Source organism: Wolbachia endosymbiont of Tribolium confusum (assembly GCF_020405475.1).
In the GTDB taxonomy this organism is placed as follows: domain Bacteria; phylum Pseudomonadota; class Alphaproteobacteria; order Rickettsiales; family Anaplasmataceae; genus Wolbachia.
In genome coordinates, this window is sequence record NZ_JAIZNT010000006.1 from 1 (window position 1) to 57,671 (window position 57,671).

50 protein-coding genes, 3 tRNA genes, 1 other RNA gene and 3 pseudogenes are annotated in these 57,671 nt (G+C 34.5%); 30 read left to right on the plus strand and 27 right to left on the minus strand.

The window, feature by feature from the left end:
• Nucleotides 1-34: 34 nt before the first annotated feature.
• Both LEM02_RS04395 and LEM02_RS04400 read left to right on the plus strand, forming a co-directional pair.
• Complete coding sequence (locus LEM02_RS04395; RefSeq protein ID WP_226080037.1) at nt 35-850, plus strand: hypothetical protein; 816 nt, start codon at nt 35-37, stop codon at nt 848-850.
• A gap of 120 nt (nt 851-970) precedes the next feature.
• On the plus strand, nt 971-1,798 hold the full coding sequence (locus LEM02_RS04400) for a hypothetical protein (protein WP_226080038.1): 828 nt from the start codon (nt 971-973) through the stop codon (nt 1,796-1,798).
• Between the two features lie 80 nt (nt 1,799-1,878).
• On the opposite strand, the gene dnaQ is transcribed toward LEM02_RS04400, so the two are convergent.
• From dnaQ to rpsD, 8 genes are all read right to left on the minus strand, one after another.
• Nucleotides 1,879-2,553 carry a DNA polymerase III subunit epsilon gene (gene dnaQ / locus LEM02_RS04405; RefSeq protein WP_226080183.1) on the minus strand — a complete coding sequence of 225 codons (675 nt, stop codon included), beginning with the start codon at nt 2,551-2,553 and terminating at the stop codon, nt 1,879-1,881.
• 791 nt (nt 2,554-3,344) lie between these two features.
• Nucleotides 3,345-3,779, minus strand: a complete 435-nt coding sequence (locus LEM02_RS04410) for a hypothetical protein (protein ID WP_226080039.1) — start codon at nt 3,777-3,779, stop codon at nt 3,345-3,347.
• A 95-nt stretch (nt 3,780-3,874) separates the two neighbouring features.
• Nucleotides 3,875-4,738: a lipoyl synthase gene (lipA, locus tag LEM02_RS04415; RefSeq protein ID WP_226080040.1), complete on the minus strand. Its 864-nt coding sequence runs from the start codon at nt 4,736-4,738 to the stop codon at nt 3,875-3,877.
• On the minus strand, nt 4,731-5,045 hold the full coding sequence (gene rpmB / locus LEM02_RS04420; protein WP_226080042.1) for a 50S ribosomal protein L28: 315 nt from the start codon (nt 5,043-5,045) through the stop codon (nt 4,731-4,733). The genes lipA and rpmB overlap by 8 nt, the downstream gene beginning before the upstream one ends.
• A 54-nt stretch (nt 5,046-5,099) precedes the next feature.
• The gene (locus LEM02_RS04425) at nt 5,100-5,423 is read right to left on the minus strand and encodes a DUF721 domain-containing protein (protein ID WP_226080044.1); all 324 of its coding nucleotides are present in this window, start codon (nt 5,421-5,423) and stop codon (nt 5,100-5,102) included.
• Nucleotides 5,424-5,689: 266 nt separating this feature from the next.
• Nucleotides 5,690-5,884 carry a Fe-S cluster assembly protein IscX gene (gene iscX, locus LEM02_RS04430; protein ID WP_226080047.1) on the minus strand — a complete coding sequence of 65 codons (195 nt, stop codon included), beginning with the start codon at nt 5,882-5,884 and terminating at the stop codon, nt 5,690-5,692.
• A gap of 24 nt (nt 5,885-5,908) precedes the next feature.
• A tRNA-Leu gene (locus tag LEM02_RS04435) sits at nt 5,909-5,995 on the minus strand.
• A gap of 5 nt (nt 5,996-6,000) precedes the next feature.
• On the minus strand, nt 6,001-6,615 hold the full coding sequence (gene rpsD, locus LEM02_RS04440; RefSeq protein WP_006012690.1) for a 30S ribosomal protein S4: 615 nt from the start codon (nt 6,613-6,615) through the stop codon (nt 6,001-6,003).
• A 113-nt stretch (nt 6,616-6,728) separates the two neighbouring features.
• On the opposite strand from rpsD, the gene tkt reads away from it, so the two are divergent.
• Nucleotides 6,729-8,693 (plus strand): transketolase, encoded by a 1,965-nt coding sequence (gene tkt, locus LEM02_RS04445; RefSeq protein ID WP_226080049.1) that lies wholly within the window; start codon nt 6,729-6,731, stop codon nt 8,691-8,693.
• Between the two features lie 335 nt (nt 8,694-9,028).
• Here tkt and LEM02_RS04450 read toward each other — a convergent pair whose 3' ends face one another.
• The 3 genes from LEM02_RS04450 to LEM02_RS04460 form a co-directional block, all read right to left on the minus strand.
• Nucleotides 9,029-10,792 carry an ATP-binding protein gene (locus LEM02_RS04450; RefSeq protein ID WP_226080051.1) on the minus strand — a complete coding sequence of 588 codons (1,764 nt, stop codon included), beginning with the start codon at nt 10,790-10,792 and terminating at the stop codon, nt 9,029-9,031.
• Nucleotides 10,789-11,802: an IS110 family RNA-guided transposase gene (locus tag LEM02_RS04455; RefSeq protein WP_226079700.1), complete on the minus strand. Its 1,014-nt coding sequence runs from the start codon at nt 11,800-11,802 to the stop codon at nt 10,789-10,791. The genes LEM02_RS04450 and LEM02_RS04455 overlap by 4 nt, the downstream gene beginning before the upstream one ends.
• 132 nt (nt 11,803-11,934) lie before the next feature.
• Nucleotides 11,935-12,435 (minus strand): leucine-rich repeat domain-containing protein, encoded by a 501-nt coding sequence (locus LEM02_RS04460; protein WP_226080053.1) that lies wholly within the window; start codon nt 12,433-12,435, stop codon nt 11,935-11,937.
• Nucleotides 12,436-12,720: 285 nt separating this feature from the next.
• Between LEM02_RS04460 and LEM02_RS04465 the strand changes: the two genes are divergently transcribed.
• Both LEM02_RS04465 and gatC read left to right on the plus strand, forming a co-directional pair.
• Nucleotides 12,721-13,641, plus strand: coding sequence for a ribose-phosphate diphosphokinase (locus LEM02_RS04465; protein WP_226080055.1), 921 nt, complete (start codon nt 12,721-12,723; stop codon nt 13,639-13,641).
• Nucleotides 13,631-13,984 carry an Asp-tRNA(Asn)/Glu-tRNA(Gln) amidotransferase subunit GatC gene (gatC, locus tag LEM02_RS04470; RefSeq protein WP_226080057.1) on the plus strand — a complete coding sequence of 118 codons (354 nt, stop codon included), beginning with the start codon at nt 13,631-13,633 and terminating at the stop codon, nt 13,982-13,984. Before LEM02_RS04465 ends, gatC begins: the two co-directional genes overlap by 11 nt.
• A 38-nt stretch (nt 13,985-14,022) precedes the next feature.
• Here gatC and LEM02_RS04475 read toward each other — a convergent pair whose 3' ends face one another.
• The 5 genes from LEM02_RS04475 to LEM02_RS04495 form a co-directional block, all read right to left on the minus strand.
• A complete protein-coding gene (locus LEM02_RS04475; protein ID WP_226080059.1) occupies nt 14,023-15,279 on the minus strand; it encodes a Tol-Pal system protein TolB in 1,257 nt (418 codons plus the stop codon).
• A 9-nt stretch (nt 15,280-15,288) separates the two neighbouring features.
• Nucleotides 15,289-16,923: a ribonuclease J gene (locus tag LEM02_RS04480; RefSeq protein WP_226080061.1), complete on the minus strand. Its 1,635-nt coding sequence runs from the start codon at nt 16,921-16,923 to the stop codon at nt 15,289-15,291.
• Nucleotides 16,924-17,091: 168 nt separating this feature from the next.
• Nucleotides 17,092-18,210 (minus strand): molecular chaperone DnaJ, encoded by a 1,119-nt coding sequence (gene dnaJ / locus LEM02_RS04485; protein WP_012481762.1) that lies wholly within the window; start codon nt 18,208-18,210, stop codon nt 17,092-17,094.
• A gap of 82 nt (nt 18,211-18,292) precedes the next feature.
• Nucleotides 18,293-18,370: transfer RNA gene (locus LEM02_RS04490), tRNA-Arg, on the minus strand.
• An 847-nt stretch (nt 18,371-19,217) separates the two neighbouring features.
• Entirely contained in the window at nt 19,218-22,304 is a 3,087-nt protein-coding gene (locus LEM02_RS04495; protein ID WP_226080063.1) for a phosphoribosylformylglycinamidine synthase subunit PurL, read from the minus strand.
• A 108-nt stretch (nt 22,305-22,412) separates the two neighbouring features.
• On the opposite strand from LEM02_RS04495, the gene LEM02_RS04500 reads away from it, so the two are divergent.
• The 4 genes from LEM02_RS04500 (at nt 22,413) to LEM02_RS04515 (ending at nt 29,746) form a co-directional block, all read left to right on the plus strand.
• A complete protein-coding gene (locus tag LEM02_RS04500; protein WP_226080064.1) occupies nt 22,413-25,190 on the plus strand; it encodes a PD-(D/E)XK nuclease family protein in 2,778 nt (925 codons plus the stop codon).
• A 305-nt stretch (nt 25,191-25,495) separates the two neighbouring features.
• On the plus strand, nt 25,496-26,809 hold the full coding sequence (locus LEM02_RS04505) for an ankyrin repeat domain-containing protein (protein ID WP_226080065.1): 1,314 nt from the start codon (nt 25,496-25,498) through the stop codon (nt 26,807-26,809).
• A gap of 188 nt (nt 26,810-26,997) precedes the next feature.
• On the plus strand, nt 26,998-28,386 hold the full coding sequence (fumC, locus tag LEM02_RS04510; protein ID WP_226080066.1) for a class II fumarate hydratase: 1,389 nt from the start codon (nt 26,998-27,000) through the stop codon (nt 28,384-28,386).
• A 127-nt stretch (nt 28,387-28,513) separates the two neighbouring features.
• The gene (locus LEM02_RS04515) at nt 28,514-29,746 is read left to right on the plus strand and encodes an IS256 family transposase (protein WP_226079221.1); all 1,233 of its coding nucleotides are present in this window, start codon (nt 28,514-28,516) and stop codon (nt 29,744-29,746) included.
• Between the two features lie 346 nt (nt 29,747-30,092).
• On the opposite strand, the gene LEM02_RS04520 is transcribed toward LEM02_RS04515, so the two are convergent.
• Both LEM02_RS04520 and LEM02_RS04525 read right to left on the minus strand, forming a co-directional pair.
• Nucleotides 30,093-30,266 carry a hypothetical protein gene (locus tag LEM02_RS04520; RefSeq protein ID WP_226080067.1) on the minus strand — a complete coding sequence of 58 codons (174 nt, stop codon included), beginning with the start codon at nt 30,264-30,266 and terminating at the stop codon, nt 30,093-30,095.
• A 357-nt stretch (nt 30,267-30,623) separates the two neighbouring features.
• The gene (locus LEM02_RS04525; RefSeq protein ID WP_226080068.1) at nt 30,624-31,706 is read right to left on the minus strand and encodes a hypothetical protein; all 1,083 of its coding nucleotides are present in this window, start codon (nt 31,704-31,706) and stop codon (nt 30,624-30,626) included.
• Nucleotides 31,707-31,838: 132 nt separating this feature from the next.
• Between LEM02_RS04525 and LEM02_RS04530 the strand changes: the two genes are divergently transcribed.
• The 19 genes and pseudogenes from LEM02_RS04530 (at nt 31,839) to LEM02_RS04620 (ending at nt 49,073) form a co-directional block, all read left to right on the plus strand.
• On the plus strand, nt 31,839-32,477 hold the full coding sequence (locus tag LEM02_RS04530) for an HAD family hydrolase (protein WP_226080069.1): 639 nt from the start codon (nt 31,839-31,841) through the stop codon (nt 32,475-32,477).
• Nucleotides 32,477-32,950: an RDD family protein gene (locus LEM02_RS04535; protein ID WP_369409598.1), complete on the plus strand. Its 474-nt coding sequence runs from the start codon at nt 32,477-32,479 to the stop codon at nt 32,948-32,950. The genes LEM02_RS04530 and LEM02_RS04535 overlap by 1 nt, the downstream gene beginning before the upstream one ends.
• Nucleotides 32,951-33,003: 53 nt before the next feature.
• Complete coding sequence (bfr, locus tag LEM02_RS04540; protein WP_226080071.1) at nt 33,004-33,480, plus strand: bacterioferritin; 477 nt, start codon at nt 33,004-33,006, stop codon at nt 33,478-33,480.
• Nucleotide 33,481: 1 nt separating this feature from the next.
• A complete protein-coding gene (locus tag LEM02_RS04545; protein ID WP_226080073.1) occupies nt 33,482-34,093 on the plus strand; it encodes an SURF1 family protein in 612 nt (203 codons plus the stop codon).
• Nucleotides 34,094-34,102: 9 nt separating this feature from the next.
• Nucleotides 34,103-35,101 (plus strand): glutamate ligase domain-containing protein, encoded by a 999-nt coding sequence (locus LEM02_RS04550; RefSeq protein ID WP_226080075.1) that lies wholly within the window; start codon nt 34,103-34,105, stop codon nt 35,099-35,101.
• 120 nt (nt 35,102-35,221) lie between these two features.
• A pseudogene (locus LEM02_RS06890) lies at nt 35,222-35,338 on the plus strand (WPE palindromic element domain-containing protein); the annotation flags it as partial.
• A gap of 95 nt (nt 35,339-35,433) precedes the next feature.
• Nucleotides 35,434-36,708: a phosphopyruvate hydratase gene (eno, locus tag LEM02_RS04560; RefSeq protein WP_226080079.1), complete on the plus strand. Its 1,275-nt coding sequence runs from the start codon at nt 35,434-35,436 to the stop codon at nt 36,706-36,708.
• The gene (cgtA, locus tag LEM02_RS04565; RefSeq protein ID WP_226080081.1) at nt 36,696-37,718 is read left to right on the plus strand and encodes an Obg family GTPase CgtA; all 1,023 of its coding nucleotides are present in this window, start codon (nt 36,696-36,698) and stop codon (nt 37,716-37,718) included. The genes eno and cgtA overlap by 13 nt, the downstream gene beginning before the upstream one ends.
• A gap of 158 nt (nt 37,719-37,876) precedes the next feature.
• On the plus strand, nt 37,877-38,773 hold the full coding sequence (locus LEM02_RS04570; protein ID WP_226080082.1) for an ankyrin repeat domain-containing protein: 897 nt from the start codon (nt 37,877-37,879) through the stop codon (nt 38,771-38,773).
• A gap of 489 nt (nt 38,774-39,262) precedes the next feature.
• Nucleotides 39,263-39,593, plus strand: a transfer-messenger RNA (tmRNA) gene (gene ssrA, locus LEM02_RS04575).
• Nucleotides 39,594-39,609: 16 nt separating this feature from the next.
• Nucleotides 39,610-40,038, plus strand: coding sequence for a ClpXP protease specificity-enhancing factor SspB (locus tag LEM02_RS04580; RefSeq protein ID WP_226080083.1), 429 nt, complete (start codon nt 39,610-39,612; stop codon nt 40,036-40,038).
• A gap of 580 nt (nt 40,039-40,618) precedes the next feature.
• The gene (locus LEM02_RS04585) at nt 40,619-40,897 is read left to right on the plus strand and encodes a YggT family protein (RefSeq protein WP_226080084.1); all 279 of its coding nucleotides are present in this window, start codon (nt 40,619-40,621) and stop codon (nt 40,895-40,897) included.
• Nucleotides 40,898-43,006 carry an FtsK/SpoIIIE family DNA translocase gene (locus tag LEM02_RS04590; protein ID WP_226080085.1) on the plus strand — a complete coding sequence of 703 codons (2,109 nt, stop codon included), beginning with the start codon at nt 40,898-40,900 and terminating at the stop codon, nt 43,004-43,006.
• Between the two features lie 120 nt (nt 43,007-43,126).
• Nucleotides 43,127-43,621, plus strand: coding sequence for a hypothetical protein (locus LEM02_RS04595; protein ID WP_226080086.1), 495 nt, complete (start codon nt 43,127-43,129; stop codon nt 43,619-43,621).
• A 176-nt stretch (nt 43,622-43,797) separates the two neighbouring features.
• Complete coding sequence (locus LEM02_RS04600) at nt 43,798-44,433, plus strand: TRP75-related protein (protein WP_226080089.1); 636 nt, start codon at nt 43,798-43,800, stop codon at nt 44,431-44,433.
• 16 nt (nt 44,434-44,449) lie between these two features.
• Nucleotides 44,450-45,730, plus strand: coding sequence for a flavodoxin-dependent (E)-4-hydroxy-3-methylbut-2-enyl-diphosphate synthase (gene ispG / locus LEM02_RS04605; RefSeq protein ID WP_226080090.1), 1,281 nt, complete (start codon nt 44,450-44,452; stop codon nt 45,728-45,730).
• 284 nt (nt 45,731-46,014) lie between these two features.
• Nucleotides 46,015-47,229, plus strand: a complete 1,215-nt coding sequence (locus LEM02_RS04610; RefSeq protein ID WP_255586165.1) for an ankyrin repeat domain-containing protein — start codon at nt 46,015-46,017, stop codon at nt 47,227-47,229.
• Nucleotides 47,230-47,364: 135 nt separating this feature from the next.
• A pseudogene (locus LEM02_RS04615) lies at nt 47,365-47,665 on the plus strand (IS5-like element ISWpi1 family transposase); the annotation flags it as partial.
• A 175-nt stretch (nt 47,666-47,840) separates the two neighbouring features.
• Nucleotides 47,841-49,073 (plus strand): IS256 family transposase, encoded by a 1,233-nt coding sequence (locus LEM02_RS04620; RefSeq protein WP_226079221.1) that lies wholly within the window; start codon nt 47,841-47,843, stop codon nt 49,071-49,073.
• A 117-nt stretch (nt 49,074-49,190) separates the two neighbouring features.
• Here LEM02_RS04620 and LEM02_RS04625 read toward each other — a convergent pair whose 3' ends face one another.
• The 4 genes from LEM02_RS04625 to secG are packed head-to-tail and all read right to left on the minus strand — an operon-like array spanning nt 49,191 to nt 51,876.
• Complete coding sequence (locus tag LEM02_RS04625; protein WP_010404879.1) at nt 49,191-49,598, minus strand: nucleoside deaminase; 408 nt, start codon at nt 49,596-49,598, stop codon at nt 49,191-49,193.
• Nucleotides 49,599-49,615: 17 nt separating this feature from the next.
• On the minus strand, nt 49,616-49,909 hold the full coding sequence (locus LEM02_RS04630) for a hypothetical protein (RefSeq protein ID WP_226080091.1): 294 nt from the start codon (nt 49,907-49,909) through the stop codon (nt 49,616-49,618).
• Nucleotides 49,910-49,948: 39 nt separating this feature from the next.
• Complete coding sequence (locus LEM02_RS04635; protein ID WP_226080092.1) at nt 49,949-51,556, minus strand: CTP synthase; 1,608 nt, start codon at nt 51,554-51,556, stop codon at nt 49,949-49,951.
• Nucleotides 51,556-51,876 carry a preprotein translocase subunit SecG gene (gene secG, locus LEM02_RS04640; protein ID WP_226080093.1) on the minus strand — a complete coding sequence of 107 codons (321 nt, stop codon included), beginning with the start codon at nt 51,874-51,876 and terminating at the stop codon, nt 51,556-51,558. Before secG ends, LEM02_RS04635 begins: the two co-directional genes overlap by 1 nt.
• 116 nt (nt 51,877-51,992) lie before the next feature.
• On the opposite strand from secG, the gene LEM02_RS04645 reads away from it, so the two are divergent.
• Nucleotides 51,993-52,517: a gamma carbonic anhydrase family protein gene (locus LEM02_RS04645; protein ID WP_226080096.1), complete on the plus strand. Its 525-nt coding sequence runs from the start codon at nt 51,993-51,995 to the stop codon at nt 52,515-52,517.
• On the opposite strand, the gene LEM02_RS04650 is transcribed toward LEM02_RS04645, so the two are convergent.
• The gene (locus LEM02_RS04650; protein WP_226080104.1) at nt 52,507-53,547 is read right to left on the minus strand and encodes a hypothetical protein; all 1,041 of its coding nucleotides are present in this window, start codon (nt 53,545-53,547) and stop codon (nt 52,507-52,509) included. The two genes, LEM02_RS04645 and LEM02_RS04650, sit on opposite strands and share 11 nt — an antisense overlap.
• A gap of 227 nt (nt 53,548-53,774) precedes the next feature.
• The gene (locus tag LEM02_RS04655) at nt 53,775-54,521 is read right to left on the minus strand and encodes a hypothetical protein (RefSeq protein WP_226080106.1); all 747 of its coding nucleotides are present in this window, start codon (nt 54,519-54,521) and stop codon (nt 53,775-53,777) included.
• Between the two features lie 213 nt (nt 54,522-54,734).
• Here LEM02_RS04655 and LEM02_RS04660 point away from each other — a divergent pair.
• Nucleotides 54,735-54,888 (plus strand): annotated as a pseudogene (locus LEM02_RS04660) (IS481 family transposase); the annotation flags it as partial.
• A 256-nt stretch (nt 54,889-55,144) separates the two neighbouring features.
• Here the strand turns inward: LEM02_RS04660 and glmS are convergent.
• The 3 genes from glmS to LEM02_RS04675 form a co-directional block, all read right to left on the minus strand.
• Entirely contained in the window at nt 55,145-56,956 is a 1,812-nt protein-coding gene (gene glmS / locus LEM02_RS04665; RefSeq protein ID WP_226080107.1) for a glutamine--fructose-6-phosphate transaminase (isomerizing), read from the minus strand.
• Between the two features lie 8 nt (nt 56,957-56,964).
• On the minus strand, nt 56,965-57,378 hold the full coding sequence (gene yajC, locus LEM02_RS04670; RefSeq protein ID WP_226080108.1) for a preprotein translocase subunit YajC: 414 nt from the start codon (nt 57,376-57,378) through the stop codon (nt 56,965-56,967).
• A gap of 130 nt (nt 57,379-57,508) precedes the next feature.
• Nucleotides 57,509-57,585: transfer RNA gene (locus LEM02_RS04675), tRNA-Asp, on the minus strand.
• Nucleotides 57,586-57,671: the final 86 nt, after the last annotated feature.

Sequence of the window (57,671 nt, forward strand, 5' to 3'; positions counted from 1 at the left end):
TAAAAATTAATGATTTATATCTATTATAGTATATATGTCAAAAAAAGTGATTAATGAGCTGAAAGATAAGGCGAGGGAGAGGAGATATGCTGATTTGAAGTCTACAGAAAGTTCTGATTATAGAACATATAAGGATTTGGATATGGACTTCAATAGTGAATATGAATTTGTTTGTGACCTTGTTATTAATGGGAAGGCAATAACTAATGATTTCATTAAGAATTTATATTTAAAACATGAAAATCTCATTACAGAAGATAAGGACAAAAAAGGGAGTTATCGTCTGTTTCTTAAGCAAATCTTCACGGAACACGCCGGTGCAGCAGTTCCAAATGACTCTATTATGGAAGAATTGATAACTTATTATAACAGGTCTGGGTACAAGCAATTCTTTTCTTCTCAAAGTCAAGCACTTAGTTCTTTTGGATTGTGCATGTATTCATTCCACTATTTAATTCCTTCTTACAGAGAAAGGACCTATATGAGTTGTGAAGATCCAAATTGTCTGAAGTTCAGTTTTAGCGTAAATGATGGTATATATAACGGTAATAAAATTTTAGTATGTGATTTACAAAACTCAGTGGAGTTTAAACTAAAATGTGAAGGTGAAAATGTGAAGTATGAAGAAGGCAAGGTGTCTCTTACTATTCCTAAGGAGCTGAAAAATTACAAAGCAAATGATAAGAATTTGTTTGACGTTATTATTGAATATTTTCAGAAATTTTGTGAAAAATTTAGATTTTACTTTTTTGAGGAAAAATTTGAGCATAATCTGGATAAGCCACTTGGAGTATTAAGTGATATAAATACAACCAAAAATAAGAATCTAAATTTGAAGAATTTAAAATAAGATATTGAAATCTCTGCTTTTTTTAATAAGGTGAGTATAATAAAAAGTAAATCAAGTTTTACAGAAAACCTTTACTTATGATGAAAAGTACGTAATACGTATATAATATAAAATTATGATATGTCAAAAAAAATAGTTAATGCATTAAAATCTGAAGTAGAAAAGCTCAAATATGATGATTTAAAGTCTATATCAATAAAATCAGATAGTTGGAACTTTGGTTACAAAACATATATTGACCTTAGTAGATCACACAACCTTACTATTAACGAGAAAGGAGTGCCTAATGAGCTTATTGAGAAGCTATATTCAAAACATAAAGATCTCATTTTAGAAGATGAGAATGGAAGAAAGAACTATCGTCCATTTCTTAAACAAATTTTCGAGAAAATATTTGAATATGTTGATGCAGCAGTTCCGAGTGACTCTATCATGGAAGAATTGATAACTAACTATCATCAAGAAGGGTATAATCATTTTCTGTTTCTTCATATATTAAAGGCTCTTTTTCCATTTGGCTTGCTTGTGTTAGATTCTAGCATAATAATAACTTATAGTATGGATTGCCGTGACTCCAATTGTCTAAAACTCAATTTTAGCATGGATTGTATAAAGGTGCGCAGCATTAATCCTGTTAATGATATTAAAACACCAAATTTTCACAGTTCAATAAAATTTAAGTTAAAATCTAAGGGTAGAAGTATAACATATGAAGATGGTAAAGTGCTTATTACTATTCCGAAAGAGCTGAAAAATTATAAAGCAAGTGGTAGAAATTTTTTTGACACTACTATTGAGTGTTTTCAAGAATTTTTTGGAAATTTGGGATTTAATTTTGAGACAAAAGTGGAACATAGCCTAGATAAACCACTTACAGTATTAAAAGATGCAAATACATCCCATGATAAGAATTTAAGCTTGAACCAACAGTTAAGTAATTCAAGATAAGATATTGAGATTCGCATTTTTAAAGCTAGAAAACACATTCATTGAGAGAATAATTTCGCTACTGAAAGCAAAAGGCGTTTTTACAATCTTCTATCTACTACTCCCTCATGAACAGATACGTTAATCTCATCTAACTGCTCACTAACTTCTTCATTACTTGGCAAGTATCCTCTAAGAGATAAGTTACGTACTGCATGCTGACATTGATTCAGAGAAGTTTGTGTAAGCTGAACATAAACTTTTGCAAGCAACTGAGCATCAATTAGCGCTCCGTGTGATGTTCTGTCATTCAGCGATATGTCAAAACGCTTGCATAATTCATCTAAAGATGCAGGTGACCCTGGAAACTCTTTTCTCGCAAGTGGTAATGTATCTAACACTCTGTCTGAAGAGATTAATTCGGCATTCAGTTTGCCAAGTTCCATATTAAGGAATTCTACATCGAACTTAGCATTGTGAATTACCAAAATATCATTAGATATAAAGTCAAGGAATTCAGATGCAATTTCTGAAAACAATGGTTTATCTTTTAAGAATTCTTCGCTGATGCCGTGAACTTTAAATGCCCCTTTGTCTATATGCCGTTCTGGATTGATGTACCGGTGGAATACTTTGCCTGTTGGAATACGGTTAATCAATTCCACACACCCTATTTCAATAATACGGTGACCAGACTTGACACTAAGACCAGTAGTTTCAGTATCAAGCACTATTTCACGCAGCCCATCTTGTTTGGAAAGTTCTACACTTAACATACTACTAGGATCTGACTGACTGTTGGTAGCTTGTATCGTTTTTTTTCTTTTGGCTACTAATTTTTGTGTAGCACTTTCACCGCCTTTTACTCTAGAATGTCCAGGCGCTTCGGTTATTGAGCTGTTTTTTATACTATCAAGGATAACTTCTTTATCATTCAAGAATTTTTTACCGTTACCTTCTACATAAAGTGAGGTGAGATTTTTGAGTGCTATATCTCCTCCATAGTGGTGGCGCCACACTCCAACAATGTTGTTGTTTTCTACATTTAATAAAGTAAGATTCGGGAGACATTTGCTGCCAATTAAAAATGCAAAACCTATATCGCCAATATGATTATTGCTTATTTCAAGTAAAGTAAGGTTTTTTAGATTGCCTTGACCTATATATCCTGCACCTTCAAAACCAAGTTTATTATTCCTTAGAGTAAGCGAAGTAAGATGTGTAAGTTTACCTAGTTCTTTTACATCTTTAGAATCAACCTCTACATTTATTAAATTAAGCTCTTTAATGTCTTTTTTACTCTGTAAAAAGTTTGCTAGCTTTCTTACATCAATTTTAGCACTTACATTTGATATTGTTAAAGCCTTATCATGTACATATCCACTAAAACCCACCTTACCCTCTGTTAATATACTATGTAAATATTTTAGCTGGCATCTCAGTAGCTGTCAATTGCTTATATAAGATCTTAAACAGCTGGTTTAGGTGCTGTAAAATTCATACTTTTGTGATCAGCTAAGTAAAAAGTCAAGCCTAGGGCAACTCACTAAGCTTTTCTGATTTATTGTTATACAGTTCTTGAGTTTTTTTCTTCCTTTACAAAAGAATCTGTTACTAAATCCTTTAAAGTTTCACCAGGCTTTTCTGGCAATTCAGGTTTAAGTAAATACTCAAGTTCATATATTGCTGCTGTAATTGCTATAGCAGCTAAAGCTGCAATTAAAAATGGTGAACTTATTTCTTCTGTTATGAGTGTTAAAGTTATTAAACCTCCTAGCAGCCCAATTACTGGTGGAACAATAATTGCTGCACCTCTTTCCCATAATTGTGTTTTCTGTTTCTTTTTTTTGCGTCGTTTACACTCTCCTTTTTTTCCTTCAAGTGGAATTTCTTTAACTTGGACTTGCTGACAAAATGTTACCTTTCTTTTTAGCTTTATTTTGTCAGAAAAAGAACATTTTGATAACTCAGTGTAGTCAACTTTTTCGTTAGAATCACCCATAACTTTTTCGCTTCATCAATACCTATATTAAATTATACTCTAAATAAAGTCGAAATATTAATTACTATATTAAACTATACTCTAAAAAAAAGATATTAACTACAAGCCTTGAGCCTGTTAAAGTCTTCTTCAGCGTGGTACGATGACCGCGTCAATGGGCTTGATGCAACTACCAAAAAGCCTTTGGAATAAGCAATATATTTATAATGCTCAAACTCTTCTGGGGTAACATATCTATCAACCTTTACATGCTTTGGAGTTGGTTGCAAATATTGACCAATTGTAATGAAGTCAACTTCGGCGCTACGTAAATCATCCATAACCTGAAAGATTTCTTCTTTTGTTTCTCCAAGACCAACCATAAGCCCTGACTTCGTGAAAAGTTTAGGATTAATCTGTTTCACCATCTTTAGCAAATATAGTGAATGAAAATAACGAGCTCTTGGTCTTATTTTTGCATACAGCCTTGGTACTGTTTCGATGTTGTGGTTATAAACATCAGGTGATGCAATAGCTATTGCTTCAAACGCTCCTTTCTTATTTAAAAAATCAGGAGTGAGGATCTCTATTGTTGTTTCCGAAGTTATCTTTCTAATTTCTTCTATACACCTTATAAACTGATTTGCACCACCATCTGGTAAATCGTCACGGTCAACAGAGGTAATGACAACGTGCTTTAAATTTAACTTTTTTATTGCTTTTGCTAAATTTTCTGGTTCATGAGGATCGAGCTTATCAGGAATGCCAGTTGCAACGTTGCAAAACGCACAAGCACGAGTACAAACAGAACCGAGAATCATCACAGTAGCATGACGTTTATTCCAACATTCACCGATATTTGGACACGCAGCTTCTTCGCATACTGTATGTAAGTTATGTAGCTTAACAGTGTTTAAGGTTTCATTGAATATTTTACCAGCTGGAGCTTTTGCTCTGAGCCATATAGGCTTACTATGCATCTGAAACAGCTAATTCTACCTCTTGTTTTGCTAAAGCTTTCTTTAATCTTCTTTTTATCTTTTGTGCTTCTTTACTTAGTTTAATTGTTTTTGTATTGAGCAAGAAAGCATCAAGATCACCTTTATAGTCTATAGTTCTTAAAGTTCTTGTTGCTATACGAAAGCTAAACTTTTTGTCTAATATATTACTCGTCAATGTAACTTTATGTAAATTTAAGAGAAAGGTACGCTTTGTTTTACGATTTGAGTGCGATACCTTATTACCAAAAGACTTTTTTCTATTTGTTAATTCACAAATTCTACTCACTTCAATATACCAATTTATCCTATTTAACCAGGTTAACCTGATATAGTTAAATAGTCAACTCCCTTGCTTGATTTTTATACCGTATACTGCTTTATAGCCAAAAAACACTGTAATTTTTTCTATTACAAGAGAAACCATATGCTGCATTTCTAATGCTTTACTGCCATTTGTTACTAACAGATACAGCACACCCGAATTTACATTTTGTGCGTATGAGATCTTTTGTGGTTTTGTACATTCTGCTAATTCCTCTCCAACTATACTTCTCCAGTTTAAAATAAGACGTATTTCATTTTTGCTGATCTTATTTTTCATGCATTTTAATGCATAGTTTTCTATTATAGATTTTAATTTCTTTGGCCCGCTATATTTAAACATCTTTCCAGTGCTTAAAATTAAATTATATTACAACTTTCTTATACAAAAACTAACTTATTGTTTTCATGACCCTCGGCCTCACACATAAAAAGCAGTATTTGTATATCTAGCATTTGCCAGAATTTTGTGTTTCCTACCTTGTAATCATTTTTAATTTTAATTTGTTAAATTATTATGAAGCTAAGTAAAATTCGGGTAAAGTATAGTATTCCCAAGAAGATTATCTTTTTACTGTATGCTGTAATTTTCTTATAGCTATCTGTTTTTTAAGATCTTTCTGCAATCCAAGCTGCTTGAATGGCCTCTAATATTTTTTCATTACAATACTTTTCATCATCATCAAACTCTTCTAAATCCAAGACTTTTCTTTTAAGTTCAGTGAATCTAATACTAATTATATCCTCACTGGGAAACTTCTCTTCTAGAGCTTCTGCAATATCTTCTATATCAAGCCATTTCATACTTTCTTTTTCGATAAATTAAACTGGTGCCCATGGGGAGACTTGAACTCCCAAGGTCGCAAAACCCACGGATTTTAAGTCCGCTGCGTCTACCGATTCCGCCACACGGGCCTTATTTATCTAGAGTAAAATTCTACTACTAAATTGACTTCCATGTCTGCTGAATATGGGACTTCGGAATATTGAGGCGCTCTCAAATACTTCACTGAAAGTGCTTTGCTATCTGCCTCTAAATAATCTGGAGCCTTACGTTCTTGTTTTTGTTCAGCCTCTATTAATATAGGAATTTTTGCTGCTCTTTCCCTTATTTTTACTATATCACCAGGCTTCACTCTATAACTTGATATGTTAACCACCTTATCATTAACTGTAACATGTTTATGAGATATAAGCTGTTTTGCCGAGTAAATTGTTGGCACAAAACCAGAGTGATATAAAACAGAACTTAACCTTGATTCTAAGGCACCAATAAAATTATCAGCCGTATAACCCTTTCTTTTGTAGGCATCTAAAAATGTACGTCTAAGCTGTTTGCTTGAAATTGCATAGTAGAACTTAAATTTTTTATGTGCAGCAAACTGCTTACCAAAGTCAGATAACTTCTTAAATCCAAGAATACCATGCTGACCTGGAGGGTATTTTCTTTTATTGACCGAATCTTTTGCTCTACCCCATAAGTTTACACCAAGCCTGCGACTGATTCTATACTTTCTATTGATAACAGTTGTCATACAAAAATTCTCACAATCTAACTATAAATTATTAATGATTTTAACATTGAGTGTCAACTTGTTTTTGCCACTATGATATAGTATACTTCACTTTTAAGTTTTCCTATTAATACATGAATAATCTACTACTAAAATCCATGGCAAATGCTGTCCGCTTTTTATCAATTGATGCAGTACAAAAAGCAAATTCTGGACATCCAGGTATGCCACTTGGTATGGCAGATGTTGCCACTGTATTATTTGCTAAATATCTAAACCATAACCCTGATGATTCTAAATGGTTTAGTAGAGATCGTTTCGTCCTATCAAATGGTCACGGTTCGATGCTGCAATACTCTATATTATATCTGACAGGCTATATTAGTATAGATGAACTAAAAAACTTTAGGCAACTTACATCAAAAACTCCAGGTCACCCAGAATTTGGCTTAACTTCCGGTATAGAAGCAACAACAGGCCCGCTTGGTCAGGGATTTGCCACTGCTGTTGGCATAGCACTTGCTGAATCGATTCTTGAAAAGCAGTTTGAAATCAGTCACTACACTTACGTAATGCTAGGAGATGGTTGTCTTATGGAAGGTATAAGCCATGAAGCAGCGTCCCTTGCTGGGCATCTTAAATTAAATAAGCTGATAGCACTTTTTGACGACAATGACATCTCTATAGACGGCTCTACTAGCCTCTCTTGCTCTGATGATATAGAAAAGCGTTTTTCAGCGTATGGATGGAATGTTGACAAAATCGATGGGCATGACTTTGATGCTATATCCCTTGCAATAGAGCAGGCGCAAAAGTCTGATAAACCTACACTAATCTGTTGCAAAACTATTATCGGAAAATTTTCGAGCCGTGCTGGCACATCTTCTGCTCATAGTGGTGCCTTTACAGAGGAAGATGTAAAACAGATGAGAGAAAAATTGAATTGGAACTATGAACCATTTTATGTACCAAAAGATGTGAAAAACGCTTGGATGGAAACAGTTAAGAGGGCAAAACAAAACTATACATCCTTGATCAATGAAGAACTACAAAGAAGACTTGAGAAACGTTTGCCGAATAACATCGAGAGTGATTTGGCTAACCTGAAGAAACAAATATGTGAGCTCATGCCAAACGAAGCTACTCGATCTTCTTTCGGTAGAGTAATGGAACTATTAACTAAGTCTATGCCAGAACTAATTGGTGGCTCTGCTGATCTTACCGGTTCAAATTGTACTAAATATAAGCACATGCAGGCAATAGATAGTAATAATTATGGTGGCTCTTATGTACACTATGGAGTGAGAGAGCACGCTATGGCAGCTTGTATGAATGGTATGGCTCTTCATGGTGGAATTATTCCTTATGGTGGAACTTTTTTAGTATTTTCCGATTACTGCCGCCCTGCTATACGTCTTTCAGCTTTGATGAAACAGCAGGTTGTATATGTAATGACTCATGACTCAATTGGAGTAGGGGAGGATGGTCCAACTCATCAGCCAATAGAGCATTTAGCTTCTCTGAGAGCTATACCAAATCTGTATGTTTTTAGGCCAGCAGATGCAATTGAAACTTTGGAATGCATTAACATTGCACTTGAAAAAAAAGAATCTCCATCGTTATTTGCACTTTCAAGGCAAAATATTAATTACATGCACTCTTATACTGACCAATTGGCCAACCTATCAAAATTTGGTGCATATATACTATGCGAATATTCAGGGAAACTAGAAGTGACGATATTTGCTACCGGATCTGAAGTTGAAATTGCAGTTGAGGCAAGAGAAAAATTACAGGAAAAAGGTGTAGGAACAAGGGTCATTTCTATGCCGTGTTGGAGGCTTTTTGACGAGCAAAGTGATGAATATAAAGCGGTAGTATTAAATAATGACAGCATCAAAGTTGCAATTGAAGCTGGAAGTGAAGTGGGTTGGCATAAATATATAGGTTCAAACGGTATATTTATTGGCATGAAAAATTTTGGAGAATCAGCACCTTATGAAGCTCTTTATAAGCATTTTAATATTAGCGCTGATTATGTAGTAAAATGTGTTTGTGAAAACGCTTTTTATCATTCCACTGCGCATAAAATTACTTAATGCACTCAGCAAGTGCCGTTATTATGATATATATAACAATGTTACAAAAATAATATCATAGAATTCAAGAATTACTACGTGCTAAAAAAAGCAAAATGCTGTTTATAAGAATAAATGGCAAACACTCAACCAATTTCTATTTGTAAATCAGGTGAAGTCAAACCTATAAAAAATTTTGGAGTGTTCGTATGCGCCAAGAAAGGTAATTTTTTAAAAAATATCTTAAATTATTAATCAAAAACTACCTTACTCTACACTTCCGCCATTTTCTTCAATTTAAGCTACAGCAGCAGCAAGGATTTTTTAACTTGCCAAACAGGTACAAATTTAAAACCCTAAAAACCATTTAAGGAAGTTACAAGGTTAGTAGTTTGATCAATTTCAACATTACTAAGTGTTGTATTTGCCTTATACAAACAGTAACATCCTGCTGTAAGAAAAATTAATGCGGCTACAGCGAGTGAAAGACACATTGCTAAATGAAACATTGTCAAACTTGCACCAATAGCAAATGCTCCAGATAATACAAAGGAAATAGAGGCATAATTACCTTGCCTTTTACTATTAGTGCTTGCTCCTAAGAATTTTTCATATTTACTATTTAGCTCTTTGTTTTTACCTTCAAGTTGTTTCTGTAGACCTTCAATACGATTCTCTAGTGTGCTTTTATGTTTCTTGAGTTCGGTTGTTACCATACTCTCTAATTCACTTTGTAGTTGAGTACTTTTTTCATTGATAGTCTTTAGATTATCCTTTAATTGAGTGTGTTCTTCAGTGCATTGAGTTATTTTAGTTAAGTCTTGCCTTACACAATCTAGACCCTGTTTTAAGTCGCTGTTCTTAGAGTCAAGTTCTTCAAATTTTTCATTGTGTTCTTCCTGCATATTGTTAATTTGAGTTTGTGTGACCTCAAGTGTCTTAGCTATTTTTTCATACCATTTCTGTATACCTACAACATCTGAACTGCTATTTGCAGAGCTATGACTTTCTACATTATCTGCATTATCAATATGAACGCCACTGCTACAATTGGGTTTAAGACTATTAAGTAATTCTAGACCACCATTAGCTTGCTTACCTTCAGGCTCTTGAGATTTCTTCTTATTAATTGCCTTAATGAAGTGACTCGTATTAATAGTGACTTTTCCTTCAATTTTAGCACGATGTATAATATCCCATGCTGTTTGATTTATTAAATATTCTAACTCAGCTCCCGAGAAACCATCAGTTTCATTTGCAAGCTTTTTAGTATCTACTTTAACTTCCAAACCTTCAGTATCTTTGAATTTTTTTATATACAAGTTCAATATCTTCTCACGCTGGGTCTGATCTGGCAAAGGAATTTCAATATGATTAGAGAGACGGCCTGGCCTAATAAACGCTTTGTCTAAAACATCTTTACGATTAGTTGCAGCAATCACTGTTACACCTTCTAGTGGGTTGAAACCATCAAGTTCGGTTAAAAACTGATTAACAAGGCTGCTGTATGATTTAGCATAAGCAGAACTATCGTTACCACGTTCTGCAGCAATACAATCAATTTCATCTATAAAAATTATACAAGGAGCATTTGCTCTTGCCTCTTTAAAAAGTTCTCTTACGCGCGCTTCAGCTTGACCAACATACGATTTTTGAAATTCAGAGGCAGAAACACTAATAAACTTTACGTTGGCTTGACATGCAATTGCACGAGCAATTTTGGTTTTACCATTTCCGGGTGGACCATAAAAAAGGTAGCCTTTTTCTGGTTTGTAACCTGTCTTTTGAAGTAATGCTTTATTTTTTTCTGGAATAATATCAAGAATCTTGTTTAGCTCCTTTCTCACGCTTTCTAAAATTATTATATCATCAAGTGTTGTTTTATTTTTCGATTTTGCTGGATCAAAAATTTCTATTGAAGAGCCACTTTCTTTTGATCCAATAGATAAATTCTTGATCTCTTGCATCTGAACCTTATGACAATATAAATTAATCGAAGTAGATTTTTTAAGATTCATTAAAGCTTCTACTCCTTTATCACCAATTTCGTTCCCATCGAAATTAAGTTGAGTAAGGTTTTTAAGATTAGCTAAAGCTTTAGCTCCTATGATTGTTGTCAACTATAAATTTCATATTTTGTAAAATCTTTGAAAACCCAGTTGTTTTTAAGAGTATAGAAAATGGTTGTTAGAAACTTCCTAGCAGTTGCAGTAATAGCCTTAGCAGCACCACGCTTTTTTTTCACATGTTCATAAAAGCTTCTCAAATAAGGGCTATAACGTATAGCAATCCAAGTACACTGTACTAAAGAAGTACGACCTATTTTCGGTCCACGTTTGGTAATCTTTCCAATTGTACATTGTTGATTAGATTGAGAAACTCGTGGTACAATTCCAAAATAAGCTGTCAGTTTTTCTGGATTACTAAAATTATTAATATCACCAATTGTTGCAACAAAGACAGCTGCAGAAATTGCACCAATGCCTTTAATACTGATGAGATTATTAAATCCAGGGAGCTGTTTGGCAAAAGCTATCATTTCCTTTTCAAGTTTTTTGAGACTTTCTCGAATAACTTCCAGGTTACTGCTAATTACTTCAATCTCAACCTTTTCCAAGTAACTCCAATCACGTTTACCTAGAGAGCGTTCAAATCCCGTTTTGGTTGTCAGTACTTCCTTTTTAATCTTTATTCCGTGGTAATTGAAAAGTCCATGCATTTTATTGATTAAAGATACCCGTGATTTTACTAACTGATCTCTTGTTTTAAGAAGAGAAGCTAACTGTTGGCATTGTTTGCTCTTGCATTTTGCTTCAGGCAACATATCTTTGCTGAGAAAAAAAGCAATAGCTCTTGCATCATGTTTATCTGTTTTATTTACAGAACGACGAATAACTTCAAATTGCAAGGGAGCAACCACAACAACACGCTTAACGCAGGGTGACACTTCATCATAAAAGAAACAGCTATTCCCTGTTGCTTCAAAAGCTACTTCATCTGTTTCTCGAAGATCTTTAATAAATTTATCTAAATCCTGTAAGCGAAATGTTTTAATATGCTCTGGTTTTTCCTGTTCTAAATAACAAACAGTAAAACTATTAGTATGTAAATCAACACCTATATAACGCATAAATTTTCCCTCTTATTGAATACTCCAATATATCAGAGTAGAATATTACCGGTTGGTCCATTCTCCTATACGCGGTCACTAAATTTTATAGGCCGCATGATGGTTTTCGGTGGCAGGGGCGATTAATCTCCCTCACGAGGTCTTTTTCCTGTATACTGCAAAAAGCAGAAAGGGCCTCACAAAAACTTTCAACCTGCCACCTATCCACTCTGAGAAGTTATTATACCTTCTCATGCTTCCAACCAAGCAATAACAATTCATATCATCTCCCTCATCACCAATTTTGTTATAATCTAAATTAAGTTGAGTAAGGTTTTTAAGATTAGCTAAAGCTTTAGCTCCCTCATCACCAATTTTGTTATAATCTAAATTAAGTTGAGTAAGGTTTTTAAGATTAGCTAAAGCTTTAACTCCCTCATCACCAATCTCGTTAAAACTTAAATCAAGTTGAGTAAGGTTTGCAAGATTACCATTAGCTAAAGCTTCTGCTCCTTCATCACGAATATAACATCTTTTTAAACTAAGCTTTGTAATACTAAGATTGCTCTGTAAAAAGCTTACTAATTCACTTATGTTTATTGTTTTCGAGTACAAATCAAGAAAGTCGCCTTTAACAAATTTATTAAAATCCATTTCGTTTTTTCATTAAATATATAAACATTTTAATCTATATTTTAATAATTATCAAGTTTTTTATAAATTTAATGAAAGTTATAGAAAGTGCTCAGCATCACAAAAAATTTACTTTATTTTTAAGTAGAAAAACAGCACGTACCTTTGTGAAAACGAGTTGCATGATAAGAAAGCTGGTGAAATGTTTCGAGTAACTTTTCCGTTTCTATTATCCACTTGGCAGCAAGAATAAAGTTTTAATCATTCCATGGTTTCTGTATAATTTTCAAAACTTAATTGATATATATGAAGGTAATAATAGGTAGCACTAGTAAACAATTAGGAGATTCAATAGCAAGTGGGCTAAATGCTCAGCTATTACCTACTCAGGTATCAAGATTTGCCGATGGTGAGGTAAATGTAGAAGTAGCAAATGATCTACGTGATCAAGAAGTATACGTAGTGCAATCTCTTTCTTCCCCTGTAAATGATAACCTTATGGAGCTTTTGCTTACAATTGATGCAGCAAAGAGGTCAGGAGCCAAGAGAATAACGGCTATTATTCCTTATTACGGATACAGTAGGCAGGATAGGGTTATTAAAAACAATAATATGCAATCTGCTTTAAGTGCTAAATTAGTTGCAAATCTTATTCAAACTGCAGGTGCAAATAGCGTTGCTGCTATTGATTTGCATTCAAGTCAAATTGAAGGTTTTTTTGATATATCAATTACTAATTTAAGCTGTTTTAAAGTATTTGTTAACTCTATATACAAGGAGAATTTGGCAATAGTTGCGCCTGATGTTGGAGCAATTGGAAGGGCTCGTACTTTTGCAAAGATTTTAGAGGAAAAATACAAGTTAGATAATGATATTGTTGTAGTAGATAAATATAGAGAAAAAGCAGGTACATCTCAGGTAATGAATGTAATCGGAGAAGTTGCAAACAAAAATTGCGTCATTGTTGATGATATAGTTGACTCTGGCGGAACATTATGTAATGCAGCCCTTGCTTTAAAAAATCGCGGAGCAAAGTCTGTAGTTTCATGCATCACACATGGCGTACTTTCAGGAAATGCAGTTGAAAAAATCTCTTCCTCTTCTTTAGATAAATTAGTAGTTACGGACACCGTATTTCACAAATTCGAAAAAACTGATAAGATAAAGGTTGTTTCAATTGCAAACATTTTAATTTGCTTCATGCAAGGAGGTAAAAGTGTCAGCTAGGTCAACAGAAGATGTCATCACTTCGCTAATAGAATTTGCAAACAAGAGAAAAATAACAATTTCCAGAGAAGAAATGCTTAAAACTTCACAGCTTGTGAGGATTAAGTTATCCGATGATGAGATTCAATACTACTCAAAAGAACTGACAATGCTGGATTGGATACATGATACTTTGTTGAAAGTTAATACTGAAGGTGTTTCTCCTATGCGTTATGGAACTATGGATAAGGATATCCACGTACGCGATGATATTATAAATTCTCAAAACATTAAAGAAGAAATATTATCCAATACAAAATCGGAGCATGGGTATTTCGTAGTACCGAAGGTTATAAACGATTAAGATAAAGCAAGATTTATACCAATTTTATAGATCTACTTTCAAAAATAAGACCAATCTGGTAAAGAAGCATTCGTTGGAGTAAAAACCATTTTTTGATTTTTCTTTACTAAATCTACTAAATATAATTTAGAGTTGCTTGGTGATTCTATTTTTGTAAAAATAATTTCTCTACTATTTGGTAGCCATGCTGGAGATTCAATTTTATGACCCTCTGAAAGGAGACGTTCTTCTTTGCCATCTGGTTTCATAACTCCTATGTAAAATTTTCCTGACTGAATCTTTGTAAAAGCTATCAGATCTCCTTTTGGCGACCAAACAGGTGTAGCATACTTTCCACTTCCAAAACTAATTCTCTTAGGTTTTTTGCTTTTCTTAGTGAAATCTATGATATATAGTTGCTGACTTCCACTTATATCAGAACTAAAAACCATGTACTTTTGATCTGGAGAAAAAGAAGGAGAAGTACTTATAGCTGAACCTTTAGTAATTTTTTTTGTTCGTTTACTACTTAAATCTAGAGATAATATATTCGTTTCACCACTCAATGAGTGGGAAATTAAAAGAGATTTACCATCAGGAGAAAATCTTGGTGCAGAAATAACTCCTTCGAATGCACTGATTATTGATTCAGTGTTATCTTTTAAATTTTTTAATATTATATAACTTTTACCATTTTTGTATGAGATGTAAACGATACCCTTTCCATTTGGTGAGAATCTTGGTGTTGACACAAATTTATCACCATTTGTTAAGTATCTTATATTACTTCCATCTCGATTCATCACAGCAATTTTACGGACGGATTTGTAATTGCTATCTTTTTCTTCAGCAATATAAGTTATTTTTGTGTTGAAGTACCCTTTCTCACCAATCAATCTATCATGTATCATATCCGAAACGAGGTGACTGATTTTTCTCCAGTCTTTTGCTGGAAAAACAACCGACTGAACAAGCAATTCTCTTTTTGTAAAACTGTCAAATAAACGAAAGGATAGCTTTAAATTTCTGTTTGATACTTCACTTAAACTTACTGTGACTATGGTATCGCTTTTCCGAGATTCAGTTTCTATGCTACGTTTTATATTAAATAAGCCACTATTAGATAGATTTGTTTCAATTACCTTTGTGATGCTTTCACTTAGCTCACTTTCCATTTCTGTCTTGCATGCACATTTAGATACAACAAGATCAATATTACCAATATTGCTTTTTTTTATATCAACATATAAAACAGCTTTTGTGGAATAAGGAAGAAATAACGAAACGAGCAATATTAATTGAACGAATAACTTCATTCTTTCATTTCATACCTGTTCTATCTGGACTTCAATTATAGGTCTTTTTAGTAAATATTCTTTTAAGATACTAAATATTGAGCTCTCAATTTTATTTCTTATTTTTTTTATCGGCTGTGAGTCAAATGCTGACTCAACCTTCTTTATGATCTTTTGCATAATGGCTGCATCTTTTTGCGCTTCGAAAACACCAGGTGCAAATACTTTTGGCTTAGCAAGCAGTTTATTTTTCTTGTTTACAACTGCTGTCACTACGATAGCTCCGGCATCTCTCATTCTCTCACGCATTTTTATAACGCTGCATTCTGGATGACGGAGTAACATACCATCAATACCAAAGTAGTCGACATCAATTGAGCTAACTTTTTCCCCATTTTCCAAATTAACGATATCACCTGGTGCAATCATTATTGCTTTTTTCACACCGCACTCTTTAGCAAACTTTACATGTGCATCCGTATGAATATACTCACCATGAACTGGAATAGATATCTTAGGTTTTATCAAAGAATACATTTCCCTTAGCTCTGCTTTTACTGGATGTCCGGAAGCATGAACGTTCTCTGTTTTTTCAGTAATAACTTCTACTCCCATCTCAATAAAGGCATTGAGCATATTATGTGCACGAGTTTCATTGCCAGGAATGATTTTTGATGAAAAGATCATGGTATCACCTTGCTGCATTTTAAATGCTTGATGACTCTTAGCGGCAAGTCTTGCGGTAGCTGCTGGTGGCTCACCTTGACAACCTGTGCAAAGTAGCACCAGCTTTTCCCTTGGAAAATTTACTGCCTCCTTTGCTTCTAGAAACTCAGGAGAATCAGTTAAATAACCACTATCCTGCGCAACTTTCACTATTCTCCATAAAGATCTGCCAAGTAAAACAACCTTCCTATTTAGTGCTTGTGCAGCTTTAGCGATAATCTCAATTCGCGCCACATTCGAGGCAAATAGCGATACAGCAACCAATTTTTTAGACCGCTTTATTATATTGTAAATATTATCATAAATTTCACTTTCTGACTCAGGGTGATGCTTGCTTAATATATTGGTTGAATCGCAAATTGCTGCAAGCAGGTCACCTTTATCGCCAATTTCTTTTAGACGCTCCATATTAGAAGTTAATCCAACAACAGGTTTTGGATCAAATTTCCAGTCTCCGGTATGGAGTGCACTACCTATTTCAGTGCTAATTAATATTGAATTTGCCTCAGGAATTGAATGAGTTACATTTATAAACTCGACGGTAAAAGGACCCAAATTTATGCTGCCATTTATGTCTACCTCTTTCACAGGCACTATACCTTCCAATCGAAATTCTTTTAGTTTCTCTTTAAGAAAATTAACCGTAAACTTTGTTGTATATATGGAGCACTGCAACTCTTCCCACAAGTGAGGCACTGCACCGCAGTGGTCCTCATGTGCATGTGTAATTATTATTCCAAGTAAATCTTTTTTTCTTTGAGCAATAAAGTCTATATCAGCAATGAGCAACTCAACACCTGGCATAGTTTCATCTGCAAAACCAACACCAAGGTCGATCATAATCCACTTACCTTGGTAATGATATAGGCTAACATTCATCCCGATTCTTCCTACTCCCCCAAGCGGAAGAAATAAAAACTCATTTTTGTTTATATTCATTAAATTTAAATTATTAAAACCTGAGAATAGCAAAACTGCGACCTTAAATAAAGGAATTTATCACTTTTGCATAACTTAAAAAATCTTTTCACTAAAAGAGAAGGCTTTCAAATTGGTAAAAAGAATTAAGTGTAGACAGCTACCTCTTTATATCATTTAGCAAATTTCTCATTTTTTTTTTACTTTTCCAAAGAATCCTTCAGATTTCTGCTCTACACTTTCATGTTCCTCTTCCTCAAGCGCTTTTAATAGCTCAATCTGCTTTTGGGTTAAATTCTTTGGATTTAAAGTCTCAACTATTACCTGTACGTATAAATCACCACGAGCATGTGAGTTCATATATGGCATACCCTTTTCCCTACAACGTAGTTTGGTACCAGTTTGAGTGCCTTCAGGGACCTTTACTTTTATTTTAGCTCCATCAATTGATTGAATATCGATTTCACCACCAAGCACTGCTAGTGTCATTCTTATAGGCACTTTACAGTGTAAATCTGCTCTATTGCGAGTGAAGATCTGATGAGTAGCTATTTTCACACATACGTATAAATCTCCGCTTTTTCCACCTCTTGCTCCAGCTTCTCCTTTACCACTGACCCTTACCTTAGCTCCTTCTTCTATGCCTTTTGGAATTGAAACGGAGATATTTACTTCATCTCTTTTACGCCCACTTCCACCGCATTTCTTACATTTATTTTGTATTATTTCTCCTTCCCCATAGCATGTAGTACACGTTCTTTCAATGGTAAAAAAGCCCTGCTGAGTTCTAATTCTACCGCTTCCCTGGCATGTGTTGCACTGAACTGGTTTGATTGCTCCTTCGCTACCTGTGCCTTGGCATGTATTACATTTTATATTTGTCACATAATGTATAGGTGCTTGTATTCCTTTAAATGCATCTTCTAAGGTAATTTTAAGGTCGTAGCGCAGATCTGCTCCAGATACTCCTGTTGTACTTCTTTTTGTTCTTGACCTACTTGTACTGCCGCCGAATCCTCCACCAAAAAAATCGTTAAATATATCGCTAAAATCCCCTCCAGCTTGGCTGAAATCAAATCCACCGGAAGCACCATCGTGACCATAACGATCATAACCTGCTCTTTTTTCAGAGTCAGATAGAACTTCATATGCAGCTGTTACTTCTTTAAATTTTTCCTCTGCTTCCTTATTACCAGGATTTCTGTCAGGATGATATTTTAATGCTAGTTTTTTATATGCTTTTTTTATCTCGTCAGTACTAGCATTTCTGCTCACTTCTAGCAGATCATAGTAGTCTTTTTTGTTCATATACAATAGCTCAGTATTTTATCTTTAAAGATAGGTATTACATATATGAATTTCAAGTATGACCTCTATTTCCTATAAAATATGGTGCACCCTGAGCGACTTGAACGCCCGACCTTTTGATCCGTAGTCAAATGCTCTAATCCAACTGAGCTAAGGGTGCTTGCACAAAGTTGACTTTAACAGATTTTATAGCTTATTTCAATTGGTTTAGCTAAAAATAAAACTCTTATCATGTATGAAACCTGTAAGAAATTGTACTAGCTCTCTTAAAGGATAACTTAAGTTAACAATTTCCAATTACTTTGATTTTAGAACCGCTATCCGAATAAGAGCTTTTCACATTATACAACCATTATTCTGCTAACAAATAGCAGAATAACGGTTGTATAAACTATTTTGGCTATATCAGAAGATGGGTTATGCAGAAACCTTAAAATACTTCTTGCTTGCCAAGGAGAATAAATACATTCCTACAAACAAGCAGATACTCAATATCGATGCATAGGAAAACTTGAAAATTAAATCTTTAATATATCTTGATAAGCATTTACCTGCAGAAATTTTGTATAGTAGTCCAACACAAACAATCGTACTATCAATGACTGATGCTATAATTAAAGTGATGAAATTTGCCATATGAAAATTCAATTTGGACTTTAATTTTTTTAAAATAACTATGCTTGAGAGAAGAGAGACTAGAATTGCAGTATATGAAACCAATATTACCAAACTAAAATTTTGCAATTTAAAAAGACAGCATATCACTGTACACACTATTAAGCTGTAAGTAGCTTTGCTTCTACCATGAAACTCAACCATTGAGTTTACAACTAAAGTGGCTCCCACAAATAAGGTAGCACATATCATTAATTTATTTGAAGTGTTAAGTAAAGAAAGACTGATAAGCAAGAGTATTGATAAAATGGACATAATAACCTACCCAAATTTAATAACATGCATTTATTTTAATCAGACATTACACATAATGAAAAATTTGTCTAGCGTAATCAAAAGTTATTTAAACTAGTACCTAAGTCTTTCAAATCTATTCTTATAATATCCTTTATATTGAGAGCTTTCTCCTCTGTCACTTTTCCAATACATGAAAAAACTATACCTTTAAACAATTCTTCAAACTTCCGCTGATTTTGTGGGGCAATGGTTACTAATATTCTACTTTGCGATTCAGAAAACATTATTATCTTGTTTATTATGTCTGTATTTTGTGTTTTTCCTATTGGTACTAGTGAAAGATCAATTTCAGCACCAAGGTCTCCTGCAATTAGCGATTTTGCCAGAGCAATAATTAAGCCGCCTAAGTTTGGTGCAATTGCAGAGGCAATTATGCCATCTTTTATTGCCTGGTTGTAACGTTCATACAACTTCCTAGCGCTCTTTGCATCAACTTTTGGCACGTTGTTATTATCTATTCCACTATATAACTGATATTCAGATCTACCAAGCTCATCGTGGGTTGTACCAAGCACATATATCAAGTCCCCTGGCATTTTCACATCAAGCGATACCGCATTTTCAATATTGTCTATAACTCCAATTGCTGAAATGAGTAATGAAGGTGGTGCAGATATCATCACTTTCTCGCCATTTTCGTCATATCCCTTGAAGTCATTGAACATACTGTCTTTTCCGGATATGAATGGCGTTTTAAATGCAGTTGCAAAGTTATAACAAGCCTCTGCAGCTCTCTTTAGTTGCCACAACCTTTCGGGATTATAAGCATCGCACCAGCAAAAATTATCGAGCAACGCTAGATGATTTATATTTCCTCCTGCAGCTACGTAGTTGCGTATTGCAGTGTCAATCGCACATGCTGCCATGTGATAAGTGTCAATTTCTCCATAACTTGAGCCAAATCCCTGCGATTTTACAACACCTTTGTTTGAAGAAAGGACTGGCCTCGAGACAACAGCTTCACTGCACACTCTTCCCTTGCCTTGCAGTGGTTTCAGTATTGACGATCCTTGAACCTCATGGTCATATTGCACCACTATAAACTCTTTGCTGCGTATGTTTGGTCTGCTTAGCATTTCTTTTAGTGCAAAGGTGTCATCCCAGTGCTTGACACTGGAATCTATCTCAAGCTCAACTCTGCCATCGCACGTATTTTGACATAAAGTTTTAGATTTATTTGCAGACAAAGCCTGCTGGATTCCAGTGTCAAGCACTGGGATGACAGGAGAGAATTCTGGAATGACAGCGTATGGGTTAGATTTTCCAGACCATGGCTTTGTTTGTAAATGCACTTTGGGATTACCGTCATGCAGAAATTCAGTTTCGATGTCCATTATTACTGCCCCTGGGGGACATTTAACAACGGCTTTGCCACTTTTGTTGAATTCTCCAATTACACAGACCTCCACATCATGTGTTTCCATGATTTGCTTAAACGCAGGAAGATTTTCTTCTGGCACTGCTAAGGTCATTCTCTCTTGTGATTCTGATATCCATATTTCCCACGGAGCCATACCATGGTTTTTAAGGAGAACCTTGCTCAAATCAACTTCAAATCCGTCTTTTCCCATTTCACCAATGGATGATGATAGACCGCCTGCTCCATTATCCGTTATTGCATTATAAAGACCAAGATCTCTTGCTTCTACGACGGCGTTGGATAATTTTTTTTGTGTTATAGGGTCGCCAATTTGCACAATTGTTGAAGGGCTGTTTCCCGACAATGCCTCTGAAGAAAAAGTTGCACCGTGAATTCCATCCCTTCCAACTCTTCCACCAATAATTACGATTTTATCACCGTTTTTGGGTTCTTTTATGTGTGAAGGTGCATTATTTATATTCCGTGGAATAATTCCGATGCTTCCAACAAAAACTAATGGCTTTCCACAGAATCTATCGTCAAAGTATACCGACCCAAGTTGCGTTGGAATACCGGAGCAATTACCAGCAACATTAACACCGTGAATCACTTCTTTCATTATATATTTTGATGGTAAGATTTTATCAGTACGCTCTTTATCTCTATAAAGTTTGCCTTTTGATTCTTTGGCAAAGCAAAAGTAATAAGTATTCATGATAGGTTCTGCACCTTTGCCAAAACCGACTATATCTCGGTTAACTCCAAGCACTCCAGTCATTGCTCCACCAAACGGATCGAGAGCTGAAGGACTATTGTGAGTTTCAACTTTATCTACAATCAAGTAATCGTCATCAAAAATTATTCCTCCTGCGTTGTCGGAGAAAACTGACACGCATATGTTAGAATTTATCTCACGCGTTGCACGCTTAATATAATGAGCATATAGACCGTCTTTTATTTCATCAATAGGGGAGCAAAAAATATTGTGTTTACAATGTTCAGACCAAGTCTGTGCCAGAGACTCAAGTTCAATATCATATGGATTTCTACCGAGTTTTTTAAAGTAATCCTTTATAGCTTTCATTGCTGCCAGCGAGAGCCCTAAAGTGCCATTACCATCGATTCCATCTCTGCTGATTTTTTCAAGCTCTTGGTCACTTACATTGAGTTTGACAGATTTTGCTCCATTATTACCTGGTGTCATCCCAGTGCTTGACACTGGGATCCATTCTTTTTTTTCCTGGTCACGCGCTGTAATGACACCAGGTGAGGTATTTGGTTTACTGTAATACTTCCAATGGCAATTGCCGTTTTCTTTATAGACAAGTGTGCAATATTCAGTAATAGGATTGAATTCCTGTTTTATGTTATCTTCGGTTGAAAAACCTCCTTGACTTAGAATCAATTTTGAACTTCTTGCCTTGATAGAAACACTTTCATCAATGTGGCCTTTGCTCATTAGATATTCTCTAACAATTTGTTTTGCCGTGTTGCCTACGTTATCGGTCATGCCAGGTAAAAAGCTTATCTCCAAGCCCCACTTTGCTTGTGATTCTATGAAGTTATATTGAACTTCTTCAAGGTTTTCATTGTAGGAATAATAACGGCAGTCTTGTATGACTTTATTATAAAATAGCCCACAAATTTCTTCATGTAATTTTGATGGTAATTCTTTGCTTATGTAAATCAAGTAAACATTAACTACCCTTCTGCGGCCAACTTGTTCACATTTATTAAAAACTTCTATTCTGATGTTTGCCATGTAATATTGTGAAAGACTTTAATATATCATAGCATAAGAAACTGCGAGCACATTTATATTTTAAATAATTTCTATACAATAAAAGTGTTGTATTAATTGTTACTGTTAGTGGGAAGAGTTTTTACTGTTAATGTGAATGAGTCCCTTTTTGATATGCTGGTTCAGCACATATTTTCTGAATATGAAAGAGAAAAAATTCCCGAGATAAAGATCATACTTCCCTGCAAGAGGGATGTGATAGCATTGCTGAGTGCATTCAAGAATTACAGAACTATAATTTTGCCAGAGATAGTTTCACTAGAAAACATTGATGAAGAAGATTTAATATTAAATCTTGATAGAGTTAAAGTTATTAACCCGACAAAGAGAACGCTGCTACTCATTCAATTTATATTGGAGTGGAATAAAAAACACAATGATAGTTTTCCAATCGATCTAGTTTACAGTTTGCCGTCATTACTTCAATATACCCAAATAGCGGATTGTTATCAGCTTGATGAGCATTCGAAGAAAATGGAGAATTTCATAAACTTACTTATCAAAACTTGGAGTAACACTTTAAAAAATTTAGGAGTAGTAGATATACTAAAGCATAAGAGTGACTACATAAACAATATGATAGCCTCCCTGCAGAAAGATCAGCATATGATCTTTATTGGAATTGGAAAGGAGGAGATTTATAAGTTGTTGATTAAAGCTGTATACGACCTGCCATTTGGAAAGATAATTTTACCTAATCTGAATTTGAAAATTAAAGAGAAAGATTGGCAATCACTTGATAAAAAACATTATCAATATTGCCTGAAAGATCTGCTCGATTATTTAAGTATAGGCAGAGAGGATGTAAGTTTTCTGCCAGAAGCGTGTTCTCCAGTGCCCAGACACTGGGATCCAGAAAACTTAACTTTAAATGAGTGCACCAGGTGGCTGTACAATAGAAACTGGATTCCAGTGTCAAGCACTGGAATGACACCATCTACTACTCAAATTACCTGCAAATTACAATGTTCGTACACTAAAAATCAGAGAGCTGGGATGACAGGAAGTCCTGAGCTAGATTATATCTTTGATACAACTGCCGATCTAAGCAAAGTTAGTAATGGACATATTGGCAATATTGAAGTCATCACTTGTGATTCGAGGGAGGAAGAAGCACAAGTGACGTCACTGATTATAGAGAATGAGGGTTATGAAAACGTTTCTTTGTTTGTCTTTGATAAATTACTTGCAGCTCGTATGGCGTGCACCATATCGGAAAACTATTCTTGTATAACGCTCCTATTTTACAGCATTGAAGTTTTGACTTCAAATTGGAACAGTGTGGCACTGCTTTCGCTACTAAAACATAGTCTAGTGACTTTTGGTTACACTCAAGAAGAGTACGCTCGTGTTTTATCTGAGTTTGAGATAGAGATATTACGTAGCTTCAGTGCGAACGGCCGAAGCAGTATTATAAATGCTATCAATGCCCGTGAAAAGCTAAAATATAAAGAGGATATATTATTTATTATCAATAAGTTAAAAGATATATTTAATCCTTTACTTTATTCTATAAATCGTCCTATTTCTGATGTAGTAGTAGCTCACTTGCAATGTATTAATTTGCTTTCTGGGGTAGATTTTTCAGAGCTAAATAATGAAGTAGGTAATTTTACCCGTGATTTCTTAAATGCATGTGACGGTATAGCAATTGAGTGTTCCTTAGAGTTATATAGTCAAATCCTGATATTATTTTTAAAAAGGAAGTTTTTTTCTCCAGAAAATAACTTTGATAAATTTAGCTTATATCAAAATAAAGTTGTAATACTTGCTGGATTTAATGATATACCAAATTTTCAGAATCCGTTTTTGAGTGCACTGAATAGAGAAAAATTTAACCTTCCTTCTGTGCAAGAAGAGCAAGGGTACTTTTTGTATACTTTGCGCAATTTATTTGGTGCCGGCAAGGTTTATATTACGAGGCTAGTGAGTGATAGAAAATCAATTCTATTGCGCCGTTTGGAAGTTCTGTTACAAGAACCAAAATATCCTTATCGCAATTGGCTAAGAATATTAAATACACCTGAGTGCATTGTTCCATGTACTCAGCCTATGCCAAAACCTCAAGCCAAAGTCAGAGAAGAAAAAATGCAAGTGATGTCTTGCAGTGCGGTAGAAAAACTGATTCGTAACCCTTATTCATTTTATGTTGAATACATACTGAACCTTAGACAGTTGAAAGACTTAAATTTTAAGCCATCGATATTGGAGTTTGGCACTATGGTACACAATATTTTTGCAAGATATTTACGCAACAAAAAGTCGCTAATGATTATTGCACGAGAAGTATTCTTGTCTAATCGGTTCCACTTTTCAAATATGTGGTGGATAAGACTGCAAAGAATAACTCAATCTTTTGTCGAATTTAATGAGGTGAGAAACAATCATGTCGAGTTAGAGAAGGAGTTTTCTTATCCAGTATTTCATGATCAGTGTCAAGCTACTCGAGTGACAGAAGAAATTTCACTGACATCAAGATGTGATAGAGTTGAGTATCTACCAGGTGGGCAAGTAGCAATTATAGACTATAAACTTGGTTCACCACCTTCCAATGAGGAAGTTATGTCAGGATTTTTCCCGCAATTAATTTTACAAGCTTTAGCAGTGGAATACACAACAAAAAAAGAAGTCTCGGAGCTTGCTTATTGGAAACTTGATTATGATAAAATAAAGGTTATTGCTTTGAAAGATTATAGACAAAAAATGCATGAATTTCAGAATATTCTACCAGATTTCTTATCTAATTATTTAAGAGATACTACTCCCTTTATTGCCTCTCCTTATTTTGATAAATTCCTGAGATTTAACAGCTACAAACAACTAGAAAGGATAGGGGAGTGGTTATAAATTATATCTCCTCTCATCCAGATCAAAATAGCTGGTTGTACAGCTGGTTTACTAAGTGCAGTAGGAGAATTACTAGATTGTGATATAGACTCATCTTTGCTAGACTCAAATAACCATAAAAAAACACTAAAAAGTGATTCTATCAATTTTAGGCATTAAAACTTGAATAGTGGCTAAAATAGCTTTAAATTGTATATTTTTTAGGAGGGGTATATGCCATCACAAAAACAGCTAAATGCGCAGCTAATTGATGCTGCTAAAGAAGGTGAGCTACGTTTTGTTCAGCAAGCCATACAGGTGGAGCAATGATTAATACAATAGATGATGATTATGGAAGAACTGCTCTAATGTGGGCTTCCAGAAATGGTCAATTAGAGATAGTACAATACTTGATAGAAGAGGGAGCAAATGTTAATGCAGAATCTCCGGGAAACATAACTGCTCTAATTCATGCTGCTGCCCATGGTCATCTTGAGGTCATACAACTTCTAATAGCAAATGGAGCTAATTTAAATGTGAAACGTAAAGGTCAATTCCCTGCTCTAACATTTGCTATTATAAATGGCCATACGGAGGTAGCAAAGCTTCTAACTAGGTGTCACTTAATAGCTAATCTTAATATGTCAATGCCTTGCTTGCCTCATCCTACTCAGATACCAGAATTATCATCTTATTGGTATGACTGTAAGGATGAGCTCAATAAAATGAAGGAAGAAGATAGTGAATTATATAATTTTCTTGTAAGTAAGAGCATTGATGAACAGGTAAGAATTTGGACAGAAAGTGAGACAATACAAAATATTCTACAAGATATATTGACTATAGAATATCCAATCCATGCTGAAGGTTTAACAAATAAAATAGAATCAGTGATATTTTTTCTTAACAACAGGGAAATAATCAATTCTTTATCGCGGTATTATGAGGTAGGAATTAAAACAATTGATCAGGTAAAAAGCTTACTTGATCGTTTCATAAGAGAGTATGTGGAACTTGAGGTAGAAATTGTTCCAGCACAATTAAACTTTAATACTCAAGAGTTACAACCCCCTACACTAAAAACATTATCATTTGCACAAATGATTAACAATCATGCAGGATTATTTTCAGCTGCTAAAAGTGGTCAATTAGAAACAGTAAGATACCTGATAGAAAAACAGAAAGAGGATATTAATGCAACAGATAACTATGGAAGAACTGCTCTAATGTGGGCTGCTGGAAGTGGCTATTTAGAGGTAGTAAAGTACCTGATAGAAACAGCAAAAGCAAATGTTAACGTGAAAGGTAACTATGAGAACACTGCTCTGAATTATGCTACTAGAAACGGGCATTTAGATGTAAAAGAATATCTGAAAGGTTATATACAAAAAGAGCTACGGAAGAAATACGTCTGCATTGGCGTTAGTGGTACAATAGGTTATGTTGCAGGTATGACAATATCATGTTCTGCGGGAGCAGCGATTGCAGTTTGTGCAGCATCAGCTACCATTAGTTTAGCGTTAGGTGCAATTTTTGGTTATACAATTTTAGAAGTAAAAAAAGAGAAAGCAAACAAAGGTATAGCTTCTGCGCTTAAAGATGTTTTCACTATTCAAGCTCTAAGTAGAATAGCCTTATAGAGAGTGAAAGTAGGTTTATTGCTTAAGGTTGCATGATTGCCTTAATAACAATAAAAAAATAATAGAAGCAAAAGATATGGCTTGAAAATTTTCTAAGGTCTTCACTAAAAATGTCTCAACTTGACACTGAAATACAATTTGATTTAATTAATTCATATATGTAGTGTCAAGCACTAGAATGAGGAAATATGGATAAAAAAGTTAGAATAGAATCAGATAGCTTAGGAGAAGTAAAAGTACCAAGTGAACATTACTGGGGAGCGCAGACTCAGCGTTCTTTGGAAAATTTCAAAATTGGTACAGAGAAAATGCCAGAGCCCCTGATTAAAGCGCTAGCAATAGTAAAACTTGCAGCAGCACGTGTTAACATGAAACAGGGTAGCATAGATAATAGAGTAGGGGATGCAATCTGCACAGCGGCACAGGAGGTAATAGACGGTAAATTTAATAATCAATTTCCGCTTGTTGTTTGGCAAACCGGTTCTGGAACGCAGACCAATATGAATGTGAATGAAGTGATCAGCAATCGTGCAATAGAAATTTTGGGCGGTGATTTAGGTAGTAAGTCTCCAGTGCATCCAAATGATCATGTAAACTGTGGTCAGTCATCAAATGACACTTTTCCAACAGCAATGCATATAGCAGTAGCAGAACAAATAGACCGCTTACTTATTCCCAATCTTGAAGAATTATATAAAGCGCTAAATAATAAGGTTCATGAATTTAAAGATATAATAAAAGTAGGGCGTACTCATCTGCAAGATGCAACTCCTCTAACACTTGGGCAGGAATTTTCTGGCTATGCAGTTCAGATTAAAAAGGGAATAGAGAGAGTAAAGTCAACTCTAAGCAATGTATATGAACTTGCACAAGGTGGCACTGCAGTTGGCACGGGAATCAATACTAAAAAGGGTTTTGCTGAGGATTTTGCTAAAGAAGTGGCAAAAATCACTAATTTTCCATTTATTTCAGCAAAAAATAAGTTTGAAGCACTAGCAGCAAATGATGCTTTAGTTGAGCTCAGTGGAGCACTCAATACAGTAGCAGTAAGCTTGATGAAAATTGCAAATGATATAAGGTTACTTGGTTCTGGTCCAAGATGCGGAATTGGAGAAATAATGTTACCAGAAAATGAGCCTGGCTCTTCAATCATGCCGGGTAAGGTGAATCCAACTCAATGTGAAGCGGTGACTATGGTATGTGCTCAAGTTATAGGAAATCATGTTGCTGTGACAATTGGTGGCTCAAATGGTCACTTTGAATTGAACGTGTTTAAGCCGGTGATAATTTACAATGTTTTGCAGTCTATAAGACTTTTAGCTGATGCAAGTTTAAATTTTGCAGAGAAATGCATAGTTGATATTAAAGCAAACGAAGAAAGAATAAAGGATTTACTAAATCAGTCGTTAATGCTAGTTACTATATTAAATACGCATATAGGATATGACAATGCAGCAAAAATAGCGAAGCTTGCTTATAAAGAAAATATCACTCTAAAAGAAGCAGCAGCAAAACTTCAACTGCTCACTGAGGAGGAGTTTGAAAGGATAGTGAAACCAGAGGAGATGGTAGGTTAAACTACCATCTTTCCCTTATTTTTGTCCCTAGTTATTGTGGTAATATGTATGGAACTGGGAGTGTTAAATAAACTGTGTCAAACCAAGAAATAAAAATATAATTGATATAAAAAAATGGAGGTTTGACATGAGTCAAGTAAACAGAACTACCGGTTTGGTAGACTATAAAGAACTGGAAGCAAATATTCTATCATCGATAAGAGAAGGAAGGCCGCTGACGGGAAGAGATGGAGCATTAACACCGTTTATAAAAAGGTTGCTAGAGGCAAGTCTGGAAGGTGAAATAGAAAGCCACATGTCAGCTAAAAGTGAAGAAAATAACCGAAGAAATGGGAGAAACGCAAAAACTTTACGCACGAGTGGAGGCTCATTTGAGTTGTTAACACCTAGAGACAGGGAAGGAAGCTTTGAACCCCAAATAGTTAGAAAAAGACAAACAAGCCTACATCCAGAACTTGAAGCAAAGGTCTTAAGCACATTTGCCAGTGGCATGGGATACAGAGATATAGCGTCACATATTGAGGAAATTTACGATCACAAAATATCGGCGGCAGAGATATCAAGTATTACTGACAAACTGCTACCAGTAATCAACGAATGGCGTAGTCGTCCGCTGCAGTCTGTATATCCGATAGTTTTCATGGACGGAATATTTTTTAAAGTCAAGGAGGACGGGCATTGTGTAAGTAAATGTATGTATAATATATTAGGTATAGATCAAAATGGCAGAAAAGAAGTATTAGGTTTTTATTTAGCTGAAAGTGAAGGAGCTAACTTCTGGTTGGGAGTACTAAATGATCTCAAAGAGAGAGGAGTGGAAGATATTCTAATTGCATGTGTAGATGGGCTAAAAAGCTTTCCTGCAGCAATAAACGGTGTGTTCCCTAATGCAGAAGTGCAGATGTGTATAGTGCATCAGATACGTAACTCACTGAAGTATGTAGCTAGTAAAGATGCAAAGAGTTTTTTGAGTGATTTAAAGAAGGTATATCAAGCTTCAAGTAAGGAAATTGCCGAGAATTATCTGTTGGAATTAGATGAAAAATGGGGCACAAAGTACCCTATGGTTATAAAATCTTGGCAGAATAATTGGGAAAACCTATCTGGTTATTTTAAGTATTCCGATCCAGTTAGGAGGATAATCTATACTACTAATCCCATAGAGGGGCTACATAGGCAAATTAGGAAATTCACCAAAACCAAGGGCTCATTTACCAACACAAACGCCTTGTACAAACAGGTATATTGTGCTATAAAAAAAGTAGAGCAAAAATGGGTAATGGCTTTGCCTAATTGGGCATTAACTATATCTCAGCTCGATATTTTCTTTCCCAACAGATTGAAAATTCAGTTGAGCTAAAAATGTGGTTTGACACAGTTTATTTAACACTCCCATGGAACTTTGCTGGTTGCTCTACATATACCTCTTCTAAATCACTTAGAGCGTGGTCATTGTGATTAAAGCCATAGGATGACAAATTGGACCCCAGACTATGCAAGAGATCTAAGGCGAATTATCTTTCATGGTCTTCTTTGTTTTTTCTACTTTCGTGACAGGAGTTACCAATGGATTATCAATTTGCTTTAAACCTTCACTTGCGCTTTGGTCTTGATTTGAAAGGAGCTCATTTTGTTGTTGCCCTTCATCATTTGAAGTGCTTTTTTGAGTAGTTCCTTTTATATCCTTTACACTCTTTTTATCTTCGCTAAAAAGTTTTTTTGAATATTGTGTTCAGAAAACGTACCAAAAAGCCTTTTTCTTTCTTTAAGTCTTGAGCGCCCATGCCTTTCTGCTTAGACACTTGCTTAGTTTTCTGCAATGGTTTAACATTATTATCTGGTTGCTTGTCAATATTTGGTGTGTCTTGAAGCTGTGTCATACCTGTTACGTAAAATCTTATACCAAAATAAGTATATTAAGTAATTATGTAAAAATGATTAACATAGAAGGAGCAACTCTTTATGCGGACACTTATGATTATGGATTTTTAAATTTTTTCTTGTTATAAGGTGACTCTAATCATTATTAACAGGCTGCTATATGAAAGAAGGAAAGAGTATCTAATACTGATGACGGTAGTTTAATTGTCACCTAGATATGTCCATGCTATGAAAATTAGAAGCTGAATTCTTTATTACAGGCGTATTAATCAACCCTCATTCTAGAGCTAGAAGTTAGTAAAATCTCCTGTATAATAAACTTATATGACGCAAGTCTATTATACAGGCTATGTGCATTATCTTCCGCGACCTGTGTTTGTTTTTTCTACTTCAGGAGTATTGACAGGCGTTACCGATGGATCATCAAGCTTTGTTGCTTGCTTTAAACCTTCACTTATACTTTGATCTTGACTTAAAATTTTGTCGAAATTTTTACTTTGTTGATTACCATTCATCACGCTAATTTCTAAGCCAGGGCCTTTATAATTGAAAGACTCGCCGGGTTGGACATTATGTTCCTTACCATCAATATTTAAGTTAATCGCATTAGTAACATTCGGAAAAGTTGTATCTTGCTCAGAACTATTGTATGTAATCTTAATATTGAGAGCTTTATCTTGATAATTAAATGCTTTTCCTGGTTCTAAATTGAACTCTTTTCCATTTATATTTATGAAAGAGCTTTGACTCATACTATGTTGCTGAATTCCGTTATTTGATATATTTTTTTGAGCAGCTTCTTTTGTATCACGAGCATCTTCCACATTCTTTTCATTCCCACCAAAAAGTTTTTCTAATATTTTTTTCAAAAAGCGCCCCAAGAGACTAAGCAAGCCTTCTTCTTTCTGATTTTCTTGCGGTTGTGGTGTATCATCTTGTTTAAGCTCTTTACTACTCTTTGAGTTTTGCACTCCCATGCCTTTCTGCTTAGAAATCTGATTAATTTCCCGTAATGGTTTATCATTGTTATCTGGTTGCTTAAGCTCTTCACTACTCTTTGTAGTCATTGAAGCTTGAACTCCTATGTCTTTTTGTTTAGAAATTTGCTTAGTTTCCTGCAATGGTTTATCACTGCCATCTGGTTTACTCCTTTTATTTATACCAAACTCTTTTCTTAGCTCTTGTGTTGATCTTGTGAGTTTGCGTATTTCCTCATTTTCTTGCCTTTGTCGTCTTTGAAGCTCTTTATTTAATTCAGCAACATTTTTCATCTTGCCTTCAAGTTCTTGACTTCTTGCAGCCTTCAGGGCCTTTGTTCCTTTTGCTATCCGATCAACCTTCTCTTCCAGTGACGTACCCTCTGGAAAAGCACCGGGAGTACGTCCAAAGGTATCTTGAAATTTCTTCTCAATATTTGGTGTATCTTTAATCTGGGCCATATCTACCTACTAAAAAGCGTATAATAATTATTGTAATGGCCTATTATGTAAAAATGGTTAACATCTAAGAAGCAACTCTTTATCATCAAAATATCATTTACTTATTAGTTTAAAATACGTCACAATATAAAAATGAAAAATAGCCGATTAGCGGTAGTATTCGATTGGGATAATACCTTAGTTGATACTCAAGATAATATTTCTAATGCCATTAAGCATACTTTAGATTTGATGGGATCTGGCAGTAAAGTTGTTGATAGAAATTCTCATGAATCAAGAAAGAGCTACATGGTTAATTTGTTTGGTGATCAGTGGAAAAAAGCGAACCAGATATATCAAAAATACCTAGATAGTGCACTGTTACAAAATATTACTCTGAACGAGGGAGTAGAGGGAATGCTCCAGACGCTGAAAAGCCACAATATTTACCTAGCAATAGTTAGTAATAAGAAAAATACTAATTTACGTCAAGAAGTTGCCTACTTTAAACTAGATTCTTACTTTGAAAGAATAGTTGGATCATGTGATACTGCAGAAGATAAGCCATCTGCAACTCCACTGCTGTTTGCACTGGAGGAGAGTACGCTACCTGTAAATAGAGAAAATGTGTTTTTTGTTGGTGATAGCATCACAGACATTCTATGTGCACAAAATGCCAATTGCTTACCTATTGTATACGGTCAATCGATAAGCGGTTATGAAGATTTGTTATATTTTAAGCATTTTGATAAACTTACAGAATTCATAATAAAATATTTGAAAGACAGATAATGATGGAAATTGCTAGTATACAGAGGCGTTTTTGCGCATATTTAATAGATCTAGCAATTTTACTAATTCCAACCTCACTAATTGTGCTGTTATTAGGTGATTTTCCATTAATTTTACATCTGTCATACATGTGTCTAAATTGTAGTTATTTCACATATTTTATATCTTCAAAGGCCCAAGCAACTCCAGGTCAACAGTTAATGAATATATGTACTATCACTTTAGATAATTCTAAAATAGGTTTAAGCTTAGCATTTGATCGCACTATCTCTCAGTTTTTTCTTCCTATGCTAAATAATTTAATGATCACTCTTATCAAACTTTTTCAAACATTAGTAGACGTTTTAAGTACACTAGAAGTGATTATAGTTATGCTTACCTTCAGTTGGTATTTAGTTGCTTGCTTCTCTCAGAGGAAACAGGCATTTCATGATGTGCTATTTGATACGATTGTTGTGAGAAAAATAAATTGATGTGACCTTGATTGTTATGTAGATTACATTGGTATATTAGATAAAGAAAGGTTATGAATAAAGAAATAGTAGAACATTTGAATAAATTGCTGACTCATGAATTAACTTCCGTACGTCAGTATCTTTTGCATTCTGCGATTCTCAAAGATAAAAAGATCAATAGGTTTGCAGAAAAGATGAGAAACGAGCTTAATGAAGAGCTTGGACATGCAAATAGGTTAGCAGAAAGAATTTTACTGCTTGAGGGTGTACCAAATTTTCAAGATACAAATCAAATCTCAAAGTATGACGGAAAGTTCACAAAAGATACAATACAGAAAATCTTAGAAGATAATTTAAAGTTAGAAGAAGAAGGTATAAGGGGCATCAGAGAGGCAATTTCTGTTGCTGAAAAAGAAAAGGATGTGATTAGTGTAATGTTATTAGAAGAACTACTGCAAAACGAGGAAGAGCACTTACATTGGATTAAAGGACAAATTAATCTCATTGAGCTTATGGGTATTGAAAATTACTTAAGAACACAAATATAGAGTGTTAAGAAAAACAGTATTTGTTTTCATCATACCTTTTCTACTTCTTTTTTCACTAGGGTTATGGCAGTTATTTAGATTAAATTGGAAGAGTAATATTATCAAAAATATGGATCTTCCAGTTATTCATCTGCTACCTAGTGATAATCTTTCAAAGTTTAACTACAGAAACGTTAAAATCGACGGAATTTTAAGTGATATAGAACTATATGTTTTCGCAGGTCAACGTGGCTATCATGTGCTGTCTCCTATGTTGCTTACCACTGGACATTACATGTTAGTGAATAAAGGAATAGTTAGAGAAAAAAAAGAAGAAAAAGCAAAAATTGAAAAAGTAGCTTTGAGTGGAGTTTTATATTGTGATGGTAGCAAAAATTGGTTTATTAAAAATGATATTGCTTCAAATACGTGGTTTACCTTAAGTACAGAAGAAATCTCCAATGATCTAGGTATTAAGCTAGAAAAATGTATATTGTGGCAAGACAATTTTTGTGGAAAATTGACTATACAGCCAATTAAGCATTGGGAATATGCAATTACTTGGTTTGCACTTTCCTTTATTTGGCTAATTATGTGTATATTTTACTATAGGCAAAATAGATATAAGTTGTAGAGAGGTAGCATGGAAAAAGAAAAGCTACAAATAGAAAACATGCAACAAAGTGGAAGTAAATACTTATTACAAGAATTAATTGTATGTCAGTATTGTAAATACACTTATTATGGAATGAGTCATACTAAGGAAGGAAAAAGTTACTATTGTTGTTCCGGAATCAGTTTTGATGAATGTAACAGCAAATCAATATGCGCGGATATACTAGAAGAGGTAATATGGGAAGAAGTTAAGATGGTCAGAGAGCATATAACGAAGGAAAAATGTGATTTATCAGAGGTAGATTGGGAGACTAAATTTAATATAATTAGAAAGTTAGTTCAGCGTATTGAAATTGATGATGATAATGTACATATGGTGTTTCGATTAAAAGAACTCGCTCTCGAAAGACAAAAAGAAGATATTCAACCTTGTACCAGAATTATAAAGAATGTAGTGCTATCAAATGCAATAGGAATGCATAAAGTTAGCAATGCCCTGGCTGCAATATCAGTTGCAGTGAAACTTGGAATTAGCGATGAAGAGATTAAAAAAGGTCTTTTAGAATTTAAAGGAGTAGCAAGGAGATTTTCTTTGATTGCCGATATTAAAGGTGTTAAGTTAATTGAGGATTATGCTCACCATCCAAACGAAATACAGGCAACTCTAGCAGCAGCACGTTTGACCACTAAAGGAAAGGTAACAGGAATTATCGAGCCGCTTCGTTTTGCTCGTATTCGTAATTTTTTTGATGAGTTCGTACGAATTTTCATGATGTTTGATTATGTAATTCTCACTTCTGTCCATCCTCCAGAAGATAAGCCTATTCCTGGCTGTAGAATTGATGATATACAAAAAGCCTTGATCAGTAATGGGTTTAATAATGTAAAGATTATGAATGATGCTTTACTCATTTCACATTTTATTAGTAATTCGACAAGTTCAGGAGATGTAGTATTATTTATTGGTGCTGGTAGTAATATAGCTAAACTAGCAAGAGAAGCTGCAAAGCTGCTGCTAGTAAAATAAACTTAAGCATTGGTGATTTATATGATAAAATTGTGTAGTAAAACTGGATCCCAGTGTCTAGGCAAACAACTGTACAGACATTGCGATATGGGGATAGCTTCCATTAAGAATGTTGTCATCCCAGTGCCCAGACACTGGGATCCAGAAGACTTAACTTTAAATAAGTGGCTGTATAATAAAAACTGGATTCCAGTGTCAAGCACTGGAATGACACCATCTGCTACTCAAATTATCTGTTTATCTGTAGGTTGCAATGTTTGTACACTGAAATGTTACAGCGTTGGGGTATTTCCCGAACGTGCACACAATTGTGAATCTAGTAGAGGTTTAGCATGATGAAAAAGACAATCAGCAGTGTATTTGCAAGAGAAATTTTAGATAGCAGGGGTTACCCAACAATTGAGGTAGAAATAGAACTATGTGATGGAGCAACAGGTAGAGCCGCTGTCCCTTCTGGGGCTTCGACCGGTAAACTAGAAGCATTGGAGCTGAGAGATCAAGATGAAAAAAGGTATTGTGGTAAAGGAGTGCTGAAAGCTGTTCAATCTGTGAGTGAAGTGATAGCAAATAAAATCATTGGCATGGATGCAGCAAACCAGAGTGCAATTGATAAAGTTTTAATTGAACTAGATGGAACAAAAAATAAATCTAAACTTGGAGCAAATGCAACTTTGGGTGTGTCTCTTGCTGTTGCAAAAGCAGCAGCAAACAGCTTTAAAATGCCGTTATATAAGTATTTGGGAGTAGGGGAAGAGCAGATGCCAGTTCCACTCATTAACGTAATGAATGGTGGAGTACATGCGGATAATAAACTCGATTTTCAAGAATTTATGATTCTTCCGGTTGGTGCTGAAACTTTCAGTGAAGCAATCAGAATATCTGCAGAGGTATTTCATAACTTGCGCGGCATTCTTAAGAAAAAAGGTTATAGCACAAACGTAGGAGATGAAGGTGGTTTTGCACCAAACATTGGTAGCACTGAAGAAGCTCTTAATCTGATAATTCAGGCTGTGGAATCTGCCGGTTATTCGATGAAAAATCATTTTGCACTGGGTCTTGATGTTGCTTCATCTACTTTTTATGAAAATGGAGTTTACAAATTTGAAAACAGAGAACTCACTGCAGAGAAATTGGTTCAGTATTATTGTGACCTTGTCGGCAAATATCCAATAATTTCTATAGAAGATGCAATGAATGAAGACGACTATGAAGGTTGGAAATTACTTACTGTAAAACTTGGGAATAAAGTTCAATTGGTTGGAGATGATTTATTTGTTACAAATTGTGAACTAATAAGCAAAGGAATAGAGGAGAAAATGGCAAATGCTGTACTAATCAAGCCAAACCAGATAGGAACACTTACGGAAACTTTTGCTGCTATTGAAATGGCAAAATCAAATGGCTATAGGGCTATTATTTCGCATCGCTCAGGTGAAACAGAAGATACAACAATATCCCACATAGCGGTTGCATCGAATTGTGGACAAATCAAGACTGGCTCGCTGTCGCGTTCTGATAGGCTTGCAAAGTATAATGAATTAATGAGAATAGAAAGTTCATTAGGAGAAAATGCTAAATATTATCGTGGGTTAGCATGGACTTCATAGACGAAGTTAAATTATATTTAAAAGCAGGTGATGGTGGTGATGGCTGCGCGAGTTTTCGTCGAGAAAAATTCGTTGAATTTGGTGGCCCAAACGGTGGTAATGGGGGCAGGGGAGGAGACATAATTTTCATCAGTGATGCAAATCTCAACACTTTGCTTAATTTTCGTTGTCGAAGACACATTAAAGCGAGTAATGGAAAAAATGGCACGAGTAGAGATAGATCTGGCACAGCAGGAAAAGATATTATACTTAAAGTTCCAGTTGGTACACAAATAATCGATGAAGAAAGTGAGGAAGTGATAGTAGATCTTGATAAACCTGACATGGAATTTCAAGTAGTTCAAGGTGGAAAAGGTGGGCTTGGAAATACTAACTTTAAATCTGCTACTAATAGGGCACCAAGACATTTTACCCATGGTCAGCCTGGCGAAGAAAGAAATATAATATTGAAGCTAAAAGTTTTATCTGATGTTGGCATTATTGGTATGCCAAATGCAGGTAAATCTAAATTTTTAACCCGCTGCTCAAATGCAGATACAAAAGTAGGCGATTATGCATTTACTACTATAAGGCCACATTTAGGTGTAGCAAAAGTGGATGATAGCGAAATTGTGATAGCAGATATTCCTGGAATAGTCGCTGATGCTCATCTTGGAGTTGGGCTCGGACACAAATTTTTAAAGCACATAGAAAGGTGTAAAATTTTACTGCATTTAATTGATGTAACTCACGATGACATTATCTCAGCTTATAATTGTACACATAATGAACTGAAGCTTTACAATAGCGACCTTATCAAGAAGGAAGAAACTGTCGTATTAAACAAATGCGACTTATTGGAAGAAACAGAAATCCTTGAGAAAAGGAATCACCTAGCCGGTTTTCTTGATAGAGAAGTACTGTGCTTATCAATCGACGATGATTTACAGCCCATTCTGAGGTTATTGAGTGAGAAAATGAAAAAAAGTGACCCTAAAAAAATTGATGTGTATGATCCTTTTAAAGCATGAATTTTTCTGTTAATAATCTTAAAAAAGTAAATTTAACAATTGGAGTTTAAATTTTCATTAACATCTATAGAATAGTAGTAATTGCATCTGATGTTTTTATTTTCATAGCTTGATTAAATACCATAATTAGTATTTAGTCTTAAAAATCGGAGAACATTATGAGTAAATTGTCGGCATTAGAAAAAACACTATGGAGAATTAATGATGACAGAAAGGTAGACTCATCTAGCATAATTGAAAAATTAAAAAGTGAGCTGCAGCAGCATCATGTTAATATGTACAATGCATGGGAAGAAAGTGGATTTGATATAAATTCTAATTCATTTGACGGAAGTAACTTACTATGTTTAGCATCTAGAAGTGGCTGTGTAAAAGTAGTAGAGTTTCTTATAGAGAAAGGAGTAGATGTTAATGTACGAGATAATGAAGGAAAGACATCATTGCATCTTGCTGTAATTATTCCAGGACAGAACACATATATAGCAAAGGTGCTGCTAAACAAAGGTGCAGAAATTAATATACAAGATAATGAAGGAAAGACCCCTTTGCATCTTGCTGCTTCTTACGTAGTTTCATCTTTTTGGGGTACACAAGAGACAAAAGACGAAAACGTAAAAATGCTGCTAGACAGGGGTGCGGAAGTTAATATACAAGATAATGAAGGAAAGACTCCTTTGCATTTTGCTGTTTCTATTCCAGGACAGAACATATGGATAGCAGAGATGCTGCTAAATAAAGGTGCAGAGGTTGATATACAAGATAATGATGGAAAGACATCATTGCATTTTGCTACATCTTGCTCAAACTCCCTGTGCAAATACTTCACAAAAATGCTAATAGAAAAAGGAGCGGAAGTTAATATACAGGATAATGAAGGAAAGACTCCTTTGGATTATGCTATTTCTAGTGGAAGGGAAGAAGTAATAGAAATTCTTACAGGAAAAATTCTTTTATCTGATGAAGGACTGACATCACAGATGTCATCAGAGCAAGAAGTAGAGATTGATTCACAATACGAAACTCTTCCTTCATATCCGTTTTTTTCTAACAAGTAGAAAGTTAGAAAGTGCACTGAATTGATTTAATTCTTGAGGAGAAAAACTAATTTATAGTCTAGTTACGCAGGCAATTTTCCACAGTTGTCTGCATTTTTTGTTCCATAACTTATCTTTTTTTCGGCTTGTGCCATTTCTCACACTGTCTCTTGCTTTCTTGAACTTAGAAATTCAATAGCTACAAAAGCATTTGAGCAGTTTTTGTTAAGAATACGGAATTTTAGGCATAGAATCCCCCATATTTATTAATAAAGAACAGAAAAAATGTAACGCACATACGACAGAGATTAAGCATATGTGTGCACCCATTTGCGCTGAAGAAGATACGCTACATTCTTTACTGAGTTTGATTATTTGATAAAAAAGTCTGCAGACGAAGATAGATTTTGAGCTCTAAAAATACCTCTACTTTGATTATACTAAGATTAGGTAAATAGGCGAAGTAATTTTTATATTAGTTTTTTAGCTTACAACCGATTTTACGTTCAACAACTTGACATTTATTCAATACTACTGTATAATAAAGATGTGCATTTTTTGTACTATGGCAATAAAATTACCTTGTAATAGGTGTATTGGACCCGAGGGCAGTACTCGGCGCCTCCACCATGTTTTTGATATGGGGGCGAATAAGGATCGACATACATAGTAAAGATGGTACCTTTGCTCGGTTAGATACCACCGCTAAGAGTTCATAATTTAGATGCAAACGATAACTTTGCTGCTGAAGACAATGTTGCATTAGCTGCTTAATTTAGGCACTATAACTTCATTGCTATAAGCACGGTTTAGGGAACGCCGGGTAACAGAAGTTCCCCCAAACATGTAAGGGTTATATGGATAAAACAGATTATCGGAAGTTGCTTAGTTCTAGCAAATTTCAAATTGTCGAAAAGGCTTTGAATACTATATTGGATAATGATTTTACTCCTCACTTAGAGATACTGTTTTTTACGCGATTTAATGGTGTTGTCATACCAGACTACTTGAAAGAATCATATCCTACTCAAATGCTTATTATATTACAGCACCAATTTTATGGTCTAAAAGTTCTTGAAGATAAGTTTAGTGTCAGTTTGAGCTTCCGTGGAAAACAAGAACAAGTCACTGTACCGTTTTTTGCTATTAGTGAGTTTCATGATAAAATGTCAGGAGATATTTTAGTATTTAGCGTTGATTCTGATAAAGAATATGAAAGTGAGAAATCTGCTGAAAAGTCATCAAATGGTAGTATTATATCTATAGATCAGCTTTATGATAAGTAGTTTTATAATATCAATTAAAAGAAGTGACCTCATTAAGTAATGGGTAATTAAAATAATGAAAATGGTTCTGAGCACGTATTCGTTCACCAGGATGGCAAAATAAGATAGACAAAAACATAGGAACAAGTGGTCAGTGTGCAGACACACAACTATATGAACATTGTGGCAATTTACATAACAAATAGTGTCATCCCAGTGCTTGACACTGGGATCCAGTTTTTCATTTAAGCTCATCAAATTTAGCATAAGCTTACCGAATTAGTTTTTTTCTTGGATCCCAGTGTCAAGCACTGGGATGACAACAAAGGGGCTATTTAGGTAACAAGAGGTGACAAGAAAAGAAGCGCTGGTTTCATACGTACCTGAACACTTATCCTGCATGTAATAAACATGATCAAAAAGCTATTCATACAGTACACATCTCTCCGTTAATTTATCAATAAGTTTTTTATCCACGTGGAATCAAAGGGTATAATATCTTATAGCTTATTGTTTACACCTGTTTCAGCATAAAAATTATTGTAAGACTTGATTTTATACATATCACTACACATAATAGGTTTTAGTATAAATTAGTAATATGCATCCAATCATATACTTGCTTAACCTGTTACTTGATCTTTACAGCTTCGTTCTAATATGCTCAGTTGCTCTCAATTTGTTGATTAAATTGAATGTAGTTAACATGTATAATGAGATTGTAAGCAGCATAATGCAAACTTTAAACAGACTTACCCATCCTCCACTAAAGGTTATCAGAAGGTATATACAACCATTCAATGGATTAGATTTATCCGTGATGATATTGATAATAGCAATTCACTTTGTAAAATATACAATTACTTATTACTTTAAGTAGATGTTAAAAAAACAGCTAAAATCAGTGATATACTTGTCACTATTAATGTATATATATATATCGGTTTTTAGCTATAATTATAAAGATCAATCCTTAAACACATCTACAAATGAGGAAGTAACAAATTTAGGTGGAATAGTAGGTTCATATTTAGCTGATATATTAGTTCAATTTTTTGGACTCGCTAGTATTACAATAGCTACAACCATAGTTTACTTTTTGATATCAAAAAGGCTGCTGAAAATTCTCTATTTAATATTAATCAATTTAGGAATATGTGCTACATTAGCGCAACTTTCGCTCGGTACCACTACTAGGTACATGCACAGTGGAATAGTCGGCAATACTCTAATTGGCCACTGCCCGTTTTACATATTCACAGTAGTAACATCAATAGGTATTGTAGGATTGATTGGTTGGAAGAGAACGGTTTATTCTTTGCTTTTCCTATGTAAAAAAATATTTTCCCTTTTTACAAAGGTTCTGTTTTTCAGGTTACGTAAAACTACTGATTATTCAATAGCACCATTAGTAATAGAGGGAAAATATAGAACCACTAGACAACAACCAAAAGAAAGACAGAAAAAAGCTACCGAAGAGATTGTTAAACCACCTTCTAGCGAGTTTGAGTTTCCAAGCATTCACTTACTTTCTAAAGTAGAAGAATCTATGCAGAGAAAACAGTTGAATGCATTAGAGAGCAATAAGAATTTATCTCTGCTCGAACAGGTGCTGAGTGATTTTGGCGTGCAAGGAAAAATTATAAGTGTATGTTATGGACCGGTTGTGACTTTATACAAACTTGAACCACAAGCAGGTACAAAATCTGCAAGAGTGATTGGTCTTGCAGATGATATTGCACGTTCAATGAGTGCACTCTCTGCACGTATTTCAATAATTCGTGGACAAAATGCCATGGGGATAGAATTGCCGAATAAAGAGCGAGAGATTGTGATGCTACGTGATTTACTTGAATCGCCAGAATACCAAAATGCAAACTTAAATCTTCCAATTGCGCTTGGCAAGGAAATAAGCGGAAAACCTGTTATTGCAGATCTGACTAAAATGCCCCACTTGCTTGTTGCCGGGACTACGGGGTCAGGAAAATCAGTTGCGATTAACACGATGATTCTATCGCTCGTTTATCGATTAAGTCCTGATGAATGCAAGATGATAATGATCGACCCCAAAATGCTCGAGCTTTCAATATATGATGCAATACCGCATCTAATAACGCCAGTGGTAACAGAGCCAAAAAAAGCTGTTATTGCTCTTAAGTGGATAGTGAAAGAGATGGAAAATCGCTATCGCATGATGTCATATTTAAATGTGCGCAATGTAATAAACTATAATCAAAAAATTACAGAAGCGATGAATAGCGGAATAGAGTTGGAGCGCGTTGTACAGATTGGCTTTAACTCAACAACGGGTAAACCTTTATTTGAAAAAATACCACTTAAAATGGAGACATTTCCGTATATTGTGGTGATCGTAGATGAAATGGCAGATTTAATGCTTGTTGCTGGCAAAGATATAGAATGCTCTATTCAACGTTTAGCTCAGATGGCTCGTGCTGCAGGAATACACATCATAATGGCAACACAACGCCCATCTGTAGATGTGATAACAGGTGTGATAAAAGCAAACTTTCCAACGAGAATTAGTTTTGCTGTTACTTCTAAGATAGATAGCCGTACAATACTTGGTGAACAAGGGGCCGAACAGTTACTCGGTATGGGTGATATGCTTTATATGGCCTCTGGTGGTAAGATTATTCGAGTTCACGGTCCATTTGTAAGTGATGATGAGGTGCAAAATATAGTTGATCATCTGAAAACGCAAGGTGAGCCAAACTACATGGAGGAAATCACTCAAGAAGATGAAAATTCTTTCGCGGAATCAGAAGGTGAAACAGAAGATGAAGAGAACGATCTATACAAGCAAGCAGTGGCCATCATTCAGAGAGATCAAAAGGTTTCAACTAGTTACATTCAAAGGCAACTTAGAATAGGCTATAACAGAGCTGCAAATATTGTTGAAAGAATGGAGAAAGAAGGTATCGTCAGTGCTCCGAGTTACTCAGGAAAGAGAGAGATATTGGTAGAATAATCGCTAACTTAAACCAAGGAAAGTTATTTTAAGATCAATGTATAGTGATAGTTAATTTAATAATAATTTAAACATTGGGAATGTAAAATTATAATATATTAATTAGCTAGGGGGTTAAAAATGGGTATAACCAAATTTGTATTCGGTTTTGATAAATCAGATGTGAAAGCATTGCAGGAAAGTCAACTAGGTGATGCTGCGCAATTCCAAAATATATCTGATTTGTTAGGAAAATTGAAAAAAGATCAACAAGTTGATGCTGAGCAGTTTGAAAAAGTTTTTGGTGCATTAGAAGACAAGATTGGTACTGAACAGTTTCAAGCTATGCAAGAGCACTTAAGCGGCTTGCAAGAAAAATTTACAGGCTTAGAAGAAAAAGTAGAAACATTTGCAGACATGGTAGGGGGACAAGAACAAGCAATACTAACTTGTGCCATAGTCAGTGCTGTTGCTGTAATAGCGGTAACTAGTTTTGTTGCATTCTGTATCTATCAGGGAGTTAAGCTTGATAAAGAGAAGAAAAACGACTTGTCTCAAGATATGCCAAGCGGAAAGTTTAATAATGTGAATGATACCGGAAAACTGAAGAATAACTTACAGCAAGGAAGAGTGTAATGCTCTTCTTGAAAGGGTGTTACGTAAAATTTGTAACACCTTAAATTTCCTTTAGATTATGTAGGTTTTGGTAGTAAATTTTTTAGAAAGATGTTTGTATTATAAAGTTGGTAGAGATTCTGATTTACTTGAAGTTTGTTAATTGGTATCTTTTAAAGCACAATATTCACTATAGTATGCTTAAGATCTTTTCTAAAGTTTTATTTATATTAATACTTTTGGTTTCTAGTTTCTTTACTGTACATAATGTTGAAGCTAAGTCTAAAGTGAAGCTTAGTAAAAGGTACATACCTCCTGGTAATCCTGGTGGTACAAATTTTCATGCAGATGAGGAATTTGCTGATTCATATAAACTATATGAAAAGCGTAGGGAGATTCTCAAGAAAAGAAAGTTACAAGGTCAAACTAATGTTAACGTAAATAAAGAAGATCTAATCAAAAAATTAAAAGAAAAAAAAATTGCTAGCCTTGATAACAAGCCAAACAACGTGGGAGCTTGCATAGTTGAAGATGGGGAGGATGCTATGATCAATCAGCATGGTATTAATCTTGCACGTTTAAAGGGTGCTGTATTTATAGATCAAGAGCCAGTTTCTCAGCATGAAAGTAAGCAGCATAAAAGTGAACAACAAAAAGGGAAAAAAGTTACTTCAACACGAGAAAAAAAAGTTTCCCCTATAAATGTTACTATAAAAGAAACTCCATCAAGAAGAACGTGCTCTCATGATTCTATTACTGATCTAAATAGAACACCACAGCATAGTTTAAATGGTTCAAGTTCATTTGGCAGCGTAGTTGACACAGTAAAATAGTGTCACGATTAATAATATGCTAGATAGAGAACTGACATTGAGTGATGATGCATATGAGTCATCGCCGGTTTCCAGGCATAAAACTCATACTGTAAAAGTTGGACAAGTGAAGATAGGTGGAAATAATCCTATAGTTGTTCAATCCATGGCACTTGGTGCACATATAGATTCTGACAACATAAAAAGCAGTGCTCAGAAATATGCAAAAGAAGTAGTAGAACTAGCGCATGCAGGTTCAGAGTTGGTGCGAATTGCTTTGAACTCAGAGGAAGTAGCAAAAGCAATACCTTATATAGTAGAGGAAATAAATAAAGAAGGCTTTGATGGTAAGATATTAGTAGGCTGTGGACAATATGAGCTCTACAGGTTGATTCAGGATTATCCAGACAACATTAAAATTCTGGGTAAAATTAGGATAAATCCAGGTAATATAGGCTTTGGTGATAAACGTGATGAAAAATTTGAAAAAATTATAGAGTATGCAATAACGCATGATCTTCCTGTCAGAATTGGAGTAAATTGGGGTAGTCTTGATAAGTACCTTTCACAAAAATTGATGGATGAAAACTCCTTGTCTAGTAATCCAAAAGCTTCTGATGTTATATTACGTAAGACGCTTGTAATGTCTGCTCTTGGTAGTGCAAAAAAAGCTGAAAAGATTGGCCTTAATGCAGAGAAAATAATCATTTCATGTAAAGTCAGTAGAGTGCAAGATTTAATTTTAGTTTATACTGCACTTGCAAAATCTTCCAATTATGCGCTGCATTTGGGTTTAACCGAAGCTGGTATGGGTAATAAAGGCATAATAAATACCACAGCAGGGCTTACTTATTTATTGCAAAATGGTATTGGAGACACTATCCGGGCTTCTTTAACTCAGCGCCCTGGTGAATCACGCACTAATGAGGTGGTAGTATGTCAGGAAATACTGCAGTCTATAGGTTTGCGCTACTTTAACCCTCAGGTGAGTTCATGTCCTGGTTGTGGACGCACAAGTAGCGATCGTTTTCGTATATTAACTAAGGAAGTAAATGGCTACATAAAAACTCATATGCCGATATGGAAGAAAAATAATCCTGGTGTAGAGTATATGAAAGTTGCTGTTATGGGATGCATAGTAAATGGTCCTGGAGAGAGCAAACATGCAAATCTGGGGATCAGCCTGCCTGGGTATGGAGAAAAACCTGTTTCAGCAGTCTACAAAGACGGCAAATATTTCAAAACTTTACAAGGTGATAATATTTTTGAAGAATTTAAGGAAATTATTAGTGATTATGTGGAGAAGCATTACACATAAGCCTTTCACAAGTTTGTACTTAGACTACATTCTGTAAATTAAATGCAAAAATGGTATCTATTGAGTGGATGTCAAATTAGACAATAAAGAACGCCAATTTAAAAACTAGATAGTATCTGACAGGGTTCCTTTTGCCTTTTTTCTATTTGAGAAATTTTTTAATATTGAGATTGACTCTAAGTAGTATAGAGATGTTATTCCAGTATCAAGGACTGAAGTTTCCTGATCTACAATATTTGTACAGTTATGAAATAGACGTAATTTGACATAAAAAGCTTTACTTTTTGAAATTTTGGGTTACGTTCAATTTAACATATTTCAGTGGGGAATGTATTGTAAGTAGAAAGGAAGCTTTAAAAATATTAGGTTTTGAATCAAGCGATGCGCCCAGTGAACAAGAAATTAAATCAGCGTATAGAAAATTAGCCTTGAAATATCATCCTGATAAACATTCAGAAGCTGTAAAGAAACAAAATGAGGAGAAATTTAAAAAGCTAGGTACTGCATATGAATTTCTCACTAAGGAAAATATAGAAGGGGTTAAAAATCTAACTGACGAAAATTTAAATGAAATTAATTCACCTGGAGATTTGAGGTTTTACTTATATAGAGCTCTATATAATCAGGATATAAAGTTTCTTGAAAAGCTTTTTTCCAAATTCAAAAGCAGTAAAGATGGAAGATTTGGTGATTACATCAATGAAGAACTTATTTGTATTTACTTTCCATTATCTATTGCTTTAATGCAAGCTAAAGATTCAAGAAATTATAGTATTTTGAAACTTCTTTTAGAAAATGGTGCTGATCCTAATATAAAGCTATTACATAATGAAGCTTCGTTATACTATTATAGGGTTCTCGATGACAGCAGAATTGTAGAGTTATTGTTACAATATGGTGCTGATTCTAATATGTTAGATAGAAATAGTAAAAATCCGTTGTTTAAAGCGTTTTTTTGTGATGATGATCATACTATGGAAATACTTTTGAAATATGGTACTAATCCTAATATGTTAGATGAAAATGGTCGAGGTCCATTATATCAAGCAATCAATTGTGACAACGATAAACGCGAAAAATATGTAGAGTTGCTTCTAAAGTATGGTGCAGATCCTAATCAGAAGGTTAATGGCTCCAGAGTTATAGAGTGTGCTCCATATTTCACTAATAATGGTGTAATGAATTTGATTAAAACGCTTACTCTGCCATACGTTAACAATGATAAAGTTAAAAGGTTGATGGCTGAATACGGTGGAGTTGATAGACGTTATCTACGTGATCAAACGATACTGACTTGTTGTTGCTTAATCGTCGCTTCTGCTACTTTTTTTAGTATAGCTTCTCCTTTGCGCTATGTACCGACAGTAATATTTGCACTTGCTGCATGTTTTTTTATTAAAAATGCTGTACATGCTGCATTTTTTGCAAAAGAACCTTCTACTGAGTTTATCGAAGCTAGAGCTTGTCCAGAGATTAGTAAAAGAGGCTATAATATCTAAAGTTTTAGTACTGGGTAAAGATGAGAAAAAAGCATCTAGCAGACCTAAGTCAAAGGGAATGGACAAGAATAAAAAGCTACTCCAGAGTATCATACAGGAAAGTAAGAAAAAATATACTATAGTTAAAAAAATGTGATGGGATACCAAGGAGAAAATTTAAAAAATCATATAAAGGAAGAATATGGTATGGATATTGAGATTGTCAAAAGGCCTTCATGTAGGTTCTAAGTCAACAGAGACACACCGCCTTAGCTACTACCAATGAGGGGTTTGAAGTACAGCCAAGAAGGTGTGTTGTAGAAAGGACTTTTGCTTTAGGAATAGAAGACTATCGAAAGAATAAGATTTACTCACTGAAAATTTCATATATCTGGCTATGAGTAGAGTTATGTTAAGGAGAGAAATATGCTTGAGTTTATCAGGGAGTGTTAAATAAACTGTGTCAAACCACATTTTTAGCTCAACTGAATTTTCAATCTGTTGGGAAAGAAAATATCGAGCTGAGATATAGTTAATGCCCAATTAGGCAAAGCCATTACCGGGAGTGTTAAATAAACTGTGTCAAACCAAGAAATAAAAATATAATTGATATAAAAAAATGGAGGTTTGACATGAGTCAAGTAAACAGAACTACCGGTTTGGTAGACTATAAAGAACTGGAAGCAAATATTCTATCATCGATAAGAGAAGGAAGGCCGCTGACGGGAAGAGATGGAGCATTAACACCGTTTATAAAAAGGTTGCTAGAGGCAAGTCTGGAAGGTGAAATAGAAAGCCACATGTCAGCTAAAAGTGAAGAAAATAACCGAAGAAATGGGAGAAACGCAAAAACTTTACGCACGAGTGGAGGCTCATTTGAGTTGTTAACACCTAGAGACAGGGAAGGAAGCTTTGAACCCCAAATAGTTAGAAAAAGACAAACAAGCCTACATCCAGAACTTGAAGCAAAGGTCTTAAGCACATTTGCCAGTGGCATGGGATACAGAGATATAGCGTCACATATTGAGGAAATTTACGATCACAAAATATCGGCGGCAGAGATATCAAGTATTACTGACAAACTGCTACCAGTAATCAACGAATGGCGTAGTCGTCCGCTGCAGTCTGTATATCCGATAGTTTTCATGGACGGAATATTTTTTAAAGTCAAGGAGGACGGGCATTGTGTAAGTAAATGTATGTATAATATATTAGGTATAGATCAAAATGGCAGAAAAGAAGTATTAGGTTTTTATTTAGCTGAAAGTGAAGGAGCTAACTTCTGGTTGGGAGTACTAAATGATCTCAAAGAGAGAGGAGTGGAAGATATTCTAATTGCATGTGTAGATGGGCTAAAAAGCTTTCCTGCAGCAATAAACGGTGTGTTCCCTAATGCAGAAGTGCAGATGTGTATAGTGCATCAGATACGTAACTCACTGAAGTATGTAGCTAGTAAAGATGCAAAGAGTTTTTTGAGTGATTTAAAGAAGGTATATCAAGCTTCAAGTAAGGAAATTGCCGAGAATTATCTGTTGGAATTAGATGAAAAATGGGGCACAAAGTACCCTATGGTTATAAAATCTTGGCAGAATAATTGGGAAAACCTATCTGGTTATTTTAAGTATTCCGATCCAGTTAGGAGGATAATCTATACTACTAATCCCATAGAGGGGCTACATAGGCAAATTAGGAAATTCACCAAAACCAAGGGCTCATTTACCAACACAAACGCCTTGTACAAACAGGTATATTGTGCTATAAAAAAAGTAGAGCAAAAATGGGTAATGGCTTTGCCTAATTGGGCATTAACTATATCTCAGCTCGATATTTTCTTTCCCAACAGATTGAAAATTCAGTTGAGCTAAAAATGTGGTTTGACACAGTTTATTTAACACTCCCAAACCAGTGCTTCTTTTCATCCCACTTCCATGCGGCTAAACCCTTTTCATAATCTCCTATCTATCATTTCTTAAACTACTCCCCTAAGTTCTCAATTTCTCAAAGAAATCTTTTAACAAAAGAGAACATTTTGTTTCTAATATTCCACCATAAACTTCAGGTATGTGGTTACAGAATTGAAATATTCTAGTGCCGTTTTCAACTCCTCCACCTTTGGGATTGTAAGCCCCGAAGTACAGACGTTTAATTTTTGCAAAAGAGATAGCTTGAGCGCACATCGGACACGGCTCTAACGTTACGTACATTTCAGCTTCATAAAGCGTGGAAGTTGAAAATGCTTGTCTAATTGTTAACATTTCTGCATGTGCAGTTGGATCATTAGATATATTGTGTGCAGAGGAGATGATATTGTTTCCATTAACTATTACAGCACCTATTGGCACTTCGCCATCTTTCTGAGCAAGTTTTGCTTGCTCTATGGCAAGTTCCATGTATTGGTACTTAAACATTAGGTGCTTGGGTAAATATAATTTTCTTTTTTTGGCTTTTTTATTTTTTCTAGGTTATAGAATTCACTAAGGACTATTGTCCTTTTTACAAGGCTATCTATTTCTCGCTTTAAATATTTTTTTATTTCTTCTACCGATTTTAGTTCGTTTATAGCTACAACTACTTCTTCCATTATATCCTCTATAATTTGATCCTCCTCTAATTTATATATTATTTGTTCTACATGCCTATTCAATTCCTCGAAGGTCGCAGATCCATATGTAATGCTATCTTTACTATTTCTTAGTAACATTTTTTACCCCTCTATTAGAATATAGTTTATTAAGTTCTATTAAACTCTATTGTCAATAGCTGCCTTAATAAATGATGTAAAGAGAGGATGAGGAGAAAATGGTCTTGATTGAAATTCTGGATGAAATTGCACACCAATAAACCATGAGTGATTTTTTAGCTCCACTGCCTCTATGCATGTTTTATCTTCTGATATACCACTGCATATCATTCCATTCTCTTCTAAGTTATTTTTATAATCTAAATTAACTATATATCTGTGTCTGTGTCTTTCTGAAATAGTGACACTACTATACACATTTGCCATTTTTGAATTTGGACTTACATTACACTTGTATGTTCCAAGTCTCATGGTTCCACCAAGATCAACGTTCTTACCATCAGCGAGCTTGATGATTGGGTGTTTGCAAGTATAAAATTCTTCAGAGTGTACATCTTCAAGCTTAATAACGTTACGAGCAAATTCAATCACTGCAAGCTGCATACCAAGACATATTCCTAAAAAAGGAATGTTATTTACACGGGCATAGTTTATTGCTAATATTTTACCTTCTATTCCATTATCACCAAATCCTCCTGGAACAAGGACTGAATTAGAGCTTTGTAATTTTTCTCTGATAAACTTTGCATCTATAAATTTTCCATTCTCTTCTCTTGAGTTGACCCAATTTATCTTCACTCTAGCTTTATTACTAATTGCACCATGGTTTAATGCTTCAATCAATGATTTATATGCGTCAGGAAATTCAGTATATTTTCCTACTATGGAAACGATAACTTCTTGTGTTGGATGTCTCATAGAGTGTACTATTTGGTCCCATTCAGGTAAGCTTGGTTTTGGCTTACTTAAGTGAAAGTGATCCAAAATTTGTGTCCCGAGCCCACATTGATTATACAAGGACGGTAACTCATATATATGGTTTACATCAGGAGCAGGTATTACGTTATATAAAGAAACATTGCAAAGATTGGCTATCTTTTCTTTTTGATTATCAGAAATTTCTTTTTCACTGCGACATAATATAATATCTGGTTGTAACCCCGCAGAGTTTAACTCTCGAACTGAATGCTGTGTCGGTTTTGTCTTTAATTCTTGTGCTGCAGTGAGATATGGTATTAAAGTTAAGTGAATAAGGATAACTTTTTGCTTTCCTAGTTTATAATTAACTTGGCGTATAGCTTCCAAAAACGGTTGGCTTTCAATATCACCTACGGTTCCGCCTATTTCGCATATTACAAAATCTAAATCTTCTGTACCATTAAAAATGAAAGATTTGATTAAATCTGTCACATGAGGAATGATTTGCACAGTTTTGCCTAGATAATCACCACACCTTTCCTTCTTTAATAATTTATTATATACTTTACCAGTTGTTATATTGTCGTCCTTGGTTGCTTTAATTTTAGTAAAACGCTCGTAATGTCCAAGGTCTAAATCAGTTTCAGCACCATCCTCAGTAACAAATACTTCCCCGTGCTGAGCTGGGTTCATTGTTCCAGGATCAATGTTGAGATATGGGTCAAGCTTTCTGATGCGAATATTGAATCCATGAGCTTGAAGAAGTGCTCCCACACTTGAAGCAACTAAACCCTTACCAAGTGATGAAACAACTCCACCTGTAACAAAGATAAACTTGGTTTCTTTCATTAATTTTCAAATGGAACAGAAGTTGATTGGCCTTCTTGCTTCTTTTCTGATATAATCTTCTCTGCAATTGATTTTTTATGTACATCTTTTGAACATAATCCTGATAGTAACAGTGTATTTACAATGAATAGTCCAGCAACTATAGAAGTTATTCTACTGAGTGGATTTTCAGAAGACTTTACCGGAATTATTGAATTCATTCCCTGTTGTGAATTACTAAAGCCACTTAATGAACTACTTCCAGGTGGCTGCAGGAGCACTAAAATTACCAATACAACAACTAATATTATTTGAAGTACACTAAGTACTGTTACTGACATTATGAATAGAGCTAAAAATAGAGATTTTAGGAGCATAAGGATCATAAGTCAAGAATATCTTTACCCGAGTAACTTGACTACTGGAATCCAAGTATGTATTAAACCTTATTTAAATTATGAGCTATCACATTTTAAAATACAAAGATTATGAACCAAAAATGGATGAAAGTTCTTTTATCGCAGATGGTGTGCGTATCATAGGTAACGTTGAAATAGGAAGGAATGCGAGTATCTGGTTTAATTGTGTGATCAGAGGAGATGTTGGATCAATCAAAATAGGTGATGAAACGAATATTCAAGATGGTACCGTAATTCATGTAGATAGAAATCCAGGCGGTGACACGATTATTGGTAGTATGGTGACGGTTGGACATTTTTGTGTGTTACATGCATGCACGATACATGATAAAGCATTTATTGGTATGGGCTCTATTATAATGGATCATGCGATTGTGGAGTCTGAAGCTATGGTAGCTGCTGGTTCACTGGTGACACATGGAAAAGTGATAAAAAGTGGTGAAGTATGGGCTGGCAGGCCAGCACAATTCTTCAAAAAGATGTCAAATGAAGAAATAAAACATATTACACAATCTGCACAAAATTATATCATGCTGATGAAAGAATATAAGGCTATATGCTAGGTTGAGAAATCTTCAGCTCTGATGCACATTCTACGTTAACTACTTCAAAAATTTCTTCAACTATAGAATGCTTATCAATATAAGGCTCAATCACTTTTTCAACTCTAGTTTGCTTATCAATATGCTGATTAATAAAACTACCTCTAACTAGAATATCCTTTATTGGCCAGTTTGTTTCTGTTGGAGTACCTGATAGCATAGCTGCATATTGTGCTTTTGCTGATTTTAGAGAAAAAGACATAGTATTGTTTAAGTTAAGAAAGAAATTTACACGACTCCTGCAGTATTCAAGCGATTTGCCCACTGGATAATCTGGTATTTCACCTACAACCTTTCTTATTAGCCAATTGCTCTCTTTGGTAAGTATGCTTGCTTCTTTTGGAACTTGTAGCGGTATTATAATATCATTGCTAATTCTATTTTCTTCTTGAGAAAAAAGTTCAGTGTATGCTCCTTTTTTACTGTGTTTCTCAAAGTACTTAGGAAAATACATATTAAGGTATTCAGAATTTAGCTCTATACGATTTTTCTGGTCATCCTCTAGAGTAAATGTATATTTACCACCATTTTGCTTAAGCTCGCACAATTTAAATTTACTAAGGTCAGAGTCTGGAAATGGCTTTTCAATTTCAAAAGCAAGTGTAAGAGTGTGCGTTGTGTGATCAAATTCATTTTTTTCTTGTAGACCATCTTGTAGACTATAGTACTTATTTTTTTCGTATTCCTTTTTTTCTCTATTAGCATTAACTTCCTGTTCATCAAAACTTTCAACAGCATAAAAAAATTCTTCTTCGTCTAGCTCTTCTCCTGTTAGAGCATCCTCAAACACATCCTGCTCATCCTCTAAATCAATCTCATTACCTTTCGTTTCTATTTTATTCTCTATACTTATTTTTTTTGTATGATCATTTCCATTGCTAGCAGTTGTTTGATGATGTGTATCGTTAGTTTGAAAAAAGCTCTTTACTTTTGATATTAAGCTAATCCATGAAAGTCTGACTTGATTAAGTAGCCATTTAAAACTCTTCATTGTTTTACTCCAACCTAATTACTAAAAATTGTAACAGAATAAATTAAATATGTCAATAAGATACACAAATTGTACTAACTGGGAATTAGTGGCAGCACTTAACATCTATGTAAATTTTGACATAGATGTTTTCTGCATTTTAACCAAATCAGTAAGGAGAACACCATTGATATTCTCCTTTTAGAAGCAACTTGAATAAAACTGATAAAGTTTGAATTAAAGTGTGATTAGGAAAGTGAGTGATGAGCACTCTTTATTTGGACTTCTTTTGATTCATCTATTTTAGTATTAGGTCTTAGTGTTGCGTATGTAGCACCACCAGCTACGAGTGCAGATGCTGTAGCTGTGATAATTATTGCTAACATACTTAGTCTAGTTGTGTGCTGAAGTATAGTATTTGCTATCAGTCCAACAGCAAGACCAACACCAATAACAGCAGTGTACAACATTGTCGGGTTCGCATTAGATGTATAGCTTACTAACTCTTTGTAATACTCTTCTGATTCTTTCTTTATGCCCTTGAGCTTATTTAGATCTTCTTCTTCTATTTTAGCATTTAATTCTAGTTTATTACATAATTCTTGCATTTCTTTTACTTGTTTTTCTAATTTTTTAAAAAAATTTATTATTTTTGTTCCTTGTAATTTTATTATTGTTTCCTTAAGTAGTAACGTTGATATTGGCATTGCTATTTCTTCTATCTCTTTTTCTGTTTTCCTTTCCAATTCCACTACTTTTTCTATTCTTTCGTCTGATATTTCAGTATCTTTTTTTAGTTCTATTTCAAACTTTCTTTTTTTTAACTCTGATTTTGCTTCTTGTAATGATTCTAATGCATTCCATAGCTTTTCACCAGAATTCTGACTCCGTTTTGGTGACATAAACTGACTGCCTTTGAACTTTTTTGGCGACATAGGCTGATTTTTACTATTTTTGAGCTTTTTTGAGTTTTCACCAGCACTTACTTTAGCCATAATAAACCTCACATATTAAATAATGCTATTACATAATATCTTTAAAGCTCAATGTCAAATAGTATCTTTACATAATATAACTCATAAACAGAAAATTTTAGTATAAATTGCCATATTTACTTTGTGCTATGGTTTGAGGTAGAATAACAACTTGCTTCAAATATGGAAAGGCAGTACAACTCTATAATCAAGTTACTGAACTCTCATTTACTCCTCTTTTTTTGTAAAACAATCTACAATTCATTAGAAGATCTTCAGATAGACGTTGATCATTGGTTGCGTTTTTACAGTGAGATAAGACCTCATTCTAGTAAATATTGTTATGGCGATGTAGACTTTCCTGAATAGAAAACATATTGCTTTTTAGAAAAATATTAGTAGCATTACATAAGAGACTGATATTAGTTTTCAATTTTTCTGTTAGTTAATTCTTGCTTGCTAGGTTAAGCTGTGTCTGGTAACCATAATGGCAAATCTTGTTAATCTGAGGCGTGGATTTTAGCCTCTCTCATCCTTACATTAGTTACATATTCTTTCGCAGAGGGCTAATGAATTTATTAGTAAAATTCAGTAATTTATAACTGACAATTAGAGCTGTTAATTAGCAACTCACTTTAAATAAGTTACTCAACTGTGACAGATTTAGCTAAATTTCTCGGACAATCTACATCTAACCCTTTTTTTTCTGCAATAGAATAAGCAAGAAATTGCATAGCAACACTGTAGATAATTGGAGAAACAAAATTGTCAACTTCTGGAAGTTGCACCACATCTATGCAAATTCCCTTTAAGAGCGATGCTCCTTGCTTATCACTAAAGGCAATTACTTTACCTTTTCTTGCAATAATCTCTTGTATATTGGATAGCGTTTTAAAGAATAAATTATCGTAAGGAATAATTGCGATAACAAGTACAGTAGAGTCTATCAAAGCGATAGAACCGTGCTTCATTTCTCCCGCTGCAATACCAATTGTGTTGATATATGAAAGCTCTTTTATCTTCAATGCACCTTCCATTGCAACTCCATATGAGCTTCCTCTCCCAATTATAATTATATTATTGTGCTCTAATATACTGCCTGATATATGTTGTATTTCCATCACATTCAAAACATGCTCAACATGTTCGGGAATAGAATTAATAGCACCGCTTAGTTCCTTTATCCTCTCTCTACCCAGTATACCTTTTATTTTTCCAAGCTCTACAGCAAAGCATGCTAAAATTGCAAGCTGCGTAGAAAAGGTTTTTGTCGAAGCAACACCAATCTCAGGTCCAGCAAGAGTATGCAATACAATATCTGAGGCTTTTTCTATGCTGCTATTAAATGTATTAATTATGCTAATGATCATTTGTTTCTGCAATCTCGCATAACGTAGTGCTTCCATAGTATCTGCAGTTTCACCAGATTGAGAAATGAATAAGCCAATACTACCTTCTTCGAGCTTGACGCTGCTATACCTAAATTCTGATGAGATTTCTAGATATACCCGAATTTGAGCAATACTTTCCAGCCAACACTTTGCTATTAGTCCAGCAAAATAGGATGAACCGCATCCAACTATAGTAATGTAACCTAGTTCAGAAAATAATTCTTTGTTGATTTCTTTATATTGTTTATAAAATTGATTTATTGTTTTGTTTAATGCATACGGTTGCTCAAAAATTTCTTTTAGCATAAAGCTAGGGTAACCATTTTTACTAATTAGAAAATTTCTTGGACTGCTGTTTTCTGTTCTGCGTTTAACTTGTATACCATTATTATATATACTGAATTCGTTAGATTTTATTACTGCAATATCATTATCTTCTAAATGCAATATTTTTTCTACAAATGAACTCAAAGTATTAGTATCAGAAGCAGCAAACACTTTATTATAGTTATATCCTATTGCCAAAGGTAAATTTCTTTTCGCAACGAACAAAGCATCTGGATATTCTGCAAATAATAGAACCAAAGCAAATGAACCTTGTAAGTTGTTTAGACACTTAAATATAGAATCAACTGGTGATAACCCTTCATCAAGATATGAAGTTAATATGTTTGGTATCACTTCTGTATCAGTATCGGTGTGGAAAGATACTCCCTTTTCCTCCAGATCCTTTTTTAATATATTGTAATTTTCAATTATGCCATTATGAGCAACAACAACATTATTTATATAAATGGGATGAGCATTTTTAAGATTTGGAGCTCCATGCGTAGCCCAACGAGTATGTGCTATACCAACTTTGCTACTAGATATCTTGCTCTCATGAACAACTTCACACAATCTTTCAACTTTACCTTCTGATTTTTTGACTTCTATCTTACCTCTATTATTTATAATTGCTATACCTGAAGAGTCATACCCTCTGTATTCCAATTTTTGCAACGCGGTTAGTAAAGTTGGTATTACTGAATCACCGCTACTTACTATACCTAATATTCCACACACTTCTTAAATTATGAAGCATTTTTGTCTTTTTTACTTTCTTCTAGTTTATTTTTCTTGCCATTCTTTTCAACTTTGCTTTTTTCAATAGATTTAGCTACTGGCTTTTGAATTTCTTTATTTAAGATTTCAGATATAGCAGACTTTAGGATTTTTATTTCAATTTTTGGTGCTATTTCTAGTATTAGTTGTGCATTTACTTCGTCAATTTTGTTTACTTCACCCATTATTCCACTAGAAGTAATAACCGTATCACCACGTTTTATTTGATCTATCATCCTTCTATGTTCTTTTAGTTTTTTGTGATTGGGGCGAATAATGAGAAAATAAAATACTACAAATATTAAAATGAGTGGAATAAAGCTAGCAACAGATGCTGATACATTGTTAGTCGCATCTGCCGCAAAAACCTCAGAAATGAACATATTTAATCCCAATTATTAACGATAAAATTAAATAGATTAAGCAGCAATTACAATATCATGTCAAGTCTCTGAAAGAAATTAATTCAAATTAATAAGAAACTTAAAGAATTTTAAGGTGTTTCTGCTGTAATGGCGGGAGTGATGAGACTTGAACTCACGACCTCATGCGTGACAGGCATGCGCTCTAACCAACTGAGCTACACCCCCCATTGCTTTTTAACGTTTGCAACCTTAAAGCTAATCAACGTGTTGCCACTTGTCAATATTTTTTGTTTGCGCTTTTTTGTCTTTTT

Excerpts from the sequence above, each read along its gene's own strand:
- LEM02_RS04395 (WP_226080037.1), top strand. The coding sequence starts at position 35 with ATGTCAAAAAAAGTGATTAATGAGCTGAAAGATAAGGCGAGGGAGAGG.
- LEM02_RS04400 (WP_226080038.1), top strand. The coding sequence starts at position 971 with ATGTCAAAAAAAATAGTTAATGCATTAAAATCTGAAGTAGAAAAGCTC.
- dnaQ (WP_226080183.1), bottom strand. The coding sequence starts at position 2,553 with ATGTTAAGTGTAGAACTTTCCAAACAAGATGGGCTGCGTGAAATAGTG.
- LEM02_RS04410 (WP_226080039.1), bottom strand. The coding sequence starts at position 3,779 with ATGGGTGATTCTAACGAAAAAGTTGACTACACTGAGTTATCAAAATGT.
- lipA (WP_226080040.1), bottom strand. The coding sequence starts at position 4,738 with ATGCATAGTAAGCCTATATGGCTCAGAGCAAAAGCTCCAGCTGGTAAA.
- LEM02_RS04425 (WP_226080044.1), bottom strand. The coding sequence starts at position 5,423 with ATGTTTAAATATAGCGGGCCAAAGAAATTAAAATCTATAATAGAAAAC.
- iscX (WP_226080047.1), bottom strand. The coding sequence starts at position 5,884 with ATGAAATGGCTTGATATAGAAGATATTGCAGAAGCTCTAGAAGAGAAG.
- rpsD (WP_006012690.1), bottom strand. The coding sequence starts at position 6,615 with ATGACAACTGTTATCAATAGAAAGTATAGAATCAGTCGCAGGCTTGGT.
- tkt (WP_226080049.1), top strand. The coding sequence starts at position 6,729 with ATGAATAATCTACTACTAAAATCCATGGCAAATGCTGTCCGCTTTTTA.
- LEM02_RS04455 (WP_226079700.1), bottom strand. The coding sequence starts at position 11,802 with ATGCGTTATATAGGTGTTGATTTACATACTAATAGTTTTACTGTTTGT.
- LEM02_RS04460 (WP_226080053.1), bottom strand. The coding sequence starts at position 12,435 with ATGGATTTTAATAAATTTGTTAAAGGCGACTTTCTTGATTTGTACTCG.
- LEM02_RS04465 (WP_226080055.1), top strand. The coding sequence starts at position 12,721 with ATGAAGGTAATAATAGGTAGCACTAGTAAACAATTAGGAGATTCAATA.
- LEM02_RS04475 (WP_226080059.1), bottom strand. The coding sequence starts at position 15,279 with ATGAAGTTATTCGTTCAATTAATATTGCTCGTTTCGTTATTTCTTCCT.
- LEM02_RS04480 (WP_226080061.1), bottom strand. The coding sequence starts at position 16,923 with ATGAATATAAACAAAAATGAGTTTTTATTTCTTCCGCTTGGGGGAGTA.
- dnaJ (WP_012481762.1), bottom strand. The coding sequence starts at position 18,210 with ATGAACAAAAAAGACTACTATGATCTGCTAGAAGTGAGCAGAAATGCT.
- LEM02_RS04495 (WP_226080063.1), bottom strand. The coding sequence starts at position 22,304 with ATGGCAAACATCAGAATAGAAGTTTTTAATAAATGTGAACAAGTTGGC.
- LEM02_RS04505 (WP_226080065.1), top strand. The coding sequence starts at position 25,496 with ATGATTAATACAATAGATGATGATTATGGAAGAACTGCTCTAATGTGG.
- fumC (WP_226080066.1), top strand. The coding sequence starts at position 26,998 with ATGGATAAAAAAGTTAGAATAGAATCAGATAGCTTAGGAGAAGTAAAA.
- LEM02_RS04515 (WP_226079221.1), top strand. The coding sequence starts at position 28,514 with ATGAGTCAAGTAAACAGAACTACCGGTTTGGTAGACTATAAAGAACTG.
- LEM02_RS04520 (WP_226080067.1), bottom strand. The coding sequence starts at position 30,266 with ATGACACAGCTTCAAGACACACCAAATATTGACAAGCAACCAGATAAT.
- LEM02_RS04525 (WP_226080068.1), bottom strand. The coding sequence starts at position 31,706 with ATGGCCCAGATTAAAGATACACCAAATATTGAGAAGAAATTTCAAGAT.
- LEM02_RS04530 (WP_226080069.1), top strand. The coding sequence starts at position 31,839 with ATGAAAAATAGCCGATTAGCGGTAGTATTCGATTGGGATAATACCTTA.
- LEM02_RS04535 (WP_369409598.1), top strand. The coding sequence starts at position 32,477 with ATGATGGAAATTGCTAGTATACAGAGGCGTTTTTGCGCATATTTAATA.
- bfr (WP_226080071.1), top strand. The coding sequence starts at position 33,004 with ATGAATAAAGAAATAGTAGAACATTTGAATAAATTGCTGACTCATGAA.
- LEM02_RS04550 (WP_226080075.1), top strand. The coding sequence starts at position 34,103 with ATGGAAAAAGAAAAGCTACAAATAGAAAACATGCAACAAAGTGGAAGT.
- eno (WP_226080079.1), top strand. The coding sequence starts at position 35,434 with ATGATGAAAAAGACAATCAGCAGTGTATTTGCAAGAGAAATTTTAGAT.
- cgtA (WP_226080081.1), top strand. The coding sequence starts at position 36,696 with ATGGACTTCATAGACGAAGTTAAATTATATTTAAAAGCAGGTGATGGT.
- LEM02_RS04570 (WP_226080082.1), top strand. The coding sequence starts at position 37,877 with ATGAGTAAATTGTCGGCATTAGAAAAAACACTATGGAGAATTAATGAT.
- LEM02_RS04580 (WP_226080083.1), top strand. The coding sequence starts at position 39,610 with ATGGATAAAACAGATTATCGGAAGTTGCTTAGTTCTAGCAAATTTCAA.
- LEM02_RS04585 (WP_226080084.1), top strand. The coding sequence starts at position 40,619 with ATGCATCCAATCATATACTTGCTTAACCTGTTACTTGATCTTTACAGC.
- LEM02_RS04590 (WP_226080085.1), top strand. The coding sequence starts at position 40,898 with ATGTTAAAAAAACAGCTAAAATCAGTGATATACTTGTCACTATTAATG.
- LEM02_RS04595 (WP_226080086.1), top strand. The coding sequence starts at position 43,127 with ATGGGTATAACCAAATTTGTATTCGGTTTTGATAAATCAGATGTGAAA.
- LEM02_RS04600 (WP_226080089.1), top strand. The coding sequence starts at position 43,798 with ATGCTTAAGATCTTTTCTAAAGTTTTATTTATATTAATACTTTTGGTT.
- ispG (WP_226080090.1), top strand. The coding sequence starts at position 44,450 with ATGCTAGATAGAGAACTGACATTGAGTGATGATGCATATGAGTCATCG.
- LEM02_RS04620 (WP_226079221.1), top strand. The coding sequence starts at position 47,841 with ATGAGTCAAGTAAACAGAACTACCGGTTTGGTAGACTATAAAGAACTG.
- LEM02_RS04625 (WP_010404879.1), bottom strand. The coding sequence starts at position 49,598 with ATGGAACTTGCCATAGAGCAAGCAAAACTTGCTCAGAAAGATGGCGAA.
- LEM02_RS04630 (WP_226080091.1), bottom strand. The coding sequence starts at position 49,909 with ATGTTACTAAGAAATAGTAAAGATAGCATTACATATGGATCTGCGACC.
- LEM02_RS04635 (WP_226080092.1), bottom strand. The coding sequence starts at position 51,556 with ATGAAAGAAACCAAGTTTATCTTTGTTACAGGTGGAGTTGTTTCATCA.
- secG (WP_226080093.1), bottom strand. The coding sequence starts at position 51,876 with ATGTCAGTAACAGTACTTAGTGTACTTCAAATAATATTAGTTGTTGTA.
- LEM02_RS04645 (WP_226080096.1), top strand. The coding sequence starts at position 51,993 with ATGAGCTATCACATTTTAAAATACAAAGATTATGAACCAAAAATGGAT.
- LEM02_RS04650 (WP_226080104.1), bottom strand. The coding sequence starts at position 53,547 with ATGAAGAGTTTTAAATGGCTACTTAATCAAGTCAGACTTTCATGGATT.
- LEM02_RS04655 (WP_226080106.1), bottom strand. The coding sequence starts at position 54,521 with ATGGCTAAAGTAAGTGCTGGTGAAAACTCAAAAAAGCTCAAAAATAGT.
- yajC (WP_226080108.1), bottom strand. The coding sequence starts at position 57,378 with ATGTTCATTTCTGAGGTTTTTGCGGCAGATGCGACTAACAATGTATCA.